The sequence below is a fragment of the Labrenzia sp. C1B70 genome, assembly GCF_000475395.1.
Lineage (GTDB): Bacteria > Pseudomonadota > Alphaproteobacteria > Rhizobiales > Stappiaceae > Roseibium > Roseibium algicola.
The window spans coordinates 685,953-743,184 of the sequence record NZ_AXCE01000062.1; the positions used below are offsets into that span (position 1 = coordinate 685,953).

52 protein-coding genes and 2 pseudogenes (2 of these 54 only partly in view) are annotated in these 57,232 nt (G+C 56.2%); 30 read left to right on the top strand and 24 right to left on the bottom strand.

The genetic code is table 11. The features are described 5' to 3' along the window. Both raiA and ptsN read left to right on the top strand, forming a co-directional pair. Positions 1–152 carry the end of a ribosome-associated translation inhibitor RaiA gene (gene raiA, locus Q666_RS64000; protein ID WP_023001646.1) on the top strand. It extends 436 nt beyond the left edge of the window, so 152 of the gene's 588 nt are visible here — the last part of the coding sequence; the start codon falls outside the window, past its left edge; it ends in the stop codon at positions 150–152. Between the two features lie 60 nt (positions 153–212). Next, complete coding sequence (ptsN, locus tag Q666_RS64005; protein ID WP_023001645.1) at positions 213–680, top strand: PTS IIA-like nitrogen regulatory protein PtsN; 468 nt, start codon at positions 213–215, stop codon at positions 678–680. Positions 681–839: 159 nt separating this feature from the next. Here the strand turns inward: ptsN and mdoH are convergent, their stop codons facing one another. Then, positions 840–2,612 carry a glucans biosynthesis glucosyltransferase MdoH gene (gene mdoH, locus Q666_RS64010; RefSeq protein WP_023001644.1) on the bottom strand — a complete coding sequence of 591 codons (1,773 nt, stop codon included), beginning with the start codon at positions 2,610–2,612 and terminating at the stop codon, positions 840–842. Positions 2,613–2,759: 147 nt separating this feature from the next. Between mdoH and Q666_RS64015 the strand changes: the two genes are divergently transcribed. From Q666_RS64015 to Q666_RS64055, 10 genes are all read left to right on the top strand, one after another. Beyond that, on the top strand, positions 2,760–3,782 hold the full coding sequence (locus Q666_RS64015) for a zinc-binding alcohol dehydrogenase (RefSeq protein WP_031269605.1): 1,023 nt from the start codon (positions 2,760–2,762) through the stop codon (positions 3,780–3,782). A gap of 38 nt (positions 3,783–3,820) precedes the next feature. Continuing rightward, positions 3,821–4,219, top strand: coding sequence for a 6-carboxytetrahydropterin synthase (locus Q666_RS64020; RefSeq protein WP_023001642.1), 399 nt, complete (start codon positions 3,821–3,823; stop codon positions 4,217–4,219). Positions 4,220–4,225: 6 nt separating this feature from the next. Then, on the top strand, positions 4,226–5,278 hold the full coding sequence (locus tag Q666_RS64025; protein ID WP_023001641.1) for a glycosyltransferase family 4 protein: 1,053 nt from the start codon (positions 4,226–4,228) through the stop codon (positions 5,276–5,278). Continuing rightward, positions 5,275–6,057, top strand: coding sequence for a class I SAM-dependent methyltransferase (locus Q666_RS0134350; protein WP_023001640.1), 783 nt, complete (start codon positions 5,275–5,277; stop codon positions 6,055–6,057). Before Q666_RS64025 ends, Q666_RS0134350 begins: the two co-directional genes overlap by 4 nt. An 87-nt stretch (positions 6,058–6,144) precedes the next feature. Then, positions 6,145–6,675 (top strand): cytochrome b, encoded by a 531-nt coding sequence (locus Q666_RS64030; RefSeq protein ID WP_023001639.1) that lies wholly within the window; start codon positions 6,145–6,147, stop codon positions 6,673–6,675. Positions 6,676–6,886: 211 nt separating this feature from the next. Then, positions 6,887–7,135, top strand: a complete 249-nt coding sequence (locus Q666_RS64035) for an acyl carrier protein (protein ID WP_006933785.1) — start codon at positions 6,887–6,889, stop codon at positions 7,133–7,135. Positions 7,136–7,138: 3 nt separating this feature from the next. Beyond that, a complete protein-coding gene (locus Q666_RS64040; protein ID WP_023001638.1) occupies positions 7,139–8,320 on the top strand; it encodes an acyl-CoA dehydrogenase family protein in 1,182 nt (393 codons plus the stop codon). A gap of 2 nt (positions 8,321–8,322) precedes the next feature. Further along, positions 8,323–9,231: an amino acid--[acyl-carrier-protein] ligase gene (locus Q666_RS64045; RefSeq protein ID WP_031269603.1), complete on the top strand. Its 909-nt coding sequence runs from the start codon at positions 8,323–8,325 to the stop codon at positions 9,229–9,231. 11 nt (positions 9,232–9,242) lie between these two features. Continuing rightward, positions 9,243–10,265: a DUF1839 family protein gene (locus Q666_RS64050; protein ID WP_031269602.1), complete on the top strand. Its 1,023-nt coding sequence runs from the start codon at positions 9,243–9,245 to the stop codon at positions 10,263–10,265. Beyond that, positions 10,266–12,716 (top strand): glycoside hydrolase family 2 protein, encoded by a 2,451-nt coding sequence (locus Q666_RS64055; RefSeq protein ID WP_023001635.1) that lies wholly within the window; start codon positions 10,266–10,268, stop codon positions 12,714–12,716. It abuts the gene before it with no gap. A 21-nt stretch (positions 12,717–12,737) separates the two neighbouring features. On the opposite strand, the gene Q666_RS64060 is transcribed toward Q666_RS64055, so the two are convergent. Continuing rightward, on the bottom strand, positions 12,738–14,045 hold the full coding sequence (locus Q666_RS64060) for an oligosaccharide flippase family protein (RefSeq protein ID WP_023001634.1): 1,308 nt from the start codon (positions 14,043–14,045) through the stop codon (positions 12,738–12,740). Positions 14,046–14,097: 52 nt separating this feature from the next. Between Q666_RS64060 and Q666_RS0134355 the strand changes: the two genes are divergently transcribed. After that, complete coding sequence (locus tag Q666_RS0134355) at positions 14,098–14,961, top strand: polysaccharide deacetylase family protein (protein WP_152533468.1); 864 nt, start codon at positions 14,098–14,100, stop codon at positions 14,959–14,961. Between the two features lie 31 nt (positions 14,962–14,992). Here the strand turns inward: Q666_RS0134355 and Q666_RS0134360 are convergent, their stop codons facing one another. After that, on the bottom strand, positions 14,993–15,901 hold the full coding sequence (locus tag Q666_RS0134360; RefSeq protein ID WP_023001632.1) for a glycosyltransferase family 2 protein: 909 nt from the start codon (positions 15,899–15,901) through the stop codon (positions 14,993–14,995). A gap of 356 nt (positions 15,902–16,257) precedes the next feature. On the opposite strand from Q666_RS0134360, the gene Q666_RS64065 reads away from it, so the two are divergent. Beyond that, positions 16,258–17,871 (top strand): alpha/beta hydrolase, encoded by a 1,614-nt coding sequence (locus tag Q666_RS64065; protein WP_161633264.1) that lies wholly within the window; start codon positions 16,258–16,260, stop codon positions 17,869–17,871. A gap of 17 nt (positions 17,872–17,888) precedes the next feature. Here Q666_RS64065 and Q666_RS64070 read toward each other — a convergent pair whose 3' ends face one another. The 4 genes from Q666_RS64070 to Q666_RS64085 form a co-directional block, all read right to left on the bottom strand. Beyond that, the gene (locus tag Q666_RS64070) at positions 17,889–20,237 is read right to left on the bottom strand and encodes a GumC family protein (protein WP_023001630.1); all 2,349 of its coding nucleotides are present in this window, start codon (positions 20,235–20,237) and stop codon (positions 17,889–17,891) included. Positions 20,238–20,381: 144 nt separating this feature from the next. Continuing rightward, positions 20,382–21,695 carry an O-antigen ligase family protein gene (locus Q666_RS64075; protein ID WP_152533469.1) on the bottom strand — a complete coding sequence of 438 codons (1,314 nt, stop codon included), beginning with the start codon at positions 21,693–21,695 and terminating at the stop codon, positions 20,382–20,384. Between the two features lie 164 nt (positions 21,696–21,859). Further along, the gene (locus Q666_RS64080; RefSeq protein WP_023001628.1) at positions 21,860–23,182 is read right to left on the bottom strand and encodes a cellulase family glycosylhydrolase; all 1,323 of its coding nucleotides are present in this window, start codon (positions 23,180–23,182) and stop codon (positions 21,860–21,862) included. Next, complete coding sequence (locus Q666_RS64085; protein WP_023001627.1) at positions 23,179–24,399, bottom strand: glycosyltransferase; 1,221 nt, start codon at positions 24,397–24,399, stop codon at positions 23,179–23,181. The genes Q666_RS64080 and Q666_RS64085 overlap by 4 nt, the downstream gene beginning before the upstream one ends. 353 nt (positions 24,400–24,752) lie before the next feature. Here Q666_RS64085 and Q666_RS64090 point away from each other — a divergent pair, with 353 nt between their 5' ends. Next, positions 24,753–25,367: a putative colanic acid biosynthesis acetyltransferase gene (locus Q666_RS64090; RefSeq protein WP_023001626.1), complete on the top strand. Its 615-nt coding sequence runs from the start codon at positions 24,753–24,755 to the stop codon at positions 25,365–25,367. A gap of 163 nt (positions 25,368–25,530) precedes the next feature. Beyond that, a complete protein-coding gene (locus tag Q666_RS64095; protein WP_023001625.1) occupies positions 25,531–26,319 on the top strand; it encodes a WecB/TagA/CpsF family glycosyltransferase in 789 nt (262 codons plus the stop codon). On the opposite strand, the gene Q666_RS64100 is transcribed toward Q666_RS64095, so the two are convergent. Together Q666_RS64100 and Q666_RS64105 are read right to left on the bottom strand one after the other, a co-directional pair. Then, positions 26,316–27,077: a cobalt-precorrin-6A reductase gene (locus Q666_RS64100; protein WP_023001624.1), complete on the bottom strand. Its 762-nt coding sequence runs from the start codon at positions 27,075–27,077 to the stop codon at positions 26,316–26,318. The genes Q666_RS64095 and Q666_RS64100 overlap by 4 nt on opposite strands. Continuing rightward, positions 27,067–28,161 carry a cobalt-precorrin-5B (C(1))-methyltransferase gene (locus tag Q666_RS64105; RefSeq protein WP_023001623.1) on the bottom strand — a complete coding sequence of 365 codons (1,095 nt, stop codon included), beginning with the start codon at positions 28,159–28,161 and terminating at the stop codon, positions 27,067–27,069. Before Q666_RS64105 ends, Q666_RS64100 begins: the two co-directional genes overlap by 11 nt. A 130-nt stretch (positions 28,162–28,291) precedes the next feature. Between Q666_RS64105 and cobA the strand changes: the two genes are divergently transcribed. Beyond that, complete coding sequence (gene cobA, locus Q666_RS64110) at positions 28,292–29,182, top strand: uroporphyrinogen-III C-methyltransferase (RefSeq protein ID WP_023001622.1); 891 nt, start codon at positions 28,292–28,294, stop codon at positions 29,180–29,182. Beyond that, complete coding sequence (locus Q666_RS64115) at positions 29,172–30,491, top strand: cobyrinate a,c-diamide synthase (protein WP_023001621.1); 1,320 nt, start codon at positions 29,172–29,174, stop codon at positions 30,489–30,491. The genes cobA and Q666_RS64115 overlap by 11 nt, the downstream gene beginning before the upstream one ends. Here Q666_RS64115 and Q666_RS64120 read toward each other — a convergent pair. The 9 genes from Q666_RS64120 to Q666_RS0134365 all read right to left on the bottom strand — a co-directional run bounded on the left by Q666_RS64120 (position 30,488) and on the right by Q666_RS0134365 (position 38,208). Beyond that, on the bottom strand, positions 30,488–31,117 hold the full coding sequence (locus tag Q666_RS64120) for a class I SAM-dependent methyltransferase (RefSeq protein WP_023001620.1): 630 nt from the start codon (positions 31,115–31,117) through the stop codon (positions 30,488–30,490). The two genes, Q666_RS64115 and Q666_RS64120, sit on opposite strands and share 4 nt — an antisense overlap. Before the next feature lie 182 nt (positions 31,118–31,299). After that, the gene (gene cobM / locus Q666_RS64125; RefSeq protein ID WP_023001619.1) at positions 31,300–32,073 is read right to left on the bottom strand and encodes a precorrin-4 C(11)-methyltransferase; all 774 of its coding nucleotides are present in this window, start codon (positions 32,071–32,073) and stop codon (positions 31,300–31,302) included. Beyond that, positions 32,070–33,992 (bottom strand): precorrin-3B C(17)-methyltransferase, encoded by a 1,923-nt coding sequence (cobJ, locus tag Q666_RS64130; protein WP_023001618.1) that lies wholly within the window; start codon positions 33,990–33,992, stop codon positions 32,070–32,072. The genes cobM and cobJ overlap by 4 nt, the downstream gene beginning before the upstream one ends. Next, positions 33,962–34,687 carry a precorrin-2 C(20)-methyltransferase gene (gene cobI / locus Q666_RS64135; RefSeq protein ID WP_023001617.1) on the bottom strand — a complete coding sequence of 242 codons (726 nt, stop codon included), beginning with the start codon at positions 34,685–34,687 and terminating at the stop codon, positions 33,962–33,964. Before cobI ends, cobJ begins: the two co-directional genes overlap by 31 nt. Then, complete coding sequence (locus tag Q666_RS64140) at positions 34,684–35,898, bottom strand: bifunctional cobalt-precorrin-7 (C(5))-methyltransferase/cobalt-precorrin-6B (C(15))-methyltransferase (protein ID WP_023001616.1); 1,215 nt, start codon at positions 35,896–35,898, stop codon at positions 34,684–34,686. Before Q666_RS64140 ends, cobI begins: the two co-directional genes overlap by 4 nt. Further along, complete coding sequence (locus Q666_RS64145) at positions 35,895–36,149, bottom strand: hypothetical protein (protein ID WP_023001615.1); 255 nt, start codon at positions 36,147–36,149, stop codon at positions 35,895–35,897. The genes Q666_RS64140 and Q666_RS64145 overlap by 4 nt, the downstream gene beginning before the upstream one ends. Position 36,150: 1 nt before the next feature. Further along, the gene (locus Q666_RS64150; protein WP_023001614.1) at positions 36,151–36,807 is read right to left on the bottom strand and encodes a precorrin-8X methylmutase; all 657 of its coding nucleotides are present in this window, start codon (positions 36,805–36,807) and stop codon (positions 36,151–36,153) included. Positions 36,808–36,814: 7 nt separating this feature from the next. Next, the gene (locus tag Q666_RS64155; protein WP_023001613.1) at positions 36,815–37,972 is read right to left on the bottom strand and encodes a sirohydrochlorin chelatase; all 1,158 of its coding nucleotides are present in this window, start codon (positions 37,970–37,972) and stop codon (positions 36,815–36,817) included. Further along, the gene (locus tag Q666_RS0134365; protein ID WP_031269597.1) at positions 37,969–38,208 is read right to left on the bottom strand and encodes a DUF6732 family protein; all 240 of its coding nucleotides are present in this window, start codon (positions 38,206–38,208) and stop codon (positions 37,969–37,971) included. The genes Q666_RS64155 and Q666_RS0134365 overlap by 4 nt, the downstream gene beginning before the upstream one ends. A 373-nt stretch (positions 38,209–38,581) precedes the next feature. On the opposite strand from Q666_RS0134365, the gene Q666_RS0134370 reads away from it, so the two are divergent. Beyond that, entirely contained in the window at positions 38,582–38,989 is a 408-nt protein-coding gene (locus Q666_RS0134370; protein WP_152533470.1) for a DUF2946 family protein, read from the top strand. Positions 38,990–39,074: 85 nt separating this feature from the next. Further along, positions 39,075–40,475: a PepSY domain-containing protein gene (locus Q666_RS64160; RefSeq protein ID WP_023001610.1), complete on the top strand. Its 1,401-nt coding sequence runs from the start codon at positions 39,075–39,077 to the stop codon at positions 40,473–40,475. A gap of 144 nt (positions 40,476–40,619) precedes the next feature. Here the strand turns inward: Q666_RS64160 and Q666_RS65310 are convergent. Next, a pseudogene (locus Q666_RS65310) lies at positions 40,620–41,423 on the bottom strand (PP2C family protein-serine/threonine phosphatase); the annotation flags it as partial. A 144-nt stretch (positions 41,424–41,567) separates the two neighbouring features. Next, positions 41,568–42,182: pseudogene (locus Q666_RS66895) on the bottom strand (DUF3365 domain-containing protein); the annotation flags it as partial. A gap of 200 nt (positions 42,183–42,382) precedes the next feature. On the opposite strand from Q666_RS66895, the gene Q666_RS64170 reads away from it, so the two are divergent. Together Q666_RS64170 and Q666_RS64175 are read left to right on the top strand one after the other, a co-directional pair. Next, positions 42,383–42,901 (top strand): ACT domain-containing protein, encoded by a 519-nt coding sequence (locus Q666_RS64170; RefSeq protein WP_031269595.1) that lies wholly within the window; start codon positions 42,383–42,385, stop codon positions 42,899–42,901. Positions 42,902–42,967: 66 nt separating this feature from the next. Then, positions 42,968–43,282, top strand: coding sequence for a DUF1905 domain-containing protein (locus Q666_RS64175; protein ID WP_023001606.1), 315 nt, complete (start codon positions 42,968–42,970; stop codon positions 43,280–43,282). A 69-nt stretch (positions 43,283–43,351) separates the two neighbouring features. Here the strand turns inward: Q666_RS64175 and Q666_RS64180 are convergent, their stop codons facing one another. Continuing rightward, positions 43,352–44,644 carry an Hsp70 family protein gene (locus Q666_RS64180; RefSeq protein WP_023001605.1) on the bottom strand — a complete coding sequence of 431 codons (1,293 nt, stop codon included), beginning with the start codon at positions 44,642–44,644 and terminating at the stop codon, positions 43,352–43,354. 595 nt (positions 44,645–45,239) lie between these two features. Between Q666_RS64180 and Q666_RS64185 the strand changes: the two genes are divergently transcribed. The 6 genes from Q666_RS64185 (at position 45,240) to Q666_RS64205 (ending at position 51,700) form a co-directional block, all read left to right on the top strand. Continuing rightward, positions 45,240–46,028 carry an ABC transporter permease gene (locus tag Q666_RS64185; protein WP_023001604.1) on the top strand — a complete coding sequence of 263 codons (789 nt, stop codon included), beginning with the start codon at positions 45,240–45,242 and terminating at the stop codon, positions 46,026–46,028. Continuing rightward, positions 46,025–46,684, top strand: a complete 660-nt coding sequence (locus Q666_RS64190) for an ABC transporter ATP-binding protein (RefSeq protein WP_023001603.1) — start codon at positions 46,025–46,027, stop codon at positions 46,682–46,684. Before Q666_RS64185 ends, Q666_RS64190 begins: the two co-directional genes overlap by 4 nt. A gap of 91 nt (positions 46,685–46,775) precedes the next feature. After that, entirely contained in the window at positions 46,776–48,044 is a 1,269-nt protein-coding gene (locus tag Q666_RS64195) for an RkpR, polysaccharide export protein (protein ID WP_152536368.1), read from the top strand. Between the two features lie 217 nt (positions 48,045–48,261). Next, entirely contained in the window at positions 48,262–49,290 is a 1,029-nt protein-coding gene (locus tag Q666_RS64200) for an N-acetylneuraminate synthase family protein (RefSeq protein ID WP_286133858.1), read from the top strand. A gap of 5 nt (positions 49,291–49,295) precedes the next feature. Continuing rightward, positions 49,296–50,471 carry an N-acylneuraminate cytidylyltransferase gene (locus tag Q666_RS0134375; protein WP_031285208.1) on the top strand — a complete coding sequence of 392 codons (1,176 nt, stop codon included), beginning with the start codon at positions 49,296–49,298 and terminating at the stop codon, positions 50,469–50,471. 5 nt (positions 50,472–50,476) lie between these two features. Then, positions 50,477–51,700, top strand: coding sequence for a DUF6716 putative glycosyltransferase (locus Q666_RS64205; RefSeq protein ID WP_023001599.1), 1,224 nt, complete (start codon positions 50,477–50,479; stop codon positions 51,698–51,700). Positions 51,701–51,911: 211 nt separating this feature from the next. On the opposite strand, the gene Q666_RS65790 is transcribed toward Q666_RS64205, so the two are convergent. The 3 genes from Q666_RS65790 to Q666_RS65795 form a co-directional block, all read right to left on the bottom strand. Then, positions 51,912–53,195, bottom strand: coding sequence for a glycosyltransferase family 29 protein (locus Q666_RS65790; protein ID WP_081713398.1), 1,284 nt, complete (start codon positions 53,193–53,195; stop codon positions 51,912–51,914). After that, positions 53,108–54,370, bottom strand: a complete 1,263-nt coding sequence (locus tag Q666_RS66140) for a DUF6716 putative glycosyltransferase (protein ID WP_161633301.1) — start codon at positions 54,368–54,370, stop codon at positions 53,108–53,110. Before Q666_RS66140 ends, Q666_RS65790 begins: the two co-directional genes overlap by 88 nt. Before the next feature lie 65 nt (positions 54,371–54,435). Continuing rightward, positions 54,436–55,443, bottom strand: coding sequence for a class I SAM-dependent methyltransferase (locus tag Q666_RS65795; protein ID WP_161633263.1), 1,008 nt, complete (start codon positions 55,441–55,443; stop codon positions 54,436–54,438). Positions 55,444–55,679: 236 nt separating this feature from the next. Here Q666_RS65795 and Q666_RS64215 point away from each other — a divergent pair, with 236 nt between their 5' ends. Beyond that, on the top strand, positions 55,680–56,714 hold the full coding sequence (locus Q666_RS64215) for a hypothetical protein (RefSeq protein WP_081713400.1): 1,035 nt from the start codon (positions 55,680–55,682) through the stop codon (positions 56,712–56,714). A gap of 439 nt (positions 56,715–57,153) precedes the next feature. Continuing rightward, positions 57,154–57,232 carry the 5' portion of a hypothetical protein gene (locus tag Q666_RS64220; protein ID WP_023001595.1) on the top strand. Its footprint extends 1,517 nt past the window's final position, so 79 of the gene's 1,596 nt are visible here — the first part of the coding sequence; it begins with the start codon at positions 57,154–57,156; its stop codon lies off the right edge, out of view.

The following is a 57,232-nucleotide window of genomic DNA, read 5'->3' on the forward strand; positions in this document are numbered from 1 at the left end:
GTATGGCGGTAATGGAGCTGGATCTGACCGAAGCGCCGGTCGTGTTGTTCAAAAACGCGGCAAATGGCGGTGTCAATGTTGTCTATCGCAGGCCAGACGGCAATATTGGCTGGATAGATCCAGCATTGGTAGCCAATCAGGCTGCCGAATAAGGATGCGGATGGGGTCGGCTTCCTCAGGGAAGCCGGCTTCTGAAACTTGTAGGCGGACTAATGGATCTTGGTGATCTTCTGGGTAAAGACGCGGTAATTGCCGGGCTCAAGGCCAAAAGCAAAAAACAGGCAATTCAGGAACTCGCCGGTAAGGCGTCTGAACTGACCGGTCTTTCCGAACGGGAAATCTTCGACACGCTTCTTCAGCGCGAACGTTTGGGCTCTACAGGTGTCGGTCACGGCATTGCGATCCCGCATGGCAAGCTGACACGGCTCGACCGTCTGGTAGGACTGTTCGCGAAGCTGGAAAAACCAGTCGATTTCGATGCTCTCGATGATGAGCCGGTTGACCTGGTGTTTCTGCTTTTGGCGCCGGAAGGCGCTGGTGCCGACCATTTGAAGGCTCTGGCCCGTATTGCACGCCAGCTCCGCGACGGCGCTGTCACCCAGGGCATTCGCGCGTCCCATGATGCGCAAGAGATCTACGATCTTCTGACCCAGCCGTTGGCTTCTTCCAACGCGGCTTAATCCGTTTCAAAGTCTCTGACGCAAAAAGACCGGCTGCGAGGCCGGTCTTTTGGTTCGTATGCGCCACCTTGCGCCAGCAAGGAGGCTATGGACGGTTCACCTGGTGTCACCCAGCCCTCAATGGACTTGGCAGGTCCCAGTGCGCAAGCCTGATCCGTTTCAGGCCTTCGCCGGATTGGCATCGCCCTGAACGAGCCCTTGCTGCTGGACGGCGACCGCACCTTTGGTAAGCGCCGGCAGATGAAGGTCTGCGAGCTCTGCAGGTGGATTGGTCTCTTCGGGAATACGCCACAGGGTCGAACGGATCGCGATCTGGCCAAGTGTTCTGGTAGAGGTTGTCACCGCGATGGCAGCTGCCAGAAGCGGCCCGATGGCCACGGGAATGATCGGCCACACCAGATCGATAGGCTGGGTGGAAAGCCAGGCAAGACCCGCAAGTCCGAAGAGCGTCTGCGGCCAGAGCTTGCGAACCGCCAGCAAGACCGGCAGTCGTTGAACACCACGTGCCTGCGCGCCCCAGCCGATGGTTTTGCCGAACAGGAGCCCACCCATGAACAGTGAGTGCGCCACGGCCATGATCGGTGCCAGCATTGCCGAATAGACGATTTCCGCAAGAACGCTCACGACGACACGTATCGGCCCGCCGAAGGCCTTGCGAAGGTCCGGACGGGCGAGCACGTCGGCGACGGTTGCCAGTTTCGGCGCGAACACCATCGTCAGGACGGTGAAGAAGAGCAGGGCGCCAGTGTCAGGGCGATATGGCATGTAGTCGGTGACCATGCCGAGGATGGCGGCCGAAGTCATGAAGCCCAGCCACGCAGGAGAGCCGAGGAACATCAGGATAGCCAGCACCAGCTGCATCCGGCTAACGGGTTTGAGGCCAGGAAGCCCGATCAGCCGGCGGTATTGCAGGTTGCCCTGGCACCAGCGCAGGTCACGGCGGATAAACTCCAGCAGATGAGGCGGATTGGCTTCATAGCTGCCCGTTTCGAGCGGCAGTACGCGCACTTCGTAGCCGGCGCGGCGCATCAGGACGGCTTCCACCTGATCATGGGAAAGAATGGTTCCCGAAAGCGGGCCCTTCCCGGGCAGTTCCGGCAGACGGCAGCTTTCCTTGAACGGTTTGATCCGCAAGATGGCGTTGTGTCCCCAGTAGGGGCCGCAGTCACCCTGCCACCAGGCACTGCCGATGGTGTAGGAACGCATGCCAAGCCGCATGCCGAACTGGAAGACGCGGGCAAAGGCGCTGTCTGTCGGAAGGCCAACAACAAGACTTTGCAGAATGCCGAGCCGGGGATTGGCTTCCATGCGCCGCACCAGTCCGACAATGGCGTCGGCCGACATGTAGCTGTCGGCATCCAGCACCAGTGCAAACTCGTGCCGATCCCCCCAGCGTTCGCAGAAGTCTTCGATGTTGCCGGCCTTGAAACCGCGATTGTCCGTGCGCCGCCGATAGACCACCTCCATCTGGCCTTCGAAGCGATCTTTCAGCCGGGACGTCATCTGCTGCTCCTGAAGGGCAACGTCGTCCATATTGGTGTCGCTGAGAACATAAAGGGTGAACCGGTCTGCTTCGCCTGCGCGTATCAAGTGAGACACGATGGCGTTCAGATTGGTTTCCAGGCTTTCAGTATCTTCGTTGCGGACACAGGACAGCAGCGCTGTCGAGCTTCGCAGCGGCTGTGTGGGGTCGCCGTGCTCGATCGGGCAGACTGCATCAGCAGGGTTTCTGGAAAGCCGCATGATGAGGAGGCCGATCACCGCATTCCAGAAACCTATGATGGTCCAGGGCAGGGTGATCATGAAGCAGACAAGAATGAAAAGGTCGAGCGCCGTATATCCACCAGGAGAAAGCGTCAGCGTCATCAAGGTGGCAAGGCCGGCAAAACTGAGCCCGATAAGGGCCGCGAACGTCAAACGCCGTGCGGTCATAGGAGCAATTGATCCATTGAATTTTGGCATGTCAAAGACCCGAAACATTTTTTTGACTTCCAATCGGAGCGATCATCGCAATAGTGCGCATGTCAAAATGTCCTAACGTTGACAAAGGCAAGGGTTGATGACCGCAGAGGATAAAGGATGACCGCAGACGTACCGGTGACGCGCGACACAGGTAAACCGCAGGCGCTGTGGTACACCGAGCCCGGTCGATGCGGACTGGAGACTGTTTCCTTGAATGAGATGCAAACCGGCGAAGTGCTGGTCGAAACGCTCTTTAGCGGGATAAGCCGGGGAACGGAAGGCCTTGTCTTTCGCGGCGACGTTCCGTCGAGTGAATGGCAGCGCATGCGGGCGCCGCATCAAGAGGGAGATTTCCCGTTTCCGGTTAAATACGGATACGCAAACGTCGGCAGGGTCATTGCAGGAGACCCGGATCTCAACGGCTGTCTTGTGTTTTCTCTCTTCCCTCATCAAAGCGTCTTTACGCTCCCCTCCATGTCGTGCGTGCCGGTTCCCCAGGGCGTTTCCGCCGAAAGAGCCGTCCTGGCGGCCAACATGGAAACGGCACTTAATGCGTTATGGGACGGAAAACCATCACCGGGGGATCACATCTGCGTGGTCGGCGGTGGTGTCGTCGGTCTCTTGACCGCATACGTTGCCGGGCGGTTACCCGGATCAAAAGTAACTGTCGTGGATACAAACCCTGACCGAGCGGAAGTTGCCATCGGGCTGGGTCTGGAATTTGCACTGCCGGAAGATGCGCCGGCTAACCAGGATCTGGTGTTTCACACAAGTGCCACGTCGGCGGGACTGGCGACGGCGCTTGCCTGTGCCGGCGACGGTACGTCCATCGTCGAGCTGAGCTGGTACGGCGCGCATGCGGTCACGGCTCCGCTGGGAGCAGACTTTCACTGCCGCCGCCTGAAGCTTGTTTCCAGTCAGGTTGGAACGATCCCGATCGATCGGCAGGCCCGCTGGACTTACCGCCGCAGGCTGGAAACGGCTCTTGGCCTCCTGGCCGATCCTGCCCTCGACCGTCTCATCACCCACAAGGTGGCGTTTGCCGATCTACCGGATCGTCTTCCCGATTTGTTGAACAAGGCGTCAGATGTGCTTGCCGCCCTCGTCGTATATGACGGAACCAACCAAGCCGTCGTTTGAAAAGCTCTCAATTTTCCTCATGATTTCAGGATGATAAGATGTTTGCAGTTGAAGTACGCGATCACGTCATGATTGCCCACTCCTTCAAGGGAGAACTGTTCGGTCCGGCCCAGGCATTGCACGGCGCCACGTTTGTTATCGATGCCGCGTTTCTGGCCGACAGCCTTGACGCCAATGGCGTGGTGATCGACATCGGCCGGGCGCATGAAGCGTTGAAGGAGGTCCTGCAGCCTCTGAATTACAAGAACCTCGACGAGGTGCCGGAATTTGCGGGCATCAACACCACGACCGAGTTTCTGACAAAGCATATCCATGATCATCTGGCCAAGGCTGCCAGAGCGGACAAGCTCGGACGTCCGGGATCTGAACTGAAGGCGATCCGCGTGACAATCTCAGAATCCCACGTCGCGCGCGCCTGGTACGAAGCCGGGATCTGACCGCCCATGCCCGCGCTTGTCTTTGCCTATCCGGGAGATTTCAACACACCGACCGGCGGTTACGGTTACGATCGCAGGATCGTCGCCGGTCTGCGCACGCTTGGCTGGGAGGTTGATCTGGTTTCGCTTGGGGACGGCTTTCCGTTTCCCACCGAAGAAACGCTTCGGCAAGCCGAAGCCCGGCTGTCGTCGGTGCCGGAAGGGTCGCTTGTTGTCGTCGACGGTCTCGCACTTGGTGTAATGGCGGGAGCCATGGAAAGACTGCAGGACCGGATCACTCTCATTGCGCTTGTGCACCACCCGCTCTGTGTCGAAAACGGTTTGTCGAAGGAACAGGCTGAAGCTCTTTTCCAGAGCGAAAACAAAGTGCTGGCTTTTGCCCGTCATGTCATCGTGACCAGTCCTGCAACAGGCACCCAGGTTGAAGAGCTTTTCGGCATATCTTCGGACCGCATCACCGCCGTTCTGCCCGGCACGGAAAAGCCTGAGCCGTATGAACGACCACAGAACGACGTCACGAGGCTGTTGTCGGTCGGCACCTTGCTGCCACGCAAGGGCTACGATCTCTTGCTGACCGCCCTTGCAAGCCTCAAGGAGTTGCGCTGGCATCTGGATATCGTCGGCGGTTTTGAGGCGGATCCTGAATGTTACCAGGCGCTCTTAGGTCAGGCGCGTGAGCTGGAACTTCTCGACAGGATTACCTTTCACGGGGCTGTTCCGGCGCAAGACCTTGGCGACTTTTATCGCTCGGCAGAGGTATTCGTGCTCGCAAGCCGGTATGAGGGCTACGGCATGGCTTATACCGAAGCGCTTGCCCACGGTTTGCCGGTAATCGGTAGCGGTGGCGGCGCGGTGAAGGAAACACTTCCGGAGAAAGCTGCCATCTACTGCGGCGTCGAGGATGTCGATGCTTTGCGTGACGCGCTCGAAACACTCATCTCCGACCGCGAGAAACGTGCGGGATTGAGCACTGAAGCCAGAAAGGCCGCTGAACTCTTGCCGGACTGGACGGATGCGGCACGGAAGTTTGCAGACCTGTTGCAGGATACTGGCCGATGAGTGGTTTTTCACCAGAATGGCTTGCCTTGCGCGAACCGGTCGATTTGGCGGCTCGCAATGAGGACGTTGAAGCTGCATTCTTTGCGGCTCTCGGCAGTCAGCCGATGCGCATAATGGATCTCGCAAGTGGAGCAGGCTCGACTGTCTCGGCTCTTGCTCGGCATCGAAGCACTTCGATCGAATGGCTTTTGACCGACTACGATCCGGCTCTGTTGGAAGTTGCCGGGCAGCGCTGGCAGGACAGGGTAACAACGCGGCAGATCGACCTTGCGAGCGATCTGGAGGAGCTGCCGTTTGCCGAGGTTGACGCGGTGACTACATCCGCTTTTCTGGACTTGGTCGCAGAGCCGTTTCTTGTCCGGCTGGTCGATCAGGTCGTGAAGGCGCGAAAACCGTTTCTGGCAAGCCTTACCTACGATGGCCGCGCGCTTTTCACCCCGCAACTTCCCTTTGATGCCGCGTTGTTGGCCGCCCACAACACGCATCAGCTGTCTGACAAGGGGTTCGGTCCGGCCCTCGGTCCGGCCGCTGCCATGCGTGCCATCGAACTGTTTCGGGATCGAGGCTACAAGGTGGTGCAGGGCCGGTCTGACTGGCAGGCAGACAGTTCGTCAGCGGATTTCCTGAAAGAGCTTCTCGGGGGCTGGTGCAACGTCGGCAGGGAAGTCGCGCTGGACGAGACGGAACTGGCGCAATGGTGGTCGCAGCGGCAGGAACACATCACTTCCGGTCAACTCACTCTCAGCGTCGGTCACGTCGATTTCACTGCCTTGCCGTAAGACACGGGTATCCGGCTTCCTCCCGGGACTTGTTGAAACCGGGTGGTCTGCCTAAACTGTGTGCAGGCAGGAGAGGAGAGGTGCGATATGGGCGCAAGTGATGAACGCTATAGCCCGATTGCCCGGCTGATCCATTGGCTGACCGCCATTCTGGTGCTGACAATGGTGCCTGCCGGCCTTGTCATGATCCGGATCGACAGCGGCCCCTTGCAGAACCAGCTGTTTGATTACCATCGCTCGGTCGGCATCGTGTTGATGATATTGACCCTGGTACGTCTCGGTTTTCGGCTGACCCACAAACCCGCCCCCTTGCCGGAAGGCATGCCGCTCTGGCAGCAATTTGCCGCCAAGGCTACCCATGCCTTTCTGTACGGGTTTTTGCTGGTCAATCCCTTCATCGGGTGGGTGGCTACTTCCGCCTACGGCGCGGCAATCTCGGTCTTCGGCCTGTTCACCATGCCGGCGATTGTCGCCAAGGACCGTGCGTTGGCAGACCAGCTTTTTCAGATTCATCTTGTGCTCGGGCTGCTCTTCACTGCCGCCGTGGTGCTGCATATTGCCGCCGCGCTTTATCACGGTCTTGTGCGCAAGGACGGTGTTCTCGGTAGAATGATTTAAGTTTTTGGAACGAATACTCTGCGGTAATGTTGAGTGTCTTGAAAGATTTTTTATGATTGAGGAAGTGTTAACTTAACAAACTTTAATAGTTCCTGTTTTGTAATTTTTTACCATGCCCTTTAATTACAGTTTATCGTTTTTTGGCCTAAATGACGTCTCGGAACCCAAGGACCGGTTGAAGTGTAACCGTTAGAAAATGGTAAGGACTAAAATGAAACAGACCATTCGGACCCTGCTGGCAAAACACGGCAATCTGCCGGTTTCTATCGACGACGTCGCGGACGGTGCTGACCTCTACGATGCCGGTCTGTCTTCGTTTGCATCCGTCCAGGTGATGCTGGCGCTCGAGGAAGAGTTCGATATCGAATTTCCGGAGCATTTGCTGAACCGCAAGTCTTTCTCCTCCATTGATGCGATCGACGCAGCTCTTACCGAAATCCTGAAAGAGCAGGCTGCGTGATCCATGACCGCCGCAGCCAAGATCACTGCCATGGGGTTGGCAGATCGCGCCAAGCGGGCCGCCAAGGTCGCTTCCGAGTTTGCCGACAAGGTTGATGTGGAAGGCCGCTTTCCTGTTGAAGGCATGAACGCCCTGAAAGCGGAACGCCTGATGGGTGTCATGATCCGTCCGGAATTCGGCGGGGAAGGTGCAACGCTGACCGAGATTGCTGATGTTTGCGCAATTCTTGGACAAGCCTGCGCGGCCACCGCGATGACTTATGCCATGCACCAGATCCAGATTGCCAGCCTGGCGGATTACGCCGTAGGCAGTGCCTGGCACGAAGGTTTCCAGAAGCGGATCTGCGATGAGCAGCTTCTGATCGCCTCAGCAACCAGTGAGGCGGGTATCGGCGGCAACTTGCGCAATTCGATCTGTGCGGTCGAGGTCGAGGGCGACACCGTGCGCCTGACCAAGGATGCGACCGTGATTTCCTACGGCGCCAATGCGGACGCCATCATGGTGACCTCCCGCCGGCACGTCGACGCGGCTCATTCCGACCAGGTTGCGACCATTTTCCTGAAGGATCAGTACACGCTTGAGCAGACCAGCAAATGGGATACGCTCGGCATGCGTGGAACCTGCTCCGACGGCTATATTTTCAAGGCGGAAGCTCCGGCTGACCAGATCCTGCCGCGCCCGTTTGCGGAGATTGCGGCCCAATCCATGCTGGCTGTTTCCCATCTTCTTTGGGGCGCGCTCTGGTATGGCATCGCTGCTGATGCGGTTGCCCGTGGGCAGGCATTCGTGAAGAACGCTGCGCGCAAGGCTCCCGGCCAGGTTCCTCCGGGAGCACTGCGTCTGGCGGAGGCGTCAAGCCTGCTGCAGCTGGTCAAGGCCAACGTCGTTGCCGGCCTGAAACAGTTCGAAGGCTGCAAGGGCGACAGCGATGCGCTCAATGCCATGAGCTTCTCCGTTGCCATGAACAACGTGAAGATCGGCACGTCACAGACGATCCTGACAATCATCAACCACTGCATGCTGATCTGCGGGATCGCAGGCTACAAGAACGGTACGCCGTTCAGCCTCGGACGCCACCTGCGTGACGCCCATTCGGCGCAGCTGATGATTTCCAACGACCGTATTCTGGGCAACACGTCCACGATGCTCCTGGTCAACAAACAAGACACCAGTCTTTTGGGGTAATGATGGACGCGCAAGTCTCTTTTCTGGATCAGCTCTTTGCCAAAGGCGTCCTGCATGACAGCGGCGTCGACGGCCTCTATGCCCGCAGCGGCGAATTTGAAGACGTTATTGCCCGTTTCGAAAAATTTGCCCTCACATACGGTCAGGACGAGATCTCCGAAGCAATGGTGTTCCCCCCGGGAATGACCATGCAGGATTTCGAAACCAGCGGTTACATGAAGAACTTCCCGCAGTTGGCAGGAACAGTGCATGCCTTTTGCGGCAACGACCATGACCACATGGGGCTGTTGCAATGCATGGCGGCTGGCGACGACTGGTCCAAGGATCAGAAACCGACCCAGGTGGCTTTGACACCTGCTGCCTGCTATCCGCTTTATCCGATCCTCTCGCGCCGTGGCGCATTGCCGGCAGAGGGAGCCTACGTAGCGTTGCAGTCCTATTGTTTCCGCCACGAGCCTTCCAAGGATCCGGCTCGGATGCAGATGTTCCGCCAGCGTGAATACGTGCGCGTCGGTTCTGCCGAACAGACCATGGATTTCCGCGAGACCTGGAAACAGCGCGGCTCGGACATGATGGAGCGGCTGCAGCTCCCGCATAACGTCGATGTCGCCAACGATCCCTTCTTCGGCCGAGCCGGCAAGATCATGGCGTCCGGCCAGCGTGAGCAGGAATTGAAGTTCGAAATGCTTGTGCCGATCACGTCGGAAGAAAAACCGACGGCCTGCATGAGCTTCAATTACCACATGGACAATTTCGGCAAGGCCTGGAACATCCGTCAGGCTGATGGAACGCCTGCCCACACCGCCTGTGTCGGCTTCGGTCTGGAACGACTGGCGCTGGCGCTCTTCCGCCATCATGGTTTCGACACGTCCAAATGGCCTGAAGGCGTCCGTGCCACGCTTTGGGGATGAGGGGACGCAACATGACGCAAGCCGTGTTTGACCGCTTCAATGCGGCGACCTACGTGCGTAGCCCGCTCCATTCCCAGGACCGGGACTGGCCCGAAACCAATTGCTATCTTGATGTCTGGATCGAGGTATTGCCGTCGCTTGGTCTGCCGGCGGAGGCTTGTCTGTCCTACTCAGTTACTCAGGATTTTGAAGGGGACCAGTTCACCTTCTTCAAGGTGCCGCTGGAGGATCTGGAAGCGCTTTATGGCCTCAAGGTCACGGAACTTGCGATCTACGACCGGGTGGAAGCCCACGTCCGGCAACAGATCGAACGCGGCCGCTTGTCACTGGTCGAAGTCGACAGCTATTTCCTGCCGGACACACACGGCGTCGGTTATCACGAGGCCCACGGCAAGACCACGATCGCAGTCAACTGGATGGATTTTGAAGCCAGGACCATGGAATATTTCCATGGTCTGGGCCTGCACCGGCTGGAAGGTGACGATTTCGACGGGGTGTTTCAGCGCGGCGCACATGAAAAGCCGACGCCGTTCCTGCCATACACGGAATTCGTGAAGGTTCCGGACACACTGCCTACGCCGGCTCACATCCTGAACGTTTCGGAAGGTCTTCTGCGCCATCACCTGAAGCGCCGCCCAAAGCAGAACCCGATTGCTGCCTTTGCACAGGTGTTCCCGGCACAGGTGGAAAAGATCTGCGAACGCGAGTTCGGCTTCTTCCATTTGTATGCCTTCAACACGCTGCGCCAGCTCGGTGCGAATTTCGAACTGTTTTCGTCCTATCTCGAATGGCTGGTTGCGGAAGGCAGGGACGATCTGACCGAGGGTGCGCAAATGGCCAAGACCATTTCCTCCACCTGCAAGATGGTGCAGTTCAAATTGGCGCGCGCCGTCATGCGCAAGAAGTTTCAGGGGCTGGACGAAGGTTTGCTGCCGGCGGTCAACGCCTGGGACAACCTGATGCAACTTCTCGACACCCACTACGGTGATCAGGACGCACGTTTTACCCCCGTAGTCAGCGCTGCCGGGGCTTGAATGATCGACCTGGCTGAAGTGACCTGGGCGCTGTCAATGACAGAGCCCGGTGCCTTTGAAACACTGCTTTCGACGGGGCACCAGTGGGATTTCGTTCCGGCACACGTTCCGGGAACCGTCGCCGGTGCACTGACGGATGCAGGACTTTACGACCCGGAAAATCCCGTTCCACTTCATGGCAAAGACGTCTGGTATGAAGCCTGGTTCGACGCCCTGCCGGGCCGATATCGCTTGCATCTGGACGGCTTGGCGACCATTGCCGAGGTTTACCTGAACGACTTTGAGGTGCTGTCCAGCCGGAACATGTTCCGCAAATACAATGTTCCCGTGGAACTGGCCGATCGCAACGTTCTGAAAATCTGCTTTCGCGCGCTAGAGCCGCACTTGAACGCAAAGGGGCCGCGCGCCCGGTGGAAGCCTCAGTTGGCAACCAGCCAGGGGCTGAGGCTCGTGCGGACGACGCTTCTCGGTCACATGCCTGGTTGGTGCCCGGAAATCCATGCGGTTGGCCCATACCGCCCGATCTGGCTCGAACCCCAGACGACACCGCGTATTGTTGAAAAGCATATTCTTGCGGATCTGGCTCCGGATGGCACAGCCGCGCTGTCAGTTACGGTCAGGCTCGAAAATACGGATGCCGTTCCGGTGCTGACTTGCGCGGGAGCATCGGCGAAGATGAGCCTTCAGGACGACGGTTGCTATGCGGCGACCGTCCGTCCTGAGGGCGCCAAGCCCTGGATGCCACACACACACGGCGAGCCTGCTCTTTACGACGTAACCGTTCAGGCCGCTGACAATACTCTTTCACTGGGCAAGACAGGCTTTCGCCGGATCGAGGTGGACCACGGTGCCGATGGACGAGGCTTCGGCCTGAAGATCAACGGTGCGCCGGTCTTCTGCCGGGGCGCCGTCTGGACCAATGCGGATCTCCTGAACCTCTCGTCTAGCCGCGAAGCCTATCGCACTCTGTTGGAAAAAGCCCGGGACGCAGGCATGAACATGCTGCGCATCGGTGGGACGATGCTTTACGAGAGCCGCGCCTTCCTTGAGCTATGTGACGAATTGGGTCTGCTGGTCTGGCAGGACTTTCAGTTCGCCAACTACGATTACCCCGTGAAGGATGCCGCCTTCGTCGCGGAGGTCGAAGCGGAACTGCGCGATCAGCTGGATGAAAGCATGGGCAGCCCTTCACTTGCCGTTCTGTGCGGTGGAAGCGAGATCTACCAGCAGGGCGCCATGATGGGGCTTTCCGAGGATCGCTGGAAGGGGCCGCTGTGCGAGGAGATCTTGCCGGCTATTGCCACAGAGCTGCGGCCGGATGTGCCCTATGCAGCAAATTCGCCATGCGGCGGGGTCCTGCCGTTCTCCCCCAACGAAGGCATCGCCCACTATTACGGCGTCGGGGCGTATCTGCGGCCTCTGGAAGACGCAAGACGGGCTGACGTCCGCTTTGCAGGTGAGTGCCTCGCGTTTTCCAACATTCCCGTCCAGCAAAGCCTGGAAGAAGGATTGCCGGTGAAACCGGGGCATGATCCACGCTGGAAGGCACGGGTACCGCGGGACCGCGGCGCCGGCTGGGACTTCGAGGATGTGCGCGATCACTATCTGAAGCTGCTCTATGATGTCGATCCGGCCGCGCTTCGCTACGGCGATCCGGACAGATATCTCGACCTCGGACGGGCGGTCACCGGTGAGGTCATGTCCGAGACCTTTTCCGAATGGCGACGGCCCGGGTCCAATTGCCAGGGCGCACTGGTCTGGACCCTTGCCGACCTCGCGATTGGTGCCGGGTGGGGACTTGTTGATGCAGCCGGACGGCCCAAACCCGCGTGGTATGCCCTCAAGCGCGCATTCAGGCCGGTAATTGCCTGTGTCACCGACGAAGGCACGAACGGCCTTGCCATTCACGTCCTTAACGAGAGGGCAGAGGAAAAGCCGGTCAGGATCAGCATTGCCTGCCTGAGGGATGGCCAGGTGCCGGTGGTTTCAGGAGACAAGGAGCTGTTGTTGGCGCCGAACAGTGCGCAGACGCTCAATGCAGTGGACCTGATCGGAGCCTTCTTCGACGTCACCTACGCCTATCGTTTCGGCCCGCCCTCGCATGATGTAACCGTCGTACGTCTGTTCGATACGCAAACCGGAAAACTCATTTCCGAGGCGCATCATTTCCCTCTCGGCCGAGCACTGCATCGCCATTTCGATGCGCCCGAGGTGAGTGTGGAACAGGACGAGGCCGGCAGTTGGTCGCTAATGATCCGTGCCAAACGCTTCCTGCAATCGACAGTCGTTGCCATTCCCGGATTTGAGGCGGAGGATAACTGGTTCCATCTGGCTCCAGGCGAGGCGAAGTGCATTCAACTGCAACAAACGCCAGACGAAGAACGCGATGATCAGGCAGCACCCAAAGGGCAACTTACGGCCTTGAACTTCGCCGGGCGCGTGCCCTTCTGACGCCTTTCTGGAAGCGACGGATCAGCCTGCGGTTTCGTCTGGTTCGGGAGCAGGTGCCTTTGTCCAGAAAATGAAGAACCAGGTGCCCGCGGTCAAAGCAATCTGGACGCCAAAGCGGAAAAGCGCTGCGCCGGCCAAGCCTCCCAACGCAGCGCCAAGGCTGACGACGGGTATCAGCAGGAGGCTGGTGCTGATAAGCAGCGCCATCCGCACGCGTTGACGACCGGTGGCTCGCAAGATGTCCGCCCCTACACCGGAAAGCCCCATCAGGAGCGGATAAAACGCAAGGCACATAACGACTGTCGGTGTTTCCGCGAAATCTTCACCCAGAACAAGGGGAATGAAACCGGCGATCAGCAACAGGAAAACTGCGACCGGCAGGGCGAGGAATACCGTCACCGGCAACAGCTTGACGCCGAAAGCAAGGCTGCTTGCCTGCCCATCTTGTGCCTGGCGAAAATGGCGGGTGTAGGTTGCATAGAGAAACGCTCTGACGGGCGCTGAGGCTGCGTCGATGATGCGGAACCCGGCTGCGTACTGCCCGCCTGCATCTGCGCTCAAAGTGTGAACGACCACCGGCTTGTCCAGATCCTTCATGCCGCCGATGGCAAAAAACTCGATGCAATAGAGAAGGCTGAGTTTCAGGTCGTCCCGGATCAGGGTGAAGGTCGGCCGGCCGAGATCACGCAGAACTAGCCAGCAAGCCGCAAGAGCAGACAGAATTCCGGCGGCGAAATACCACCACGCCCATTCCTGGAGCGTGAGACTTCCGGGGAGAAGCGTGGCAACGAACAGGAAAGCGAGTTTCAACGAAGCAGCCAGAACATTGATGACAATCTGTTTTCTGGCCCGGTCAAAGGCCATGTAGGACTGCGCGGACAAGATCACCAGCTTTGTGAGGAGCAGATCCGAAACAGTGACAATCGCGATAGTCGATAGCGGAACGGTATCGCCGATGAGGACGTACAACAAAGCGATTGTCCCGGGCAGGACAAACGGAAAGGTAAGTCCCATCATGATCAGGGAATGCCCGAGGTATCTGTCGAAAGACTGAGGCTCAACCGCGACCCGCTGGAGGAGAAGGTATTCACTGCCCAACCCGACCAGGAAACCGGCCATGATGGAGACACTGACGATGGTGATGAACAGACCGTAGTCTGCTGCCCCCAAGGCGCGCGAAATGAACAGGAAAAAGACGAGCTGAATGACGAGCAAGAGACCAAAATTGATCGTGTAGGAAATTGTATTGGCAACAAGCGGGCGTCGTGAGAGGCCAAGGGCCTTGTCATAAAGCGCGCGAAATTTTCTCGATGCCGAACTGGAATTCATTGACACGAAATTGCCTCGAGGCGTGGGCCGTTGATCGAAAAAAGCGGGATCCGTGGCCGCTGGCCTTGGACCGCAGGAGCGGATTTTGTGTATCTGCCCCCCGGATAAGTCACAACAGAAACTAGGTGCCAAACCTGACTGCGCCGTTAATAGGCAGGCAACGCGAACCTGCACAAACTATTTTAACTTCCCTGCGTCAAGGATCTGGCGTCCTGTTCGAAAAGGCGGAGAAAAAATGCTGGCAAAAACGCAGGTTCTCACTTTCCACGGTATTGGTGTACCAGCGGTGCCTGTTTCGCCGGAAGAGAGCCATTACTTCGTCCCGATAGAGACTTACCAGCGCACAATTGAACGCCTTCCTGCACTTGAGCAGAAACACGGAGTGAAGCTGGAAATCACCTTTGATGACGGCAACCTGTCTGATTACGAGGTTGGGTTGCCAACCCTTGTGGAGGCGGGCCGGCCAGGTCGTTTTTTCGTTCTGGCTGCACGTATCGGGGCAAAGGGCTATCTGACCGCCGAACAGATGCGGGAGATTGTTTCGTCGGGATCGGTCATCGGCAGCCACGGCCACGACCATGTCGACTGGCGCAAGCTGGATGCCGCCGGCTTTCAACGGGAGCTTTACGACGCACGAAAGAAAATCGAGGATGCGGTAGGGGCTGCTGTTACAGAAGCGGCGATCCCATTCGGTGCTCTGGACGCGAACGTTTTGCATCGTCTCAAGGAAGCCGGGTATCGGCGGGTCTTCACAAGCACACCAGGACTTGCCTATCAGACGGCATGGTTCTGTCCGCGCTTTTCGCCTGCAAATGGCTTCGACCCGGATCGTGACATCCCGCCGATGTTTTCGGCCAAGAAGCGCCTGAAAAGCTCCCTCTATGCCTTCGCACGGCGCGCGAAATTCCGCATTTGAAGGCATGTCCGAGGCGTCGGCGCCAGCTGGTTCAATCCGGTTTTCTATAGAGCTCTGCAAGGGGCAGGTTGAATACAGCGCGCAGCTTGCCTGTATTGAGCGCAAGTTTTTGCCGCATCCGGAAAGAACGTCCCCTGTCGAGAAGCCGGAATGCGAGCGCTAAAACACCGGCAACTGCACATTTTGCCAGTGCTCCAAATGCGAAAAAAACGTGCCAGAAAGGGTCTGGATGCCGGGCGAGGCGCATCTGGCCATAGGATTGGCCTGACCGTGTCGCGCGGCTGAGAATGAACTTCGTCGACAATCGGTCTTGTGGAACATGTTCGTGCGCAATCGCATCGTCCGTGGCAAAGATACGTGCCCCGCGTTCGGCTGCTTGAGCAAAGAAGATGGTGTCTTCGCCGCCTGTCCGGCCATAGGCTTCATCAAATCTCAGTTCCAGCGCATGAACAAAACCAACCCGCACCAGCGTGTTGCCGCCCCGGCCGGTGTAAAGCCGTTTTCCTCGGTGCCCCCAGTCGGTGTAAAGCGGGTTCGCACGCCGCATCCACTCGGGCGTATTGTCCGGATAGCGTGGTTTTACCGGGCCGATCACGACGTCTGCGTTGAAGTCTTTCTGGCAGGCGAAGAGTTTTTCCAGCCAATCTCTCTCCACCCATTCGTCGTCATCGACAAATATCAGCCAGTCGCCATCAGCTGCGTCGAGCAATGCGTTGCGGGCTGAAGAGATATTACCGCTCGCCACGGCAAGACAGGTCACGTCCAGCGACTTGATGGGATGACCGGCAACGAGTTTGGTCGCCGCACCGGATTTGGAATCGTCGGCCACCAGCACGTTGAGCTCCATCCCGACCGGTTTGGTCACCGCCGCCAGGGAACGTAACGTATCGAGCAAGGTTTCACGGCCAATGCTCGCTATGGCGACGGAAACTTTTTCCATTCAGACTGGGCTCCGAAGCAGAGTTGGAAGCAATCAACAGGATGTGAGACGATCTTTTAATGCACCAGAAGTTCCTGCAGCATTATTAAACAATGGCTTAGAAAAAAGGCGCAAGATGCCCCGGAATTTGGAAGGACCGCCTTTCACCCGCCATGAAGCTGGAGCTCGCACGTGATATGAACCGGCAAGGTTTTGATACCTCCTCTGCTACACCTGTTGCCGGAACGTCTGCTGTGGCCTTGCCGATCTCGTTTGATGGGCTTGCTGGTTATTTTCATCAAGCTGCGGGAGGCACAGCAATCCTGCTGTTGAGCCCCTGGGGGTATGAAGAGCTGTGTTCCCGGAAAAGCTACAGGATGCTCGGCGAAAAATTCGCTGCATCCGGGTACCCATGTCTGCGGTTCGACTATCCGGCAACCGCGAATTCACACGGGGACAGCGCGGACATTCAGGACAAGTCGGCATGGCAGGGTTCCGTTCGAACAGCCCTTTCCGAACTCAAGAGATTGGCAAACCCGGATCGGGTTGTCGTGGTCGGACAGGGGATAGGTGCAAGTCTCGCAAGCAACCTGGCAGCAGACGGAGAGATTGCAGGACAAGTGCTACTGGCGCCAGTTGCCCAGGGACGAGCTTATCTGCGGGAACTCGCAGCCTGGACGGCGTTGACGCAGCCGACGTTCCTGGTCAGTGCGTCGGATGGTCCCGAGGGCGGGTTGATGGCTGGCGGTTTCGTGCTCTCGGCCGCAACGGCCGACGAAATCAAATCGCTCAATCTCTACAAGACGGAATTGCCCTCCGGATTGAAGACATTGCTTGTTCAAAGGGCCGACCATCCGGGCGATCAGAAACTTGCAGATCACTACGCCGAAAACGGTTTGCAGTTCGAGAGCCTGTCGTTTGAGGGGTACGTCGACTATGTGTCCGACCCGACCCTGTCCGTCCCCCCGGTTCAAACGCTGGATCGGATTGTAGCCTGGGTGAAGGCCAATTTCCCGGCAGGGCAATTGGAGACTGCATCTCTTGCCGAAGTCTCTGCCGTTTCGGAGCCATTGCCAGATGTCGAGGAGGAGGCGCTGCGTTTCGGGCCCGACAAAATGTTCTTCGGCGTGCTCGCGAGCCCCCGTGGCAAATGTGCGGAAACGGCGGTGATCATGCTCAATTCCGGATATGACCATTCCATTGGTTGGGCACGCATGTCGGTCGGCTTTGCCAGGTCTCTTGCGGAAAGCGGCTGCGCGGTCCTGCGCACGGATCTGGCTGGTATTGGTGAGAGCTGTTATTGGCCGGATCAGCCGTCCCAGGTTCTTTATTCTGACAGGCAACTGGAGGATGTCAGAGCCGCCGTCGGGTTCGTCAAGGAAAGGACCGGGGTGAAAAACGTTATCCTGTTCGGCCGTTGCAGCGGTGCCTATCTCGCCCTTCTGGCGGCTGCAGACGATGACCGCGTCAATGCGGCCTTTCTGGTGAACTCACGCAAACTGGTCTGGGATCCGGACGAAAACGTGGACAAGGCTATCCGTGAGCCGATACAGACGCTGTCCAGCTATGGACGCAAGGCGGTCGATGCAGAGACCCTGAAACGGGTTCTGTCAGGGGAAATCAATCTGGTTTCCGCTCTGAAAAAGGTAACCCGGCCCGTGAAGTTGAAGGTCGACCGAACCCTGGCACCTGTTCTAGGCAATCTGTCACGCCATTACCGGCTCTTCAAGGTCCTGACCAGTCGCCTTCAGAAACTCGAGCAGCGTGATGTCCCAGTGTCTCTCGTTTATAGCGATAACGACCGGGGGCTTCTTGAGTTGCACAACTGGTTCGGCGTCGACCGGCATGGATTGAAAGCCTATCCGAACATCGAGATGCACGGCCTGCAGGATGCGGATCACAACCTGACACCTATCGCCGCCCGTCAACAGATGTTCGCCCTGTTGACCGAATTCGTTGCGAAAGTCTCCGCTTCAAGATCTCGCAAGTGATGCCTCAGCTGATCTGTTCACGCGTATTTACGGCGTGATGGCGGGGGAGTGCCGGTCATCGTTCGCACGAGACCGGAAGGCCGACCTTCTGCGATCGTAAGCAGGTCACGCGACAGGATCGGCATCGAGATCTGATCTTCTTCACGCTCGGCAACCGTGACCAGGAATTGCGTCGAAAGGCCTGCGAGCGGATCATCTTCGACAAGTTGCGGCAGGGCAACGCCATCGATGATTACAAGATCGTAGTCACGTGCAATGTCTGCGAAATCGAAAGCTTCGCGGATATTCATCCGGTGGTGCTTGTACTTCGGCAATCCGGAGACCAGCGACAGAAAGGAAATATCCAGCTCGTCGTAGTCGACAACCCGTTCGCGAAGCGTTCCGCCAATGTCTTCCATATCGTCGATGCTCAGGTCGTGGCTGAGCATTCGCTGTTTCGGTTCACCATCGGCGAGGAGCACGTGCAATCCGCGCTGGGCCGCCCCGAGAGCGAGGGCAAGGGCAGCAATTGTCTGGCCATGGCCAAGGGCGGGAGAGGTCAGAAAGACGATCCGCGTACCGTTTTGGGCAGGCGCGCTCTGGATCGATGCAATGATCTGGTCAACGCCTTGTCCGAAAGACCATCCAGGTCCGGCTTCGTCCGAATAAAACTGCTCGATCGCATCTTGTACGGCAGAGATGGCGTCGGAGCTGAGCGGACGGACACTGCCGTTTTCGTCGGTTTCCGTCAGCCAGGGCAGCTGGCTGATGACTTTCAGCCCGGGTTCTGATTGGGGCACCTGCCTGGAGGGAGTGCGTTTGCTTCTTGTCCGCGATCCCGGCAACCCCACTGATGAGCGTGCATTCTGGGAGGTGTCGACAGCCGTGGTTACGGGAGCAAGCGACTGTGCAGGGCCGGCCACAGCCATTGCAGGTTCGGGGTTCTGCAGGAACTCCGGCAACAGGTGTTTTTTGGCAATGCGAATGGCTTCGCCGCCAACGGCGATTATGGTGCCGAACAGCAGACCCAGGATTCCGGCCAGCACCACCATGATCTTCCGTTTCGGGTAGACCGGGCTTTCCGGCGGAATGGCAGGCGAAATGATGCGGGCATTAGGGAGAACAACCTGGTCGAGCTGCGAAATTTCCTTGGCCCGGCTCAGTGCGATCTCATAAAGCTGCCGAGTTGCCTGTGCTTCCGTTTCCAATTCACGCAACCTGATGGAGGCCGCCTGGTCGACGTCGGAAAGATTTCGCGTGGAATCGAGCTGCTGCTCGAGCCTGGAAACCCGTTCCTGATTGACCTGGACATCGATGCGTGTGGATTCCGCAATCCGCCTGATTTCGTCCCGGATGAGATTGCGCAACCGTTCCAGCTGGGATCTTGCCTGCACGACAGACGGATGTGAGGGCAGAAGATCGGCCATCAGCTGAGCTTCCGTGCGTGCAGCCGTGGCATATTGCTGGCGAAGTGAGGAGATCGTGGGGGAATTGACCACATCTCCGATGGATTCCGCGTCGACACCGCTTTGCAGAACCCGCTGGATCTCATCGTATTTGGCGGTTGCTTCCGCCAGTGCCGCTCGGGCATCGATGAGCCTGGAGTTCAGTCCGGTCAGTTCCTGTCCCGTCAGCAGCGACCCCTCGTCGGAGTTCTGCAGCTTGTTGGCCGCGCGGAATTTCTGGATTTCTTCTTCGGCTTGCCTCAGGCGTTCCCGCAAATCCACCAGCCGATCATCGATCTGGGCGGCGGCTTCGTCCGAGGCCAGGTCAACTTGCCGTTTCTGGTCGGACAGGTAGCTTTCGGCGATCGAATTCGCCAGAACGGCAGCCTGGACCGGTGAAGGGGATTCCGCGGCAATATTGATGACGAAGGTCTGACCAACGCGCTTGACGCTGGTTGCATCTGCAAGAGCTTCGACCGCGGCGGTTTCCTGCGCTTCAAGCGTTGCCGCGTCCTTCTTGGTTGCCCCGAAGATCAGGCTCTTGAACTGGCTCATCAGCCCCGGCTTGCCTTCGCCGAAATGAGGGTCTTCAGCCAGGTTGTTTTCCCGGGCGACGGGACGCAGCACAGTGTCGGAATGGATGACCGACATCTGACTGTCGATCACTTCCGAGCCTTGTCCCGTGCGGCTCGGGCGGTTCGGGTCATCGAAAGGCTGGCGGACAGTTGGGTCGAACAGGACTTGCGAGGAAGCTCTGAAGATCGGCGTGATGGTCAGGGAGTAGGCGGCAGTCAACGCTGCAAAAACAAATGCAATTGCCGCGATCAGGAAGATGCGGCGGCGCAAGACCTGAAAAATGGACAGGATGTCCAGAGCAATGGCATCGCGGCCTTGAAGGGCCGCCTTATCGTAAGCCGGGTTTTCTACCTGTCTGGGGTCCACAAAAAGTCACCTTATGTCCTCGCGGGCATGCGTCTTATTGCTTGTAAGCACTTATGGTTAGTGAACTGCTAATTTGCGGCAAGACTACGGTGCTCCGACACCACGAAGCCCGCTGTCATTTGCCTGCGACCAGAGAGGACGACACTAGTTCTGCGGACGATTGTCCCAGGTGCGAACCACTGCATGCGGCAGTAGCGCGGCAAGCAGGAAAATCAGCCAGTTCAGGGAAAAGGAACGAAACCAGGCGCTTTCCAGCATGTTGTGACAGGTCACGAAGAGGATCAACGAATAGCAGAGAAAGGCTATACGGTAGTCCAGCGAAACGACCCGGGCTGCGGAAAACAGAGCGGTCAGGATAACCAGGAACAATAGCGAAATTCCGACAATGCCGAGTTCGAGCATGACATCGAGATAACCGTTATGAGCCTGGATCAGCAAAATGACGAAACCCGGCGCCTCACGGAAGGCAATTGAATCGGACCCCGTGGCCCAGAAAGACGCATAGCCCTGGCCAAGTACCGGGGCTCTGGAAATCACATCCACGACAAACGCCCAGATGAACGTCCGACCGGTGTAGGTCTCGTCATTGAACAGGAACAGAGACAGGTCCGAGAACCCGAACCGTGTAAGGAGCGAGAGGAAGGACAGAAGAACGGCGCCGGTAACCGCTCCGAAAATCAGCAGCAATGCCGCATTGATACGGAAGAGGAACGCCATGCCGACTGCAATATAGGCGATAACCGGCATGAGGACGGCAAGCCCGAGGGATGTTTTCGACTGACTGAGAACAAGCAGGCCAAAAGCCAGTGCCGAAATGATCAGCATGCCGAAACGTTTCAGAAAACCGCGCGAAACCAGAAACCCGTAGATATTGAACATCATGGCCAAAGCCATGACCGCGCCCAGATTGTTTTTCTGAGTGTAGATGCCTGCGTGACCGATAGGTGTCGGCGGTAGCAGGACGACTGCAACCGCATTCATCAGAACAACGGTATTCATCAGCAGCATCAGTCGGCTTAGCAGTGAGCGGGCGTCGTCCGTAAAAGAAACCGAAATCACAAGGCTCATCACAATGATGATCTGCAAGACCACGCGGCGAAACGCAATTCCGGGTGCAGGAGACCAGAGCACGCTCGTGACAGCGAGCAGCAGATAAAGCATCAGGATCCAGATAAGCGGACTTTTCAGAACCGTAAACGCGTTAAGCAAGCGCCGCCCCGCCGATACCAGCAGAACCATGAACAGGCAGATCCAGAACAACTGGTTCAGTGCGTTGGACTTTGACGCGCTGATGTTGGCCGCGGTGTCTTCACCTCCGGACGACACCAGAAAGAATGGGCTGATCAACATCGGATAGGCAAGCAGCAGCACCGGAATCCAGTTGAAGATCCTGTCCAGCAACGTTTGCCCGTGCATGGCGGCCTGTGGCCCGGACTGTTCAACGGGGTGAACTGTCAAATCCCAGTCTCCAGATCAATTGCAGCTGCAGAAGCTTTCTGCCGGCCCGCACCGCTAGGTCAGTTACTAGGCATGATTCGCAGCTGTCAGCTCAATCTATCAGTCACGATTTCGCACAGTCGACTGCAAATTCCGCATCAACTGTCGTGCCTGGATGGCGCGGTTCATAGCGCGTCTGCGTTGAGCCCCAAGGTATCGACCATAGCCGGCTCGACGGTTCTTTTGACGTTGTCGGTCATCAGACCGAAGCCTTCGTAGTAGTCCCACAAGGCCCAGCCAAAGCCGCGTTCCTCCACCACTGTGCGGACGTCCTTGATCCAGGCAAGCCTGCTTCCATCGTCCGGAAGTCCTTTCGGGGGACGGATAGCACTGAATTCGCCAAGCACGATCTGGTCCGGGGAAATGTCGTGTTTTTCCGCCCACTGCGAGATCGTGTCAAAGCGGCTTTCAATGAAATTCCGGTCAGGCCTTTCACGTTTATAGTAGTCCCGGACACCGTCCATCGCCTTGTCGAAGGCATAGTCGGGAACGTCGACATCGGCTGCCTTGAGGGCGGCGATATGCTGACGTGTCCTCTCTTCGGCAGTCTCCACGTCACCCGCTGTCCAGGGATAGCTGAGGCCCGCGATATAGCGGAGAGGGTCCAATACCCAGGGGAGGGATTGATGGGTGAAATAGAAGGGCTCGTAGAAATGGAAGTCGACGATGATCTTGTCGTCGTAGCCGTCGAGACTCATGTACTCGAGGCCTTCCATGGACCGCCAGCAGCCCGGGGTAAGGACAATCGGCAGGTCTGGCGCAACACTGCGCGCCCTGTCATACAGCTGCTTTTGAGAGACAGACCAGTCCTGTCTGTCTTCTTCGAAACAGACGCCCTGCGGCTCGTTCATAAGTTCCAGCGCGACCTTGTCCGTCGGCAGATCGCGGATCCGCTTGGCGACTTCTTCCACAAGGTCGGAATAAGCCTGAAAGCGCGGGCCATCGGGTGCATCGCTCAAAATGTCGACAGGTGCCCATTCCGTGAGATACGCAGCCGGATGCAGATCGACCATCACGGTAAAGCCGCTGTCCAGTAAGCGAACCGTTATGGATTTCGTATCATCCAGCAATATGCGGCGTTCGCTGTCCGTCGCGGCCAGAAAGACGCCGGCGTCGATCGGAAAGCGAATGAAGTCGAACCCGAGCGCGCGCAGGCGTTCAAGTTCGGCGTCGGAGACCTTGGACAATTCGCCCCGGAACGGTGGCCAGAGATATTTTCCCGGCCGCTGGGGATCCCGATAGGCAAAATTTTGCAGTCTGGAAACATTGATACCCCGTTTGAATTTGGGGATCGAAATCGTCTCCTCCTTCGCTGCCTGAGTTCCTGCAGCGATGGCATTCTGACGTTCGTCCAGATACAGAAAACCACCAACGAAAACGAGGAAAGCCAGACCAAAAGCAAGCGCGGTCAGCCAGGACCATAGGCGCTTCGACTTTTTTGCGGTCACGTGCGGCTCCGTTGTTGATCTGGGGTCAAGACAGCTTCCAGGTCCTGACGGTAACTTTCAAGGATCATTGCAGGGTTAAACCGGTCGTGCAAGATTTGCTCGCTTGCCACAATCTGGCTGCGATAGTGAGTTGATTTTTCCGCCAATTCCTTGAAAGCGGCCGCAATTCCAGCGACATCACCGGGTTTCACGCCGATACCGACATCGATGTCATCAAGATAACCGTCGATACCCGTATCCTTGCCGTAGATAATCGGCAAACCGGCAAACAGCGCTTCCAGGTAGACCATCCCGAAGGTCTCGTTGTAGCTGACCAATGCCATCGCAAGATAGTGCGGCAGAACCTCGAACAGGTCCTTGCTGTTCATCGGTCCAAGAATCCGTACGCTGTCGCCGAGCCCCAGTTCGGCAATTTCCTTTTTCGCCGCTTCCACGGCCTCCGCACTGCCGGGGCCGATCAGGTCCAGTCCGATGTCCGGGTGTGTTTTTTGGAAAACGGCAAATCCCTGCAGCAGGTCGGACATTCCTTTCCGGCGGCGCATGTCCAGATCGAACACGCTGACGAACCGGGGGATCGGATCCTTTACCGGCACTTTGCTGGTGGAATTCCCAACGATGTTTGGAAGCAGTCTTTCCTTCTCAGGCTGCGCTGGAACATACGTGTGGTAGGTGTCCCGGAACCAGGCAGAGATATGATAGATCTTGTCTGCACGTGCCGCGATCCGGCGCATCAGGCTCCGGTACGTCGGCTTGAACAGCAGGATCTTGCGCTCCGATTCACCGCGAACGGAAATGAACAGCCGGGTATCCGGTCCAAACCGTTCTGCCAGCCACAATCCCGCGATGCCTTCAAACGAGAGTTTATGTGCGTGAACGAGGACGGGTGTCTCGTGCTCGGTCTTCAGCGTCTTAAACACATGTCTTGCGATACGTCGCATCGCCGATGCGAGACCTATACCCATCGGCAGGCCGAAATAGCGGTAGGAGTATAGCCGCACGCCTTTTATCTCACCGCAATCCTTGAAGCTGGCCTGCCAGGGCAAGCTGGTCCGGTCCATCGTCACGACGATGTGCCTGCCAAAGTCCACGCCGGTGACGAGACGCTCGATTGCGGTGGTTCTGCGATGGAATTGCTGCGGGTTCGGGTAGTCGGCGCTCAGATGCAGGATGAGGGGTGCTGCTGCACCCGGTTCACCGAATTCTGCTCTTGTGTCCATTGTTTCCCTCGGCAGCGAATATTAGCGGCAGAACGGTTGCGCCGTGCACATCGGTCTTTGATTGCAACAAGGCCGCAGGTCGTTCCATCAGCCTGTTTGATCGTCATTTTCGGGGCAAACTTCTCTCATTACGTTTCAATAAAGAGTGAATGCCGCACCTTGCGTCACCAACGGCTTCATTCTGGAGCGCCACGGGACAGCGAAAATGTACAATCGACAAAAATAACTAACTTTAAACGACAGTTCGTCACATTGCCGGCAGGCAGCCCCCAAGGTTGAGTGGCGTCCCCATGTTGGCCGGGAACACGTTTCACGAACAACCTGCTGGTGGAAACTGCGCAGGAGGACGATGAATGCCGAACCAGATCGACGAAGACAGGGACGCCAGGGCGCTCGGTGCGCAAAGCTTCGGCCTGAAGAACAGGCTGTTCCGTATCCTCTGGGGCATAGTCTGGCTCCTTCTGGCCTCCTGGACGCAGCCGTTGCATGGTTGGCGCCGTTGGCTCTTGCGACAGTTCGGAGCGACAGTGGGGGAGGGGGTCTATGTGGCTCCATCCGCCAGGATATGGCATCCGGGCAACCTGATCCTGGAGGATTTCGCCGCGATCGCAGACGGCGCAGATATCTACAACATGGGTCCTGTCACCATCGGCCGGTACGGTGTCGTCTCCAAACGCGCGCACATTTGCGCGGGAACGCATGACATCAACGACGACAAGTTCCTGCTGATCGCAAAACCCATCGTTTTGGAGGCCTATAGCTGGGTTGCCGCTGAAGCCTTTGTTGGCCCCGGGGTTCGCGTCGGTGAGGGTGCCGTTCTGGGAGCACGTGCGGTAACGGTGAAAGACCTGGCTCCATGGACTGTTTATGCAGGTAATCCTGCCAAGGCGCTCAAGGAGCGGGCGCGGTTTGAGCGTAGTGACGTGCCGAAGCGGGGATGGCGTGAACCGTTGGAAACCGCCGACTGATTTTCCCTCCGATTCAACGTGCCCGTCAGGCCCATTAAATATCGGTAACTACGAACTTTCTAACGGCTATGTTTACAACTGCTTAGAGACCGATCGGATATTGCTCTAATGCGTTCGCCGCCGTCGTAACCGGGACGAACGTAAAGGGGAGACTGGGAACGGAATGCTGGCAAGAGATTTCGAGAGTGAACTGCTGGGGTGCCGGATCGAAGCAACCGCTATCGGTCCGTTTGCCATCGGGCGTCTTCGCTCCCGGGATGCCATCCAGCTTGTCGAGGCCGCCGTTCAAAAGCGGCAGAACCTCGATATTGCCATCTGCAACGCCCATACGCTCCTGTCAGCGATGGATGATCCCCGCTACGCTGCAACACTCCAGAAAATGACGCTTCTGAACGACGGCATCGGTATGAGCCTTGCCAGCAAGCTGCTCAGGGAAGAACCGTTTCCGGAAAATCTGAACGGGACTGACCTCATTCCCCGGATCCTGGCGAACATCGGCATTCCGCTGCGGATCTATCTGCTCGGCGCCAAGGAAGAACAGGTTCGCCTTGCCAAGGAGCATATCGAGACTGCCTATCCGAAGCACCAGGTGGTTGGCTACCGGGACGGCTATTTCGCAAGCGATGAACTGGACAGCTTGTGCCAGGGGATCAACGAGGCAAAGCCGGACCTTTTGCTTGTTGCCATGGGGAACCCCAGACAGGAGACTTTCATCGTTGAGAACCGGTCGGCGCTGGCTGTTCCGGTCGCGATCGGGGTCGGGGCGCTGTTTGACTTCATGTCCGGGGCCGTTGTCCGCGCACCGAAGATATTCCAGGCAGCGGGCCTGGAGTGGCTGTTCCGACTGTTGCAGGAACCTCGCCGTCTGTTCCGCCGCTATGTCATCGGCATACCGCGTTTTCTGTTTGCCTTGATGAAAATCAGATTTTCCAGGTCCGGCGTTTCGCGCTAGCTCCCACATGCAAGGATCTGCCGTAACCGGTCAACGAGCGCTGAATTCGTTGGAGCAGTTTCGGCCTCCGGTAGATCTGGCCGGGCGATCATGATGACGGGAAGTTTCAAGGTCCGCGCAGCCTCGATCTTGGCGTAGGAACGACAGCCACCACTGTTTTTCGTCACCACGTGAGTGATGTTCTTTTCCAGAAACAGCGAAACTTCCTCGTCGGCAGATGCCGGGGGGCGGGAGAGGATCAGCTCCCAGGCGGAAGGTAATCGTGTTTTGGGCGGCTCAATCATCCGGACAAGACCGAAAATATCGATTCGATGAGTGAAGCGCTCGATCTCCTTGCGGCCAATGGCCAGGAAGGCGTGCGCGCCATCAGGCAGGGCTTCGGCCGCGTCGTCCATCGTCAGGACATTTGTCCAGGCGTCGCCTTCACCGGGGTGCCAGCATGGCCGTTCCAGGCGCACAAGCGGTACCTTGAGCATCTTGGCAGCCTCGGCCGCATTACGGCTCATCTGGGCAGCGAAGGGATGGGTCGCATCGACAATGACGGTGATCCCTTCGTGCCGCATGAAGGCCAGCAGACCGTCGGTGCCGCCAAACCCGCCGACGCGTGTCGGGACGCCAAGATCAGGCAGATCGCGAACCGCTCCGGCAAAAGAGGCGGTCAGGCGACTTTCCGGAAATGTTTCCGCCAGCGTTCCGGCCAATTTCCGGGCTTCGCTTGTTCCGGCGAGCAGCAGGATATGATTTGCCTTAGCGGTCAAAGCCTGTTTCTCCCAGCACTTTGCCCTGGCGGTCGGTGATCAGAACTTCCACATCCACCGGCGCATCGCGCAGGATCTGGCGGACGGCGTCCTTCGTTCGCTGCGCAAGTGGGCCACTGAGATCGATACCGGCAACCAGGGAGGCATCCAGCACCTCCTTGGCCGTGTTGGCCGAGGCGGCCTGTTCGATCAGATCCGCGGAAGCGTTCTCCTGACGCAGAAGATCCTGCAGGAATTCGAAGTCGACGGAGCTGCGGGCCGAATGCAGATCCAGCGCCCCTTGAGCCAGCTTGGTGAACTTCGCAAATCCGCCTGCGAGGGTCAGCCGGTCGACCGGATGACTGCGCAGGTATTTCAGCAAACCGCCGGCGAAATCCCCCATGTCGAGAAAGGCGGTTTCATCCAGATCGTATCGGGCCTTGACCGCGTCTTCGGAACTGGCGCCGGTTGCGCCAACCACATGTGACAGCCCGACTGCGCGCGCAACATCGATGCCCCGATGAATGGACGCAATCCACGCAGCGCAGGAAAACGGCCGGACGATGCCGGTCGTGCCAAGTACGGACAGGCCGCCCAGGATACCAAGCCTGGGATTCATCGTCTTGAGGGCGAGCTCTGCGCCGCCTTCGATCGAGACCGTTATCTCGACATCGCCGGCCCCGCCATTCAGTTGGGAAACCTCATCGATTGCCGTCCGCATCATCTGGCGCGGCACCGGATTGATAGCAGGTTCGCCCGGCGGGATCGGCAGGCCAGGCCTTGTGACGGTGCCGACACCTTCTCCGGCCCTGAAGATTACTCCAGAACCAGGAGGCAACAGGTTGACGGTCGCGCTGACCAAGGCGCCATGGGTCACGTCGGGGTCGTCCCCTGCATCCTTGATGATGGCGGCGGACGCCGATTTTCCTGAAAGCGTATGCCGGGTCAGCGCAAAGGACGCCGTGCCACCCTTGGGCAGGGTGATTTCGACCGGATCCGGGAAATCGCCGGTCAAAAGGGCCTGATACGCCGCCTTGGTGGCTGCTGTCGCACAGGCTCCCGTCGTCCAGCCCCGCCGCAGCTCTTTTGGCTCTTCCTTCGACATGCTCTTTCTATAGACGATGAAATTCCGCTTTGTGCATATTAGTTTATGTGCGCGATGAAATGTCGTTTTCGCATCGTTTTTGATCGCCGAAGCGCTTGGCGTTACCGGGCCACGCGGGTAAACAGGAACCATGACTGGAGAAGACGACAACAACAGACCGCATGAAGGCTTGCCGGGAGACCTGCCAGGCGGGTTACCCGTGTTCGAACCCGGCTGGGTTTGGCTTGCCGGTGCCGGTCCGGGCGATCCCGGCCTTCTGACACTGCATGCGCTCAATGGCCTGCGCCAGGCCGATGTTGTCGTGTTTGATGCCCTAGTCGATCAGAGCATTCTTGCCTGGGTCAAACCGGGAGCCGTGACTGACTACGCGGGCAAGCGCGGCGGTAAACCGAGCCCGAAACAGCGCGACATAACCTTGAAGCTGATCGATTATGCCCGCGAAGGCAAAAGGGTGCTTCGCCTGAAGGGCGGCGATCCTTTCGTCTTCGGCCGCGGCGGCGAGGAAGCGCTCGGCCTTGTCGAGGCCGGTGTGCCGTTCCGCATCATTCCCGGCATCACCGCCGGTATCGGCGGTCTGGCCTATGCGGGGATTCCCGCAACCCACCGGGACTGCAATCAGGCTGTCACCTTCCTGACAGGCCATGACCAGACGGGCCTCACCCCGGACGCGATCAACTGGGATGGTATCGCCAAGGGGTCGCCTGTCATTGTCATGTATATGGCGATGAAGCACTTGGACGTCATAGCCGGCAAACTGATTGCCGGTGGACGATCTGTGGATGAACCTGTGGGTATCGTGTGCAATGCTTCCCTTGCGGGCCAGGACGTTCTGGAAACCACGCTGGGCCGCTGCGCTGAAGACGCGAAGGCTGCCGGGATCGAACCACCGGCAGTTGTTTGTGTCGGTGAGGTTGTCCGTCTGCGCAAGGGGCTCGACTGGCTCGGCGCCCTGTCGGGCAAGGTGCTGGACAGTGACCCGCTAGGCCTGCGCATATCCTCCCGTTCTGCCGATGCCGGCTGATACTGCCAAGGCAGGCGCCAAGGGTGTTCTGATCGCGGCGCCATCGTCGGGTGCTGGCAAGACCACACTGACGCTTGCGTTGCTGCGCGCACTGAAATCCGCCGGGCGTTCGGTCGTTTCGGCCAAGTCCGGCCCGGATTACATCGATCCGAAATTCCACGAAGCTGCCAGCGGGATGCCCTGCATCAACCTGGACGCCTGGGCTATGGACCCGGCGACACTGCAGATGCTTGCCCACCGTCAGGCCGACGGTCATGACGTTCTCGTGGTCGAAGGCGCCATGGGGCTATTCGACGGAGCTGCCAGCGGCAAGGGCTCGGCTGCCGATCTGGCGGCAACGCTGCATCTACCAGTGATTCTCGTCATCGATTGCGGCAAACAGGCCCAGTCGGTCGCAGCGCTTGTTCATGGGTTTCAAAGCTTCCGGCCGGATATCAATCTCGCAGGCGTTATTCTCAACAAGGTTGGCAGCCCGCGCCACGAAGCCATGCTGCGCGCAGCGCTGGCACCGCTCGCCATCGATGTTCTGGGTGTCTTGCCGCGGGCTCAGGAACTAGGCCTTCCCGAACGCCACCTGGGGCTTGTCCAGGCGGGGGAACATCCGGATCTGGAAGCCTTTCTGGAAAAGGCGAGCGACCTGTGTACCCGGAATGTAGACCTGAACCGCCTGGAAACATTGGCGGCACCACTGAACCCTGCCGGTGATAACAGGGAAAATCTGCCCGCGCCGCTTGGCCAGTGCATTGCCATTGCCCGGGACGTTGCCTTTGCCTTTTCCTATCCGCATCTGCTGGATTTCTGGCGAAGGCAGGGCGCGAGGCTCGAGTTCTTCTCGCCACTCGCGGATGAAGCGCCGTCACCTGATGCCGATGCAATTTTTCTTCCCGGCGGTTATCCGGAGCTACATGCCGGAATGCTGGCTGCGGCAGACAGGTTCAAGGCTGGGGTCTTGAGGGCCGCATCCACCGGAAAGCTGATCTATGGCGAGTGTGGTGGCTACATGGCACTCGGCAAGGGCATGGTCGATGCCGATGGCACACGCCACGAAATGCTGGGGCTGTTGCCGCTGGAGACCTCGTTTCAGACCCGCAAGCGTCACCTCGGCTATCGAAAAGTCATGCCACTCCGTGGCCTACCCTGGCAAATGCCGCTATCCGCACACGAATTCCACTATGCCTCCATAATGTCGGAAGGCGGGGCGGAGCGGCTGTTTTCAGCGGAAGATGCCGAAGGCAACGAACTAGCGCAAATGGGGCTGCGCGCCGGATCGGTCATGGGCTCCTTTGCCCACGTCATTGCTCTCGCCTAAGCCACCTCAAGCACGACAAGCTCGCAATAGACGTCTTCCTTGGTGTGATAGGGACAATGGGTGATCTCCAGCGTCCTTGTTTTGCCGTCCTGTTCCAGCTGTTCGACCTTGGCCTTGAAGCCGTCGGCCTCCCAGGCGCTATCGCGTACTGTCAGGACGATGGGAGCACCCGGTTTGGCGATGCGCAGCAGTTCGTCGATCCCTTCCGGACCCACATGGCCATTCGTGAAGACGCCCGCGCTGACGATGCCGTCATAAATGTTGTCGTCAATGTCCGAGAGCGTGGCCATCATGTCGGCCTGGGACAGATTGCGGTAAATCCCACGGCTGCGCGAATGCTCCAGCATCGCCGGTGTCAGGTCTATGCCGTCAATGGTCAGGGCTGAATTGCGACTGATCAACTCGCTCCCAACGAGACCGGTCCCACAGCCTGCGTCCAGAACCAGCGCCGTTTTGGGCAGGCGTTTGACCAGTGCTTCCGCTGCAATCCTGGGGCCGACATACCCTATGGTCTGAAGCAGATCGGCATCGTAGGTCTCCGCCCAGTCCGCGTAGAACTTGCGAATGGCATCGGGATCACCGCTGAGAGAAATCGCCTGTTTCAGAAGTGGGTTTTCATCTGTCATGGGATTGCTCCTGTCCGGTCTTAATCCTGTTGAGATTAGGCGAGGGCAGGAGCGATATGCAAATGAGGCTCTCGGACAGGCAAATCATCGCTCGATGAACCTGCGAAGCGTTTCGCGACCTCCCACATACCGATGTTGACAGACAGTGGAAGGCCGCGAAGTGGTTTGGTTCCACCGGTTCCTCAGGCTTTCGCCTTCTTCTTCGGGCGCAGCACATGCACGTGGTCGGCGTCGTAAAGGGCGCTGTCGCGGAAGTCGGCTGCAGGCTTCAAGGCATGGCCGACGAAGATCAGCGCCGTGCGGGTGATCTTGGAGGCACGCACTTCTGCGGCAATGGTCGACAATGTGCCGTGAATGAAGGCCTCATCCGGCCAACCGACGCGGTAGGCGACAATCACCGGGCAATCGGCACCGTAATGCGGCGTCAACTGGCGTTCGACTTCCCGCAGGTTCCTGATCGACAGGTGAATTGCCAGGGTCGCCCCGCTCTTGCCGAGCGTGTCCAGGTCCTCGTTATTCGGCATCGCCGAGGATTTCATTGCCGTGCGGGTGACAATGATGGTCTGGGCAACTTCCGGGATGGTCAGCTCGGTCTTGAGTGCAGCGGCCGCGGCCGCGAAGGCCGGCACGCCCGGTGTTACATCATAATCGATGCCGAGTGCGTCCAGACGGCGCATCTGCTCCGCCGTTGCACCGTAAATGGAAGGGTCGCCGGAATGAACCCGGGCAACGTTCTGGCCCTTTTCATGGGCAGCCTTGATCTCGTCGATGATCTCGTCAAGCGTCATCGGGGCCGTGTCTATGACGCGTGCACCTTCCGGTGCGGCGGCAACGATCTGTTCAGGCACCAGCGAGCCCGCGAAAAGGCAGACCGGGCAGGATTGGATGAGTTTCAGGCCGCGAACGGTGATGAGATCGGGATCGCCAGGTCCGGCGCCAATGAAATGAACGGTCATGATTTGTCATCCGTTTCGAGAATGTCGGAAATGTCGGTCGTCACGTCTTCCATCAGGGACGAAGGCGCGGCTTCAGTGGCAACTGTTGCTGCTTCCACCGGCTTTGGTGCGTCGATCCGCTTGGCATAACCGCGCGGCGTATAGACGAAAGGTTTCCCGTCACCGCGCATGACGGTGCGAGTGTTGGTCGAACCGACCAGCACGGTGGTCAGCATGTCGACATCGTCGACGCTGAGCGCATGCAGACTGGTGACGCGGATGGTTTCCTCGGGCCGGCCAAGATTGACGCCGAGAATGACCGGTGTCGCTGCCGAGCGGTGCTCCAGCAGGATTTCCTTTGCGGCTGCAAGCTGCGTGCGGCGGCGTTTGGACACCGGGTTGTAGAAGGCAATCACGAAGTCGCCCTCGGCCGCTGCCCTCAGGCGCCTTTCGATCACCTCCCAGGGGGTGAGGAGATCGGACAGCGAGATCGCGCAGAAATCATGGCCAAGCGGCGCGCCGATACGGGCCGAGCAAGCCTGAAGGGCGGAAATGCCCGGCGCGTTTGTGACGCTGACGCGCTTGGCGGCATCCGACACGCCGCCATACTCCTCATTCCTGTGCAACAGTTCATAGACCAGCGAACCCATGGCGTAGATGCCGGCATCACCTGAGGAAATCAGTGCGACATTCTTGCCCTTGCCGGCTTCTTCCAGCGCAAAGCGGACGCGGTCCTCTTCCGCGCCAAGCGGGAAGTTGTGGTGGGTCTTGCCGGTAATGTGCTGGTCAACAATGTCGAGATAAAGCGAGTAGCCGACAACGTCGGTTGCTTCCGCCAGAAGCTTGGTGGCCTCCGGTGTGCGCCAGTCGTCCTTGCCCGGACCAATACCGATAACGGACAGATGTCCGCGAGCCCGACCGACCGTGTCGGTGTCAATCCACTTCGGAGACCGTGCAATGGCGCAAGTTGCGTTTTCGGTTTTCTGCTTTTCGACCTTCAGCGTTCCAAATGCGCCGGACGCGGCCAGGGCAGCCCCTTCAGACACTCCGTAGCAGCCGACTTCCTTGAAGACGACGGGCGACGGGTTTTTCAGGCGCGGGGTCTCGCGTTGCAGGTCTTCTGCGGAAAAGACCCGAAGCGGCACATCCAGATGCTCGGCGAGAGCATTGACAGCGGCCTCATCTGCCTTGAGGTCGATGGTCGCGATGCAGGCAACAGCGCCCTTGGCAATGTTGGCTCCCGCCAGTTCGGTCTCGACCAGTTCGATCAGTTCGGCCGCATCGCACCCGCGCGCGCAGCCGACGCCAACAGCATAGCGCTGCGGGTGGTAGACCAGACGCGTCGGGCCTGCTTCTTCCGGATGTTCGGTTGCCGAAAGCGTGATGGCGGCGTCGTCTGCCTGCTGCAGCTTGGCCTCTTTGAGCCAATCGGCGCGGCCTTCCAGGCGGACGGGAGCGCCGGAGAGCAGCTCGGCCATCACCGGTTTTGCATCTTCCGGATTGGCGAGACGCCAGCCGCGGGGCGGGGCGTCGAGCGCAACACCAAGCTTGGTGTCCCCAGCCGTCGTGATCGCCGCGTGCCCACCGAGAGCGCTGGCCAGAAGCTTGGCCAGTTCGTTGGCGCCGCGATGACCACCGAGCAGCGGAACGACACTCTTGCCGTCTTCCGACACGGCGATCACCGGCGGTTCGCTTGTCTTGTCGGACAGGACCGGTGCAAGCGCCCGGATCAAAATGCCGCTGGCGCAGAAGCCAACGATCGGATGACCGGCCTGAAACAACAGGCGGATATGGTCGATCGTTTCGTTGAACTGGGTGTCCGCCGTCGGCACACGGCCGGCAAGCCCGTGGATGCGGGCGGTTGAAAACCGTCTGGCGATCACTTCGGCAGCGGCGAGGCCGGCCTGGTTCAGGACGAGTAGGATGGGGGAAGCGTCCACGCTTCTTCTCCCTTGTAGATGAGGATCATGGAAAAATAGGGGGCGGTGTCGGTCTCAAGGTCGATGAGCCGATGAACCTTCTGCTCCGGCAGGCTGGCACGTTCCACGTAGCCGGCCTTTTCCAGCAGCCCCATGTCGGCGAGCAAGGTCTTCAGTCGTGTCAGGTGACGGCCGACCTTCATGATGGCAACCGCCTGGGCTTCTTCGATCTTGCGGCGGATGTCCGCGTCCGGAAGCGGGCCTGGAATGACGGTTAGTACATCGTTTCGTGCCGTCAGCGGTCGTCTCAACTGGGCGGCGCAGGCTGTCAACGAGGTGACCCCGGGCACGATTTCTATCGTGAAACGGTCGGACAGGCGCTCGAACAGATACATGAACGAACCGAAGAAGAATGGATCTCCTTCACACAAGGTCACGACATCCTCACCGTTTGCCAAAACGGCGGCTATCTCTTCGGCGGCCTTGTCGTAGATCTCCTGTGCCGGGAACCTGTCGACCCGCATCGGCACGACAATCGGGATTTCCCGCACGCCCACAGGGATCACATCAGAGGCGATTGACCGGGCAAAGCTTTCACCGGAATCGGGAGCGGGGTAGGCAATTACCCGTGCGCTTGCGATCAGCCTGTGCGCCTTCAGGGTCATCAGCTCCGGATCGCCCGGGCCAAGACCTATGCCATAGAGTGTGCCCGTCATGATTTCGTCAGGCTCCACTGCGTCACGGGCATCAAGGGACGCCATCCGGTCAAGCCGCCGACGGCGCTTGCCCGGTGAACGGAAACTTTCTTCAAAGTGCCTCCATGAGACTGATAGGTGGAGAGAAGTATGGCCTCGCTCTCCAGGGTCACAGCATTGGCGACAAGCCGCCCCCCTGGGCCTAGCGCTGCAAGACAGGCCTCGATCACACCGGAGGCTGTCAGGCCGCCGCCAATGAAGATCGCGTCCGGCTGTGGCAGATCGTAGAGGCCTTCCGGAGCGGTCGCGTCCAACAGTTCCAGATGTGGGACGCCAAGCGCGACAGCGTTTTCAGCCGCCATTTGCCGCCGTTCCACATGCGGTTCCAGGCCGATGGCCCGGGTTCGGTCGGCTGCCCGCAACCATTCGATGGCAATCGAACCGCAGCCTGCACCGACATCCCACAAGAGTGCGCCTGGGTGAGGCTTCAACTCCGCCAGGGTGATGGCGCGGATGTCCTGCTTGGTCATCTTGCCGTCGTGGCGAAAGGCATCATCGGCAAGGCCGGGTGTCCGCGCACGGAACCGCACACCGGGGTCGGCAATCACTTCCAGAGCAAGTGTGTGAAAATCGGCAACCTCGGTCGACCAGTCTTCCGCGGTACCTGCGACGCACCTTTCCCTGGTGCCGCCGAGATGCTCCAGAACAGTCATCCGGCTGCGCCCATAGCCTTCGTCGGCCAGGAGGTCAGCCACCTGGCGGGGAGTTTCCGCATTGCTGGTTAGACACAGGATCCGGGCGCCCGGGTAAAGCGATGCCCGCAACAGATCGACTGGTCGACCATGAACCGACAGGCAGTCGGTTTCCTGCAAGGCCCACCCCATTCGTGCGGCAGCCAGCTGGAAGGCGGACGGCGAGGGCAGCACCATCAGCTCGTGCGCAGGGAAATGCTTCAGCAAGGATGAGCCGATGCCGAACCACATGGGATCGCCTGTCGCCAACACCGCGACGCGCTTCTGCCTGAGCGCTGCCAGATCTTCGAAGACGGTTGCAAAGGGGCTGGGCCATGTCCGCTTCTCGGCAGTGATTCCGCCCGTCAGCTCCAGGTGTCGGGTGCCGCCATAAACGATATCTGCACCTGCCAGGGCTTCTGCACCACCTGGAGCCAGAACACCGTCCTCGCCCAGGCCAACCAGCGTCAACCAGGGGAGCTTGTCTGTGGAGGAAGTCATTTATCCTCCAGACGATAAGGTTTGATCACCGGTTTTACCGACAGGTCCTGAGGCGTGCCGCTACTGTTTGGCGATACCTGCCGGGCACCCCGTGACCGGTGATGGACCGGCTGGTCATCACTGCCGTCCGCAGGCGTCTTGACCGAACCACCCGGCTGGGACAGGAAACCGCGTGACCGCAAAGGCTTTTTGCTGCGAACGGATTTCAATCCGGTTGGTTTTTCGTCGTCTTTCGGCGGACCTCCGGCCATCTTACGTTTCCTCCGGCAGGCCGGCGGCAAGAGCGTTGACTGCGGCGGCAGCCATGGCCGATCCACCCCTGCGGCCGCGAACAGCAAGGAAGGGTACCTTGAACGGATTGGAGATCAGAGCCTCCTTGGATTCCGCGGCGCCCACAAACCCGACCGGGAACCCCAGAACCAGCGCCGGTTTCGGTCCGCCGGCGGCAATCATTTCAAGTAGATGGAAGAGGGCCGTCGGTGCATTGCCAACCGCAACGATGGCTCCCTCCAGCCTGTCGCGCCAGAGCTCCACCGCGGCAGCCGAGCGGGTCGTGCCGAGCTCTTTGGCAAGGGTCGGAACCGCGGGATCGTTCAAGGTGCAAACCACGTCGCAGTCAGCCGGAAGTCGTGAGCGAATGACGCCATGCACCACCATCTCCACATCGCAAAAGACGGGTGCGGCCCGCGCGAAGGCATCCTGCGCGGCAGACAGGATATCCTCCGACCAGGCAAGATCCTGCGGAAGGTCTGTCATGCCGCAGGCGTGGATCAGACGCACCGCGACCGGTTTCAGCCCGTCGGGTAGATGAGACAATTCTGCTTCCGACCGCACGATTGAAAAGGACTGGCGGTAAATCGCCGCCGGGTCCTTTTCATAGTCGTAGGACGGCTTGGTTTCGGTGCTCACGGCAGCCTCAGTCTCCGCGGTTCAACGACCGGGGGCCGTGCGGATGGTCTGCGTGCGGGTAGGGGTGGTGGTGATGATCGTGATCATGCCCGTGCCCGTGGCTATGCCCATGCCCATGCTCGTGCGAATGATCATGAGAGTGGCCATGATGATGCGCGTGATCATGCCCATGGTCATGGGAGTGATCGTGATGATGATGACCATGGTCGTGGTGATGATGACCACCCGCCTGCACCTGCTTTTCGCAGGCTCCGGTGCAGATCTCGTCACACAGCTTGCATTCTGCTTCCGCGCCGAGGCCTTCCACGTGATGGTGGTGGCTTTCCTGGGCCAGACCCACTTCGGCTTCGAAGCCAAGGACCTGTTCGCGGTACTTGCACATCTGGCAGTTCATCAGATTTGCGCCCTGCAGGATCTCCTGCACCCGATCGGCCATCGTGTCGATCACCTGCGGGTGGTCGTTCAGATAACCGGCTTTCAGGAATTCGATTTCCGGATGTTTGGCGGCAACTTCGTCCGTGGTCGAATAGATCCGCTGCACCAGTACACCGGTGAACAGGAAATAGGGGAACACGATGACGCGCTTGTAGCCGAGCTTTGCCGCATGTTCGAGACCGGGTCCGACCAGGGGGAAGGTGACGCCGGAGTAGCAGGTTTCCGCCCAGCCGAAACCGAAGCCTTCCCAAAGCATGCGCGTAATCTTGGAGACGTTGGAGTTCGCGTCCGGATCGGAAGCGCCGCGCCCGACCACCATCAGCAGGGTCTCGTGCAGCGGCACGTCGCTGTCGGCAGCGTCGATCGCTTCCTGAACACGGGCAGCGGCGGCTTTCACCATGCGTGTGTCGACGGCCAGTTCGCGGCCATAGGAGATCGTCATCTCCGGATGCATGGCCTGATAGGTGTTCAGGACCGAGGGAATGTCGTTCTTGGCGTGGCCAGCGGCAAACAGCATGCCCGGCACGGCCAGAACGCGGGTGCAGCCGGCCTCGCGCAGCTTGTTCAGTCCGTCATGAATGACCGGGTTGGCGAATTCCAGATATCCGTATTCCACGGGCCAATCGGGGAAGCGGGCCGTCAGGCCTTCCGCCAGCTGTGCAAATTGCTTTACGGCACCCTTGTTGCGGCTGCCATGGCCGCAGATCATCAGTCCGAGTTTTTCGCTCATTGAGCAGCTTCTCCGGCAGTCTCGTCGTCTTCCGGACGGGCTTCAGGCGCGTCTTCGGCTTTTTTCTGCTTCTTGTCTTTGAGGGCGATGATGCCGGCGACGAGCGCGGCACCGGCAAGGGCTGCGACCCCGACCCAGTGGGAATGACCGGCGAGTTCGCCAAGATGGCCCCCATGGGCGAAGGCGGAGGTAGGCAGCGCGGCGGCAAGGCCTGCAAGGATGGTCCGTCTGATCATGTCTCTCCCCAGTGGCTGATGCCGGATCGGCAGCGTGGCAACAGGCGTCGGGAAGAATGAAAGCAAACACGCGCAAAAGCCGGCGGAGCCGGTTGATCTGCAGATGCCTTGGACAGCTCCGGCCTTGGTCCCCTGCTTGGGTCAACCTCATCCGGAATGGCTTTCAGTCCCTCCACGGGACGCCGTCAGGTGGGCGCACCTTAGGGGAGTGGCCATAGCGGATCAAGCATGAAAGCGACATCCATTGGCACGAGGCAGCCATGGCCTGAAACCGGCAATCGTTGCGTCTTGCGGCTCCCCGAAAAGAACCGGTTTGTCTTTGTCATCCCTTTGGATTAGTGATCAACCTGTCGCGATTCGGGGTAAGTGGGGCGTGGAAAACTTCCGGCGAAAACATCCGGACCTTATGGCGGCAGCCAGGCTACTGCTTCTGCTGCCGTTTCTGGTCACGGCGCTTGTGCCCAAGGGGTACATGCCGGACGTGCGCGCGGATGGCGGTTTTACCGTCACGCTGTGTACCACCGAGGGCCTTCGCACTGTTACGCTGGATGCGAACGGTGCAGAAATACCGCCTGGTTCCGATGAGGAAAGCCCTGCGGAAAAGGCCTCCCGCCATTGCGTCTTTGCCGGTGTCGGTGCGTTTGCTGCGCCTGACAGGGTGCCTTTCCTTTTCGTGCAGGAAGAGATCTCTCGCCAACCGGTTTCTTTACCTGCAAAGGTCTGGGCTTCCAGCATTCCGCGCGGTCGGAACTTTGCCCGCGCACCGCCGCTCAACGCGTGATCTTTCCGAACCTTATCTGAACTCGTTTTGAACCCGAGGTCTGTCCGGCTTTTGCCGAACGGACGCACTCGGGTGTGGAGATCCCATGAGCAACATCCCTTCGGACGCTGTATATGCGTCCACCCCCAGCCGATTTTATCTGGCTGCCTGGCGTTGGCACTTTTACGCCGGTCTTTATGTTGTGCCGTTTCTGATCATGCTGGCCGTCACCGGCCTTTCGATGATGTATATTTCCATTCTTGATGGCCGTGATGGGGAATACATCAAGGTTGCAGTTGCCGGCGAACCAGTGGCGCTGTCGCAGCAGGCCGATGCTGCGCTGGCAACGCGCGGGCAGGGCGCGAGCCTGGTGGAATGGATCGGCGCCAAGACCGCCGACGGAGCCAATGTCTTCCGCGTCAACGACGCTGGCACCAATTACATGGTGGCAGTTGATCCTTATTCGGGCTCGGTCGTTGAGAGCTGGATCCGGCGTGACGGCTGGTATGACTTGCTGAACGACATTCACGGTACGCTGCTGATCGGCGATCTTGGTGATCGTCTGATCGAAATCGCGGCCGGCCTTGCCATCGTGCTGATCGTGACCGGTCTTTATCTGTGGTGGCCACGGGCAGGCAGTGGAAATGCTCTTGTGCCGGATCTTCGCGCAAATGGTCGTGCGCTCTGGAAGAGCCTGCACAAGGTGATCGGCGCCTATGTTTCTCTCATACTGCTGGTCTTCCTGGTCAGTGGTCTCTCCTGGGCCGGTGTCTGGGGCGAGAAATTCGTTCAGGCCTGGAGCACCTTTCCAGCCGAAAAATGGTCGAACGTGCCTCTGTCCGACGACACCCACGCCTCGATGAACCATGGCTCGATAAAGGACGTTCCCTGGGGGCTGGAACAGACAAGCATGCCGATGTCCGGCTCTGTTGCTGGCACCGACGCGATTGCTGCCGGAACGCCGATTGATCTGGACAGTATTGCAGCGTTCGGCCGGAAAAACGGCTTTGAAGGGCGGTTCCGGGTGAACCTTCCCGGCAATGAAACCGGTGTCTGGACCATCAACCAGGATTCCATGAGCAACGACACAGAGAACCCGATGGTCGACCGCACGGTGCATATCGATCAGTACACCGGACGGATCCTGGCTGATGTCGGTTTTGCGGATTATTCCCTGCCGGCCAAGGGCATGGCCATCGGCATTGCCTTTCATGAAGGCGACATGGGGCTCTGGAACGTGGTGCTCAACACCCTATTCTGCCTGTCGGTGATTTTCCTGTGCCTGAGCGGGCTGGTCATGTGGTGGCTGCGACGGCCGAAAGGCTCAGCCCTTCGGGTTTTTGCGCCGAAAATGCCGGACGACCTGCCGCATTGGCGCGGCGCGATGATCCTGATGCTGGCCGTCTCCCTGGCCTTTCCGCTGGTCGGCATCACGCTATTGAGCGTGCTGGCGCTGGACTATCTTGTTGTCAAACGCGTGCCGGTTCTGAGAAAGGCCATCGGATGACGAGGTGAGAGGCGTCTGACGAGGCCACTGTAGGGTCCTCAACATTGCTGTTACCCCGGATGGGCGCTGCGCTTATTCGGGGTGACACGCCTCCAAAATTTTGATCGCAGTGTGCGGCAGCAAGCTGCGGCCAATGCTGCCTGCTTACTTATGCCTGATCACCATCAGCGTAATGTCGTCATGCACGGATTGTGTGTCGATATGGGCCTTGAGGTCCGCCAGGATGCCTTCCAGCACCCGCCCGGCCTTTGGTGCCGCGTGGCGCTGGGCACTTGCGACCAAGCGGTCCAGCCCATACAGCACACCGTCAGGATTTTCCGCTTCGGTCACGCCATCCGTATAGAGAATGATGAGATCTCCGGGACCGAAAGCCAGTTCCCTGGTTTCGATGAACGGTTCGATGTCTTCATCGAGGCCGATGGGGAAGCCGAGATCGACCGTATCGACGATGTCGCATTGGCCGTTGTCGCGCAGAATGATCAGTTCTTCGTGCTGGCCCGACAAGGTTACCTTGTTCGGTTCGAAATCGAGGAAGGACAGCGTCAGGTGCTTGTCGGTCCGGGTGCGCTTCAGGTTGCGGCAGATGGCGCTGTTGAGTGCAACCAGGAACTGGCGCGGATCTGACGGCCCGCGTTCCTGCAGGGCGACGGCGATGGACTGAACCATCAGCATCAGAACGCCGCTTTCCAGGCCATGACCGGTCACGTCGCCAATGCCGATCTTCACCTTGTTGTCCAACTGCAGCACGTCGTAATAGTCGCCGCCAACTTCGTCCGCCGGTTCCATGAATGCCGCGATTTCCAGTTCATGAATGCCGCCAAGCTCATCCTTGGTCGGCAGCACCATCATCTGGATCTGCCTTGCGACTTCAATTTCCGCTCCCAGCCGCAGGTTTTCGGACGTCAGCTGCTTGTTGAGATGCGCGATTTCCGTATTCGCGTGCTCCAGATTGACGTTCATCCGGTGAAACCGCGTTGCCTGGTGCCATTGCAGGGCAGTGACCGCAGCACCGATCGCCCCTGCACAGCCGAAATAAAGCAGCAGGTATTTGAACGACCAGAGGTTTGCGGCAATGGGTTGGCTGATGGTGATCGCCTGAATACCGCGCACGTCGCCCGTCTTCCAGTCGGTCTTGGGACTTTCGGGGTGGCTGTTATGGCAGGAAACGCAGGCCTCGCCCATCATGACGGGGGAGGCGATCTGGATCTTTCGGTCGAAGATCGATCCTTCGTAGGCAATCTCCAGGTCTGCAGGATCACGGCTTTGTCTGAAATCGTTCAGTGCCTTGATCTCGAAAGGTGTCAGGTTGTGTGACCCGCGCTCCATGAACGGCAGATCCGACACGAACCGGTATTGCAGATTATGGTCGTTGCCGCCGATCACTTCCCCAAGCTCGATGGAGAGCGTGGCGGGGATCGGAATGCCGCCTGGCGTTTCGTGATATTCGTGTGTCGGGGTGATGTCGCCCGGCGCCTGTTGAACCCGGGCGATCACGTTTTGCGCGTAATAGGTCCGGATCTTGCCGATGGCCTGGTCCAGGTCAACCGCCTGCGAGCGCAGGGAGGCATCTGAAATGGCGCGCAGGTCCATCCACACGGCAACAGGCAACATGCCAAGCCCGATCAGCACCAGAACCAGAAAAACCGCCGGTCGTTCGATGAGCGTGAGCCAGAATTTGTCGACGCGGCGGGGTTCTGTCTGCTTCATGGGGAAACCTGATTTTCAGAATGAATTGAAACGGAATGCGGATCGGCAAGAAAGCCTGAAGGGAAACCCGATCAATTTCACCATTATGACGGTTGTCTGCCGCAACGGCCACAGCTGGAGATGAGATTTTGCAGTCTTGTTTTCAGCACGTTGAGGCTGTCTAGTAGGATGGTCGAGTTCCAATGCGCAAGCGGGGCATCATGCAAACTCATCTTGTTTTCACGGTCATTGCAAAGGACCGGCCAGGCCTGGTCGAGCGGATGGCGGAAATCATCGCCGGCACCGGCGGCAACTGGATCGAAAGCTCCATGGCCCGCCTCGGCGGCGAATTTGCAGGCATCGTGCGCATCGCGATCGAGGGGCTGCATGCGGACGAACTGGTGGAAAAGCTGCAAGCTCTTTCTGCCGATGGCATCGATATCACGCTGCGCTCCGACCAGACCGGTGCAGAGCTGCCGGAAGGCGCTTCCGCTCATCTTGATCTCGTCTCCCAGGACCACCCGGGCATCTTGCGGGATATCACCCGTGTTCTTTCCGAAAAGGGTGTCAGCATCGAGCATCTGGAAACGGAAGTCGTCTCTGGCTCGATGCAGGGAGAGGCCCTGTTCAAGGCATCTGCCGACCTGCGTCTGCCAGGTGGACTGGACCCTGCGAGCCTGAGCGACGCACTTCAGGAAACGGCAGGAGACCTGATGGCGGATATCAATCTGATTGACTGACGTCGCTCAATCCTGCCAGACGGAAGCGACACGACACAGGCTTGGCAGGATAGAGGCTGCAACTTCATGCTCGACCGGCTGGATTTTACCGGCAAACTATGGCTGTCCGCCGGTCCAGGCGGCTGGACCTTCGTGACGTTATCGCTGGCCTGCGCCGATCAGATCCGGTTTTTCACAGGAAGCCGTAAAGGTGGCGCCTGGGGCATGATCAAGGTAAAGGCGCGGATCGGCGAGGCCGAATGGAGCACCACCATCTGGCCGGACAAGGCGTCCGGCTCCTTCCTGTTGCCGGTCAAGTCGGCCGTGCGCAAGAAAGAGAAGATCGCAGCCGGAGACACCGTCGACGTATCACTGTGGCTTCAGGTGCCGCCGGGTTTCTGACGGGGAGGGCCGTTTGAACTTTTGATTTCCGTCGGTCAGGCTCGTTCCGCCGGATCCGGGCAGGCGAACTCAGGCGGCAAGCGCCCAATCGGCCGCGTCCGTGCGCGCCCCGATCAGGGCAAGGCCGTTGGCAACCGACGTCAGCTCGTTGCCTCCGGAAATCCGCTCCTGGCCGAAGCGCTCCGCAAACTGGCGGCGCACGGCAGGCACGAAGGAGGTGCCGCCGGTCATGAATACCCGGTCGATGTCGGCTTCGCTCAAACCGGCCTTTTCCAGCGTGACATCCAGCGCCAGGTCCATCTTCTTCAGGTCCGGCGCAATCCAACCGTCGAAGTCCGCACGTTTCACAGTTGCCCGGAAGTCCGAACCGAGCGGGGCAAAGGTCAGCTCCGCCTCGTCTGAAGACGACAGCAGGGCCTTGGTTTCCGAGACGGATTTGTAAAGCGGGTAGCCCTGGTCTTCTTCCACCAGATCGATGAAAAGCTCGATCTTCTCCGGTTCCACGCAGTAGCGCAGCAGTTTTTTCATTTCCTTGAAATCGTCTGAGGTCTTGAAAATCGACAGCATGTGCCAGCGGGCGAAGTTGGAAAAGAGGTTGGGCGGGATCTCCAGGATCTTGCCCATGCTCTGGTAGGCGGTGCCCTTGCCGAGCTTCGGCAGCACCACATTGTCGATGATGCGGTAGTCGAACGTGTCACCGGCAATACCGACCCCGCCTCGGCCAAGCGGCGTCGCTTTCAGGTGCCCGGCTTCGGTTTCGAATCGCATGATCGAATAGTCGGTCGTGCCACCGCCAAGGTCGGCAACCAGGATGGTCGTATCCTGTTCCAGCGATTGCGCGTAGGAAAAGGCCGCCCCGACAGGTTCCATAACAAAGAGGATGTCTTCAAAACCAACCTTCTGAAACGCCTTGCGATACCGCTCCATCGCCAGGTCTTCATCCGGATTGTGGCCGGCAAACTCCACCGGCCGGCCAACAACGAGCCGGGTTGCCGCGGGATCAAACGCAGCCCCGGCCCGCTCGAAAGCCCGCTGCAGAAACGTTGCCATCAGATCTTCAAACTCGAACCGGACCCCAAAAACTCCGGTCCCCTTGAAAACGCGGCTCGCCGCAAACGTCTTCAGCGACTGGATGAACCGCACATCGCCAAAGCTCTCCAGAAACTGCCGGATTGCCCAGGGCCCGACCTCCGCATTCAGCGCCTTGGCCGGCCCCCGGTCTAGAAAACTGAGAACAGTTGGAAGCGATGTGAAGCTGTCATTGCCATCAACAAAGCTGATCGGCGCAGTCGCGCCCACACCCTGCGCCGAAACCGCGACCGTGTTGGAGGTGCCGAAATCAAGTCCGATGGTCTGTTTCATGGCAAAGTCCCTTTATGTCGCAGCGATTTGTACAGACGCCGTTTTGCAATTAAATGGCCTTGGCTCATTCGAAACCGACGCAGGAGTGCGTAGGGGCACTCCGAATACGGCAATCCTGCAAAAGTGAAATGGCTGTGCGGGATAGGCGGGAACAAACGAAAACGCAAGCGGAAACTGGCTGTTCTTAAGGCATTCGATCCGGCATCCGTTGCGGCTCCAACCTTCGGCTCGCAGGTGCCATCTGGAGAAAGGTGAATTGCTCAATGAAAATTATGGCGTTGATGCCAGGAGTTTGTCTTCAAGACATTGCTACCGGGTCGAAATACCCACACCGCACACTATGAATTTCGTCGGTTCGGTGGTCGCGCTCGGAGTTGGTCGCAGTCTCAGGCAGCAGGCATTCGCACTTCCAGTTTGTACAAATCATCCCGCCTTTGAAATCATTGTGGCATCGTGACACTATGTTGCTGCGCGAAATTCCGTTATGATACGCATTGTCAGAAGATGGACATGAACTGTCTAAAGGTCTAGTCAAGACAACCGGTTGGCATTCAACGAACGCGTCAACAGAGATCAATAACTGCAGATTGACAGTATGCACTCAGAACCTTTGCGCCAGGGCCTGAAACGCCAATTCGCGATCACGTTTGCGCTGGTCGTTCGCGAAATGACCACCCGCTACGGAAACAAGTTCGGCGGTTACATGTGGGCGGTTCTGGATCCGGTTTTGTACATCGCGATCATGACGATGGTGTTTTCCGCAATTGCGCATGTTCCGCCGCTTGGGCGAAGCTTTCCGCTGTTTTTCGCAACCGGATACGCAGCATTCTACATGTATCGATCAACTTCGGATCAGGTGAGTTCTGCAGTTGAGGCAAACCGGGCTCTTCTAAATTATCCAGTCGTAAGGCCATATGATACGATTTTGAGTCGAGTTTTTTTGCAGATTGCCACTCTGTTTGTTGTCAATGCGCTTCTCTTCGGTGGGCTGTATCTGTTTGTACCGTTTGAGCGTATTGACCTAGGCCCGATTTTTCTCGCTGCGGCAATAGCGATAACACTCGGCGCTGGCGTAGGGGCCTCTAACATTGTCTGGTTCCACCTAAGCAGTACCTACCAGCAAATCTGGGGAATTATCAACCGGCCAGCTTTCATTGTTTCCGGAGTGTTTTTTCTGCCCGATTCAATTCCTCACCCTTTCAGGGAATGGCTGATGTGGAACCCACTTGTTCATATTATTGGATTGTTCCGTACCGGGTTTTATCCAACCTACCGAGCATCGTTTGTCGACATGACTTACATTGTTAGCCTCGCTGTATTTTCGATCGTTTTCGGTCTTTTTCTTGTCTGGCTTTACGATGCAAAATTGCGAGAGCCGAAATGATCCGGCTCGATCGAATGACCAAGCGGTTCAAGCTCAAGGGAGAGATGCGCTACATCGCAAGGGATGTGTCGTTTACGGTGCCCAGGGGCAACAGCATTGGTTTGCTTGGCCGCAACGGCGCCGGTAAATCCACACTTCTGAGGCTCATTGCAGGTACAATCAAGCCGACATCCGGAAGGATTATTCGCTTGTCGAATGTCTCTTTTCCGTTGGGGTTTCAGGGCAGTTTTAACGGAACCCTGACCGGCGAGCAGAATGTGCGTTTCGTAGCGCGTATCTACGGGCATGATACGGATGAGTTAATTGACTATGTACAAGATTTTGCAGAACTTGGAAAATCCTACTACATGCCTGTGAAAAGCTATTCCTCCGGGATGAAGGCGCGGCTGGCCTTTGGCGTCAGCATGGGGATTGATTTTGATTATTACCTGGTTGACGAAATCACCGCTGTCGGCGATTCGAACTTCAAGAAAAAGTGCAAACGGGTTTTTGAGGAAAAGCTACAGCATTCTGACATCATCATGGTATCGCACTCGAATGGGGCACTAAAAGAATACTGTACGACTGGAATTGTGTTAGAAGATGGAAACTTAACTTATTTTAACAATATTGACGATGCAATTAATATGCATAATGACAACATGGCACGCCGATAGGCCGGTCTCTGAATACTTGAAGGTTTGATTGAACATGTCTGCTGTCGAAAAAATCCCTGGAAAAAAAACTGACGAGATTAGTCAGGGAACGGTGTTCAATCTTCCGTCGAAAAAAGGAGCTGCCGTTGCCAAGTCCAAATCGAAGGACGGCAAACTCATAACGAGGCTGAAAAAGTCCGGCCTCGATCCGCAGAAGCTTTTAGATCTGGCGTTGCCGGGAACGACTGCGAAATCCGCGACCAAAATGCGACACAGGATGATCCTGTTAGGGTTCATGCTGTTTGTTGCGATGCCAGCCGCAGCGTTTTCTGCCTATATGTTCTTCTGGGCCAGCGACCAGTATCACAGCATGACGGCATTTGCCGTCCGCAGTTCCCAGCCCGTCGCGGCGACTGAAGTTCTTGGCATGGTAATGGGAAATGCCGGTGGGGAGTCCGCGACCTCCAATAGCTATATCGTCACAGACTATCTTCAAAGCCAATCCGTGCTGGAGGACCTTCCGGACAATCTGGATTTGCAGACCATCTTCAATCGCGAATCTTCGGATTTTCTGTTCAGCATGGGCCGCGACCTGCCGGTCGAAGACCGCTTGAGCTACTGGAACGACATGGTTGACGTCAGTTTTGATGCGACCTCCGGTGTCATTCAGGTTGAAGTGCGCAGCTTCCGGCCTGAGGATTCGGTCGAGATCGCCAAGGCAGTCCTGAAGCGCAGCGAAATACTGGTCAACCAGCTTTCCGAGGCAAACAGGCGGGAAACTGTACGCTTCGCAGAAGAAAGCGTTGCGCGCGCCGAGGCCCGTCTGAAAGCTATTCGCAAGCAAATGCTTGCCTACAGGAATGAGACTCAGGAAGTCAGTCCGGAGGAAAATGCAAAGCTTGCTGCGGAAATGATTGCCGGACTGGATCAGCAGCGCGCAAACCGGGAAGCAGAAAAAAAGTCCCTGATGAGTTACCTGGACGAGGACTCACCGCGCATCAGGCTGCTGAACCAGCAAATCGAGGCCCTGGAAGGCCAGATTTCAAGTGCGCGGGAACGTCTTGGCTCCGGCACATCGCCTTCCGGTACTTCTGGTACGAACAGGACAGCACTTTCCTTCCGTCTTGCGGATTATTCGGAACTCGCATTGGAAGAAGAATTTGCACAGCAACTCTATGTAACGTCCCTTGCCAGCTTGGAAACTGCTCGTCAGGAGGCCGACGGTAAACATCTTTACCTTGCGACATTCATCCAGCCGACCCTTTCAGAAGACGCACAGTATCCGCACCGTTTGCTATATTCACTTGCCGCATTCCTTTTGTTAGCTGGAACGTGGTCTGTGGCGGTAATGATGTATTACAACGTTCGGGACAGAACTTGATCTAACAATGTGCTTACCAAATACACGCGATTTCAAGACATATTGAATGCCGAATTAAGTTGATGTTGCTTTTGGTGAAGTCGTGGGCATGCTATCATAAAGCAAAAACGGTAGTCGACTGACCACCAATCTGATCTTGTGACTTGGTAACGAGTTAGACCGGTGCGCATTTCCTGAGAAGAAATCCCTGCTCAGCCCTTGTCCTGACTATAGGGATATGGGAATAGAGCGGCAAAAGGTTTTGGAACAGAACTTAGCTGAACACACTCCTGTTGGAAGCTATCCAGAGTTCAAATTTGGCCGAAAAGGTAAGAAGATGGTTGAAGTGAAAGTCATTGCAGAAATTGGCTGCAATCATAAGGGCGATATGGACATCGCCAAGGAATTGATCCAGGTAGCAAGCAAGATCTGTGGTGCAGACGTGGCGAAGTTTCAGAAACGTCACAATCGCGAACTTTTGACGGCAGAAGAATATGTAACCCCGCATCCGGTGCCGGAAAATGCCTATGGAGCAACATACGGAGAACATCGTGAGTATCTTGAGTTCTCTGTAGGCCAGCACAAGGAGTTGCAGGAAGAGTGCCGGTTGGCCGGTATTGACTACTCGACTTCAGTTTGGGATCTGACGTCTGCTCAGGAAATTGCGTCGCTGAGACCCAACTTTATCAAGCTGCCATCGGCAACCAACCAGCACTATGTACTCCAGGAGTATCTTTGCAAGAACTACGACGGTGAGATCCACGTCTCAACGGGCATGACCACACGTGATGAAATCGAAAAGGTTATTGCCTTCTACGAAAAGCACGGTCGCGCCAAGGATCTTGTGGTCTATGCATGCACATCAGGGTATCCAGTTGCTTTTGAAGATCTTTGTTTGATGGAAATCAACACGCTTCAGGAAAAATACGGCGATCGCGTTAAATCTATAGGATTTTCTGGCCACCATCTCGGAATCGCAGCGGATGTTGCCGCAATGGCCATTGGTGCCGCTGGATACGATCGTTTCGGCAAAGGCAAATTCGAGTATATCGAGCGCCATTTCACACTTGATCGTACCTGGAAAGGCACCGACCACGCCGCCAGTCTCGAACCGGACGGATTGCGTCGCATGTGCCGAGACTTGCGAAATGTTGCCAAGGCCCTTGAGTTCAAGAAATCAGATCTTTTGGACGTCGAGAAGGTGCAGCGCGATAAGCTGAAGTGGCGTGAAGAAAAGCATGGGGCGAACATTCGGCAGGTGTCTTAACTCAGATGGATGTCGTCGCAGTTATTCCAGCCCGGGGTGGGTCAGTAGGCCTCCCCGGCAAAAACATACGTCCTCTATTAGGCGTTCCGCTTGTCGTGCGTACAATCCAAACTGCACTGCAGGCGAAAGCGGTGAATGAGGTTTTTGTCACAAGCAACGATGAAGAAATACTAAAACTATCTCACGAAGCTGGTGCAACCATTATTCGGCGTCCAGATGCTTTAAGCAATAGTACTTCAAGTTCCGAGGCTGCGCTCCTGCATGCGCTTGAACATTTGCAGGCACAGGGGAGGGCGTTGCCTGATTATCTTGTTTTCCTGCAATGCACGTCGGCTTTCACGCGTCCTGAAGACATCGATCTGGTCGTGGAGAATATGGTCAGCAAAGGCGCGAAAGCAGCGCTTTCTGTTGTTGAGGATCATGGCTTCATATGGCAGGAGGGTGAAGATGGCTTTGCTCAGGGCATTACACACGACCACAGCAAGCCTCGCCAGCGCCGGCAAGACATGAAACCGCGTTACCGCGAAAACGGCGCGATTTATGCCATGCATGTGCCGTCTTTTCTGGAGAAAAAAGAGCGTTTCTGTGGACCTGTGGTGATGGTCCCGGTCGACGGTCCAACGGTTGAGATTGACAGCCAGGAAGACTGGGACGTGGTCGAGGCCTTCCTGAACGCCAAATCTCGACGCGTTGTGCCGAATATCGGATGCGCTAGGATAAAAGCCGTTATTACCGACTTCGACGGCGTTCATACCGATGATCGGGTGACGTTGGATCAGGATGGCCGCGAGTCGGTCACTTGCAGTCGGAGGGATGGCCTTGGTCTGGAGCTCCTGCGTAAGCGAGACATCAAGTTGCTGATCCTTTCGAAGGAAACCAATCCTGTCGTAAGGGCGAGAGCTGCCAAACTGAAAATACCGGTGATGAACCAGATTGATGACAAACTTTCCGTTCTGAACGCTTGGCGTAAGCAGCAAGGGCTTGAGTGGCAGGATATCGTATACATTGGAAATGACGTAAATGACATTGACTGCATGCGCACTTGTGGCCTGTCATTTGCGCCTGCAGACGCTCATCCTGGTGCGCTGGATGTGGCCAACCATGTCTTGAATGCTGATGGCGGAAGAGGTGCGGTTAGAGAAATGTGCGACTATCTGATCGCTGGCGGCCTCGTGGAGTAAAGCTAATGCGTGTGCTTGCACTTGCGGGATTCGATTCTTTCCTCAATACGGTTCGGCTGATAGCACCACACTTCGAAGTGCAGGGAGCATCGGTGGACTTCGCTCTTGTCAGCGCACGCAAAAAGAAACAGATCAGTGCCGAACAGATTATGGAAATGGGTTTCATCAACTCCATTCCAGCCATCACAATTAAAGACCTGTGTCAAAGCGGCGCAATCAAGCCCTATGATATTGTTTTGTCGTGTCTTGAGGGGATGTCTACGCGCCACTTGTTCCACTATTTGGAAGATCTCGGCAATGCGCGGCCACTGGTGATCTGTATCTATCCCGGCCTTGTGTTGCGCTATGCTTATGACGGCTTTTCTATGCGTGCGCCTGCAGATCTTTTGTGGCTAAATTGCAAGAAGGACGTCGAAGCTTACACCGCAATGTGTGATGCCTTCGGCCATGTTAGTTCCAATGCCCGGCTGTTCGGCAATGCCTCTTTGCTGGAAAGGATTGATAGAAAGCCGGACGCAGATGAAACGGGTCCTATAGTATTCTTCGAGCAAGCTATTATTCCGCGCTACTACCATGAGCGAAAGTTTTTGGTTGAGCAATTATTTGCCCTAGCCAAACGCTTTCCGCAGAAGACATTCCTCATCAAGGCACGAGCCGTTGGTAGTAAGGCAACCTTACATCGGACATGGCACTCTATTGACAGTCTTTTTCGAGAAGTTGGCAAGGAAAATGACGAGGTCCCGAGAAATATAAGACTGACAGAGGAACGCGCTCCGAGATTACTTGCCAAGGCATCTCACTGCTTGACGATTTCTTCGACAGTCGCGGTGGAGGCGATAAATGCGGGTGTTCCGACTACCTTGATTTCCGATTTTGGTGCCCATGACGACTACGGGCTACAGTATTTCTATGGTTCAGGACTGCTCAGAAGTTTTGAACAATTAGACTTTGAAAAACCATTCCATGTAAACAGTAAATGGCGTGAGGAATTCGCCTTTGATCCTGGTCAGTCTATCAATCAACTTATCGCGGAAGCGTTGGACAGAGCGGAGAAAAACCATTTCCCTCAAACCCTTACTGCGAGAAACTGTGAAGGGTCAACTTCGTTTAGAAATGATTTATTGGCTAAAGGCACGAAATTCTATCTTTCTCGAGCATTTAAGAGCAAGCGTAATATTGTGCAAACATTGATCTCCACTCTTAAGCAGAAAGCTACAGGCAGAAAGTGAACCTTATTAGCTGGGGGTATTGTTTGAAGTGAACCATTTCAAAACGCTTGTTGGAATGACTATATCGGATACACTCCAAATAAGATGACGTTTTCCGATAAACCGTAGTCACTTCGGACATCCGAATATTTCGGTAGATAAAATATGAAAGGCATGGATTTGAAGAATAGAACGGCACCATCCGAAAAAGAAAAAATTTCCGAGAAATGTACTAAAATTCTTCTGTAAGACGTTGTATTAATACACGCTCTTTGTCCCAGTGGTGTCTATAAAACGGCGCATTTCTTGAAAAATCGTCGAAATATCTTTCGTTGCCAGTATTTTTATTGTTGAACGCATTAAAGCCAAAAAGTTCTTTTCGCGATATTTTTCCACGGATCTTGTATATCCAATAGATCACGCAAAGCCCCGTACTTGGCCAAGCGTTTAAAAGTTTGACCAATTCAACGTAATATTCATGTGGATAGCTCGCCAAAAGAGCAGAATCGTAGATTGGAGATAGTGCGTCAAGGCCACGTATGCTTTTACTGCGAACATCGCCACCACATACTATTGTCCCACTGAAATTTTTTACACTTCTTCGTCTAATGTCGTCAAAGCCCGGCGCTTTCGCCCAGAAATTGGTTTTTGAACCAGAGTCAATTTCAAACTGTTTTTCAGTTGAGAAATTGTTAAATCTTATTACACATTCTTTGCTGTCAATGAGTTTTCCCATTCCAGATCCGAGTATACTTGGATCATTACCTACGATCGCGATAGAGTTTGCATCTGAAATAATTTCTGAAACTTTTGATTGATCATCGAGGGTACGTTGAAATAATTTCTTTCCCAGTTCAATTTTCGGTGTACGTTCGACCAAACCATAATCATAAGCTAAGGCGTATAAACCTAGATATTGATATTGATTCAGCTTATCCTCTAAATGTTCTGCGTATTGCGACAAAATTTTTGTGGCATCTTTTCGAAATCCTGCTTCCTCCAGAATTGCACTAGAGAGCAGTTGGCAGCGTTCAGTATTGGCTGATTTTGCGAATGCCTTGACCAAGCTCACCAATTCAGGAGAAACTCCACTGTTAGTCCACCAAAACTGGATAAGTTCTGATGTCAAACTGGGGTTCTGTGATTTTTCTATTCTTCTTAAGATAATTTCTCTATTTTTCTTTACTACTCTCTCCGTAAAGATTCCTAATCTGATGTTTAAAAAATTAATCATAGATTGAAAGTCTTCTTGTTGGAGCAGAGAACTTGGAGCGTTTTCAACTCTAACAAGAAGTTTGTATTTACCGACTAGTGTTGCAATATCGGAACGCGAGGTAACCCAAAGTTTTCTCTGATACTGTTCAACTACCCATCTATACGCAGCTTCTTCGTCGTTGATTTGATGCTCAATGGGTAGTTGTAGTAGTTTTACTTTGCGTTTCTTAAATATTTTGAATATTTTTTTCCAAGTTTTTCTAATTGCCTTTCCAAATAACTCAATTTGATTGTCCACCATGATAATTTAGACCCAGATCCTAAGTTGCGCGACTTTTTGTAAGTGTCTTTCTCATGTCGTTTGTTAAATAGGGGAGGATTGTAGGTTGCGTCCACTAATCTCAAAGGGGGGAAATTTAAAGGCGCATTGGTCAATAGGTTTTGAATGCGTTGTTTAACAACCTCAGACGGCTTCGACTGAAAACCACAATTCATTTCTATCCAATTTCTGTTAGGCTCCATTAGGTTTGTTAAATTGACTATTCTGGTTAAAAAGCCTGATCCCACGAATGCATGGGTGCCGTATGGTTCGCGCAACCCAAAATCAGAAATACACGCGACAAATTTTCCGGATAGAACACCTTCAACAATTGCAGTAGAGCTGATACTGCACACCAAGTCAGTGTTTAATATTAAGTCGTTTATATTGGAATAATCTATTTTTATATTTTTCGGAATTGGGCCAATACTTTGTTGTATAATTTCCGCGATAGATTTCAAGGATTTATGGAAAGTCGCATAACCTTTTTTTAGGCGTGGCTTTATCACTATATTCAAGTCAGGATTTTTTTCAGCCAGCGCTATTAGCTGTTCAGCAACATATTGACGTTCATAAATTGCGTTTGGCACATCCGGTTGCTCGGCAAAAAGTATTGAATGGGGTTTGTTGTCGGGTGAAAATTCGCAATTTAAATTATCAGATAGTGATTTATCGGCGATTACAAACCCAGTACGTACCAAAGAATCGATATACAATTCTCTATTGGATTTTATTAAATAATCTCTGAAATCTTGATAGTCATTTTCACTGTTCACGCAGATAATATCTGAGCCCAATCTGGTTTCCAACGCGCCGTAACGATTGGAATATAAAAGACCTGCGAAACCGCTAACGATTATTTTTTGATCAAATTTTTGCTCATATTGTATTTCACGTATCAGACTTATAGATTTCTCTACATCTCGACCCGGTAAGCTGACGATAAAGACATCGTGACGCGAGGCGATGGAAGAAAAACAGGATTTTTCGAAGTCAAACTTCTCAAAATGTCTTCTTTCGTGCAGTTCTGCGACCTGTTCATCATGCATCCGATTTAGTGCAGAGCTGCTATAAAACCAGTTTACTTCGGACGTATTTGGGCACGCATGAACAAGAGCTGCTGCGAGTTTTTCGTGCGAATCAAAAGCTGTGAGCACTGCAACTTTCAGATTTTGCGCTCGCCCATTTTGCATATCAAGAATTGTCCAAACTATAGAGAAGATTACTTCGGACGAGCATAGATTTTTTCCTCATGGAAATAGTCTCTCTCTGTGTTTCTTAAGAAACGGAAAGTGTCTTCATAATGCTGCCAATCCGTCTTAAAAGGATTTTTGTTGTGTTTAGTTTTTAGAAAAATTCCCCTTATGTGACCGTCCACATGAAGTGTAGAAAATCCCACTGCTTCAACAATTGATTGCAAGGTCTCTTTTGTAAAGTTGAAGACATGAGCCATTTGGAAGAAGTCCCTTAAATCACCCCAGTAGGTACTTCGAATTCTTCTTAAACCAGGCACCACTATTACCAAGCAACCACCTTCTTTGAGGCCTTCCCATGCAAGTTTGAGCTCAAGTTCGATATCGCGAACATGCTCCATCACATGATTGTAAAAAATAACGTCTGGCTCGTGTTCTTTGAGCGCGTCTTCTAGCCCGCCAATTCTTAAGTCTGCACCCAACTCCCGACCAACAATCTGATATTCTTCATTATAGTCATAACCGATTGCCTTGAAGTTATGTCGAGCCCAGCTCAATGTAAAGTTTCCGCCGCCACAGCCAATGTCAAGCAAAGTACGGTTTTCCGATGCCAATTTTGCCAGGTATTCATTCTTTAAGAGGCGACGAGCTTGTGAATCGTTTCGCTCGCTTTGACTCAATAGCTTTTCAGCGCTAGGAAAACCTGTTCGTGCCGAATAGAGATTGCGATAATGATTAGCATAAAAATCAATATAGTCTTCTTTTCGAAGAACTGGATTTGCCTGAACCAAGCCACATGAGCGACATATGGACATAGGGAAGTATAGACCATGTCTGTCTACGTCTGAAATTTTATCAAATTCAGACGAGCTGCAAGAGGAGCACGGCCGTTCTTCAAACCTATATATATCATTCTTGAACTTTCGAATAACGTCTTTTCTGCCTTTTTCTTGTACAGAATTCTTTTTCTCGCGGTTTGGGTGTATGGTTCTACCCTCTTTGTACCGCAGCCTTTGCGACAAAAAGCGATCAAGCATGAGACTTTCCATTGGATAATTGATGGGGGCATATAACAAGCGACTTAACATGGGTGAGGTACTTTGTGAACAAAAAACATGCCATTAAATTTGGCTGTGAACATTATATGTAAAACTAAAAAATTGACTAGAAGACCGGCAAATGAAAGCTGCATTGGTCTGCAGCTATGCTACGAAGCTTGTTAGTTAAATAAACGGCTTAGTACACTCCTTCGCAACAATCCTGGAACACCCTTTTGACGAAAATCGTCATCAATACATCTGGACTATGGATTCTGAGGTCCGCAATAGAATTAATTTCCCGTCACAAGCCGCGCCGTGTGCATATTTCCGGCCAAGGTTTAGACACCGTCGCCGGTTGGGGGCACAAGCCGACTGCGCAGCGCGCTCGAGATTTGGCGGCTAAACATCATCTTCCTTATGTGGCTTTCGAGGATGGATTTTTGAGATCCGTCAGACCTGGCAACCAGGAAAAGCCGATCTCCCTGGTCGTTGATCGAACTGGTATCTATTACGATGCCCGCCAGCCAAGTGATCTGGAGTGTTTTGTTCGTCGGCGTTTTGCAAAGCCCATGCGGACGCAAGAGATCCACGATGCCATCGACATGATCCGGTCCAAGCGGCTCTCGAAATACAACAGTTTCGATTTCTCGGACATTTCAGAGCTTCGTTTGCAATCTTCCGACCGCAGGGAACGGGTACTTGTTATTGATCAAACCGTTGGCGACGCGTCGATACCGGGGGCATTTGCAAAAGATGAAACTTTCCGCCAGATGCTGCAAGTCGCCATTCAGGAGAACCGTGAAGCAGAGATTCTGATCAAGGTTCACCCGGAAACGATGATCGGGCGCAAGGCCGGGCATTTCACGCATGAAGTCCTTCAGGCTCTCGCGCAAGTGGATGAGAATTGCGCCAAGGCCCTGAATGAAGGTCGGTTGCGTTTAACACCGGAAGCGATCAATCCCTGGCCGCTTCTGGAGGCCTGTGCCAAGGTCTATTGCGTATCCAGTCAACTGGGGTTCGAAGCTATTCTTGCTGGCTGTGAGGTCCACACTTTCGGTGTTCCATTCTATGGAGGCTGGGGTTTAACCGTTGAGCGAAACCCGGTGAGATTGAACCGACGTCACCCGGTATCCCTGGAAGCAGTCTTTGCTGCACTTTATTTCGACTACAGCCATTACCTGGAATACGATCCTGTTCGGGAGATCTCCTTTGAAGAGGCGGTTCACCAACTGGAAGAACGAATCCGACTTGCACGTAGTGAGGCCTGAGACTCAATCGCGCTCAAGAGTTCCGGAATGCAAAGTTAGACAGAGGTTTCACACATAGCATTGTCAACGGCTGAAAAAGTTGCCTTCAGGAGCCAAGTTTTACGCGGGTGTAGACGAGCAGCTTGTGGAATGTGGTTAGAATTGAATGGCTTGTTGAGGCGCGAGAGCGGAGCATTTGATTAAATAGATCTCTGCATTGTAAGGGTCGGTTCCTAACATATATTATTTAATTCGTAATTTTTGCAATGAGAAGCTCTGCAAGATTGATAGTTTTTGCAATTACATGACGTTTTTCGGTTGTTTATCAGCTAAATTTCATTAGTTCCCTTAAGTAAGAATTCACGAAAAACGAAATAGGCTTTGGCAATGTTGGCTGGCTCAATGCGTGGGGGCCGGATTGCGGGTGTGGTGATGTCTGTCGCCAAAGAGAGCCGAGCTAATGACCATACGTCTCTGGTTGATCGTTCTTTCGTTGATTTCAAACGTTCTTGCCCTTGCCTTGCCACTCGCGCTTATTC

Bases quoted from the DNA above. Each gene is read 5' to 3' on its own strand.
- Q666_RS64025 (WP_023001641.1), top strand. From the start codon at position 4,226: ATGCCCGCGCTTGTCTTTGCCTATCCGGGAGATTTCAACACACCGACC.
- cobI (WP_023001617.1), bottom strand. From the start codon at position 34,687: ATGACGGGCACACTCTATGGCATAGGTCTTGGCCCGGGCGATCCGGAG.
- Q666_RS64055 (WP_023001635.1), top strand. From the start codon at position 10,266: ATGATCGACCTGGCTGAAGTGACCTGGGCGCTGTCAATGACAGAGCCC.
- Q666_RS0134360 (WP_023001632.1), bottom strand. From the start codon at position 15,901: ATGGAAAAAGTTTCCGTCGCCATAGCGAGCATTGGCCGTGAAACCTTG.
- Q666_RS64035 (WP_006933785.1), top strand. From the start codon at position 6,887: ATGAAACAGACCATTCGGACCCTGCTGGCAAAACACGGCAATCTGCCG.
- Q666_RS64185 (WP_023001604.1), top strand. From the start codon at position 45,240: ATGCACTCAGAACCTTTGCGCCAGGGCCTGAAACGCCAATTCGCGATC.
- Q666_RS64060 (WP_023001634.1), bottom strand. From the start codon at position 14,045: ATGAATTCCAGTTCGGCATCGAGAAAATTTCGCGCGCTTTATGACAAG.
- Q666_RS64090 (WP_023001626.1), top strand. From the start codon at position 24,753: ATGCCGAACCAGATCGACGAAGACAGGGACGCCAGGGCGCTCGGTGCG.
- Q666_RS64200 (WP_286133858.1), top strand. From the start codon at position 48,262: ATGGGAATAGAGCGGCAAAAGGTTTTGGAACAGAACTTAGCTGAACAC.
- Q666_RS64190 (WP_023001603.1), top strand. From the start codon at position 46,025: ATGATCCGGCTCGATCGAATGACCAAGCGGTTCAAGCTCAAGGGAGAG.
- cobM (WP_023001619.1), bottom strand. From the start codon at position 32,073: ATGACCGTTCATTTCATTGGCGCCGGACCTGGCGATCCCGATCTCATC.
- Q666_RS64045 (WP_031269603.1), top strand. From the start codon at position 8,323: ATGGACGCGCAAGTCTCTTTTCTGGATCAGCTCTTTGCCAAAGGCGTC.
- Q666_RS0134350 (WP_023001640.1), top strand. From the start codon at position 5,275: ATGAGTGGTTTTTCACCAGAATGGCTTGCCTTGCGCGAACCGGTCGAT.
- Q666_RS64180 (WP_023001605.1), bottom strand. From the start codon at position 44,644: ATGAAACAGACCATCGGACTTGATTTCGGCACCTCCAACACGGTCGCG.
- Q666_RS64205 (WP_023001599.1), top strand. From the start codon at position 50,477: ATGCGTGTGCTTGCACTTGCGGGATTCGATTCTTTCCTCAATACGGTT.
- Q666_RS65795 (WP_161633263.1), bottom strand. From the start codon at position 55,443: ATGCTTGATCGCTTTTTGTCGCAAAGGCTGCGGTACAAAGAGGGTAGA.
- Q666_RS64155 (WP_023001613.1), bottom strand. From the start codon at position 37,972: ATGAGCGAAAAACTCGGACTGATGATCTGCGGCCATGGCAGCCGCAAC.
- Q666_RS64175 (WP_023001606.1), top strand. From the start codon at position 42,968: ATGCTCGACCGGCTGGATTTTACCGGCAAACTATGGCTGTCCGCCGGT.
- Q666_RS64015 (WP_031269605.1), top strand. From the start codon at position 2,760: ATGACCGCAGACGTACCGGTGACGCGCGACACAGGTAAACCGCAGGCG.
- Q666_RS64115 (WP_023001621.1), top strand. From the start codon at position 29,172: ATGCCGGCTGATACTGCCAAGGCAGGCGCCAAGGGTGTTCTGATCGCG.
- Q666_RS64020 (WP_023001642.1), top strand. From the start codon at position 3,821: ATGTTTGCAGTTGAAGTACGCGATCACGTCATGATTGCCCACTCCTTC.
- Q666_RS64050 (WP_031269602.1), top strand. From the start codon at position 9,243: ATGACGCAAGCCGTGTTTGACCGCTTCAATGCGGCGACCTACGTGCGT.
- Q666_RS64065 (WP_161633264.1), top strand. From the start codon at position 16,258: ATGCTCGGCGAAAAATTCGCTGCATCCGGGTACCCATGTCTGCGGTTC.
- Q666_RS64095 (WP_023001625.1), top strand. From the start codon at position 25,531: ATGCTGGCAAGAGATTTCGAGAGTGAACTGCTGGGGTGCCGGATCGAA.
- Q666_RS64105 (WP_023001623.1), bottom strand. From the start codon at position 28,161: ATGTCGAAGGAAGAGCCAAAAGAGCTGCGGCGGGGCTGGACGACGGGA.
- Q666_RS0134375 (WP_031285208.1), top strand. From the start codon at position 49,296: ATGGATGTCGTCGCAGTTATTCCAGCCCGGGGTGGGTCAGTAGGCCTC.
- cobA (WP_023001622.1), top strand. From the start codon at position 28,292: ATGACTGGAGAAGACGACAACAACAGACCGCATGAAGGCTTGCCGGGA.
- Q666_RS65790 (WP_081713398.1), bottom strand. From the start codon at position 53,195: ATGGTGGACAATCAAATTGAGTTATTTGGAAAGGCAATTAGAAAAACT.
- mdoH (WP_023001644.1), bottom strand. From the start codon at position 2,612: ATGACCGCACGGCGTTTGACGTTCGCGGCCCTTATCGGGCTCAGTTTT.
- Q666_RS64160 (WP_023001610.1), top strand. From the start codon at position 39,075: ATGAGCAACATCCCTTCGGACGCTGTATATGCGTCCACCCCCAGCCGA.
- Q666_RS0134365 (WP_031269597.1), bottom strand. From the start codon at position 38,208: ATGATCAGACGGACCATCCTTGCAGGCCTTGCCGCCGCGCTGCCTACC.
- ptsN (WP_023001645.1), top strand. From the start codon at position 213: ATGGATCTTGGTGATCTTCTGGGTAAAGACGCGGTAATTGCCGGGCTC.
- Q666_RS64030 (WP_023001639.1), top strand. From the start codon at position 6,145: ATGGGCGCAAGTGATGAACGCTATAGCCCGATTGCCCGGCTGATCCAT.
- Q666_RS64145 (WP_023001615.1), bottom strand. From the start codon at position 36,149: ATGGCCGGAGGTCCGCCGAAAGACGACGAAAAACCAACCGGATTGAAA.
- Q666_RS64140 (WP_023001616.1), bottom strand. From the start codon at position 35,898: ATGACTTCCTCCACAGACAAGCTCCCCTGGTTGACGCTGGTTGGCCTG.
- Q666_RS64040 (WP_023001638.1), top strand. From the start codon at position 7,139: ATGACCGCCGCAGCCAAGATCACTGCCATGGGGTTGGCAGATCGCGCC.
- Q666_RS64170 (WP_031269595.1), top strand. From the start codon at position 42,383: ATGCAAACTCATCTTGTTTTCACGGTCATTGCAAAGGACCGGCCAGGC.
- Q666_RS64120 (WP_023001620.1), bottom strand. From the start codon at position 31,117: ATGACAGATGAAAACCCACTTCTGAAACAGGCGATTTCTCTCAGCGGT.
- Q666_RS64085 (WP_023001627.1), bottom strand. From the start codon at position 24,399: ATGGACACAAGAGCAGAATTCGGTGAACCGGGTGCAGCAGCACCCCTC.